Consider the following 57,671-nt stretch of genomic DNA (forward strand, 5'->3'; position numbering starts at 1 on the left):
GGAAAAGCCGTATTGTCACTTTAGTTCGCGATAAAGTCCGTATTGAAGACCAAGCAGCAAAACTTACAGTTTCTAAAGTAGATGGTGAAACTGTTGGTGTCATTAAAATTCCAAGTTTCTATATTGGCTTAACTGATGATGTGAAAAAATTATTAGTAGATGCTGAGAAGAAAAAAATTGGCGCTTTAATTGTGGATCTTCGTGAGAATGGCGGCGGTGCATTAACAGAAGCCGTGGCATTAAGCGGTTTATTCATCACTGATGGTCCTGTGGTACAAGTACGAGATGCGTATCAACGTATTCGTGTACACGAAGATGATGACAATGCTCAACAATATAAAGGACCATTGTTGGTAATGATTAATCGTTTCAGTGCATCAGCCTCTGAAATTTTTGCTGCGGCAATGCAAGATTACAATCGTGGTATCATTATTGGGCAAAATACCTTTGGTAAAGGTACCGTACAACAAAGTCGTTCATTAAACTTTGTTTATGATTTAGACCAAACACCACTTGGTGTATTGCAATATACTATCCAAAAATTCTATCGAATTAATGGTGGTTCAACCCAATTAAAAGGTGTCGCTGCAGATATTAATTTCCCTGAAATTATTGATGCCAAAGAAATTGGTGAAGAAAAAGAAGACAACGCATTACCTTGGGATAAAATTCCACCGGCGACTTATTCTGAAACCAATAAAGCACGTAAAGATGTTGAAGCATTAAATGAAAAACATCTAGAGCGTATTGCAAAAGATCCTGAATTTATTGCTTTAAATGAAGATCTTAAAATCCGTGATGAACGTCGCGAGCGCAAATTCTTATCATTGAATTTCCAAGAGCGCAAAGCGGAAAATGATAAAGATGATGCTAGACGTTTAAAAGATCTCAATGATCGTTTTAAACGTGAAGGTAAAAAAGCATTAAAAGATATTGATGATTTGCCAAAAGACTATGAAGCACCTGATTTCTTCTTAAAAGAAGCGGAAAAAATGGCAGCTGATTTAGTTAAACTTAATGCGAATCAACAAAAAGTGGATGCTGAAATAAAACAAGAAGCGGCAAAAGCAACAAAATAACGATTATTTTGACCGCACTTTGGCAGATGAAAAAAACTGAAGTGCGGTTATTTTTTATGAATATTTTTAAAGGTACAGCAATGTTAAAAGGAACAATGAAATTAAGCGCATTAGTCTTATCATTATCAATGATGACGTCAGGTTGTGCATTAGCTGAATGGGCCAAAACAGTTGGACAGCCTCAACAAGCCGAAAATAAAGGCGTTGATATGTCTAAATTAAATCCAGAAGAGCGAGCAAAACTTGAAGCTGAAATCAAAGAAGATCAAGCTCGTCTTGCCGCTGAAAAGCAAGCGATGCTAGAGATGTCATTAACGCATGAAATTGGTGAACAAAATCTACAGTTCAAACCAATTTTGGCTAAATTATATGCCGATAATAAATATGACCTAATGTGGAAAGACAAGGCGGCTGAGAAACAATTCCTACGTGAATATGCAGCCATGGTGGCATCAGGTATTTCTAAACGTTCAGCTCAATCGTTAGTCAATTTACATAACGCTGAAAAAACGGGCGGGCTCACCTATGATGCATTGTTAAGTGATGCTTTCCTTGATTACTTGTATTATAGCAAGAACGTAAATCAGCAAGCACAACGTTGGTTATACGCAACGAATGCTTATAAACCAGAATTACCAAATCAAGAAATTATTGACCAATGGCAAAGTGCGGTTAAAAACAATGAAGTTTCTGGTTTTGTAAACGGATTATCTAACCATAATCGTTTATACCGTGAAACCGTACAAGCACTTCCATCGATGATTTCAGCTTCAGGTATTTCTGCAATGGGTAAAAAACTTGCTCTTAATGCACAACGTTTACGCGTTATTCCGGATTTTGAAAATGGAATCTTTGTTAATATTCCAAGCTATCAATTGAAATATTATCGTGATGGCAAAGCAATTTTAGAATCACGCGTTATTGTAGGGAAAAATGAACGTCGTACACCGGTGATGTACAGCCGTTTGAGCAATGTAGTTGTTAATCCACCTTGGAATGCTCCTACACGTTTAATCAATGAAGATATTTTACCGAAATTAAAACGTGACCCAGGCTATGCGGCAGCACACAACTACTCTATTTTGGATAGTAAAGGCAACACTATCGATCCTTACTCAATTAATTGGAGTAGCATTGGTGATAAATTCCCGTACCGAATTCGTCAAGCAGCTGGCGACAGTGCATTAGGTAACTATAAATTTAATATGCCAAGCTCTGATGCGATTTATCTTCACGATACACCAAATCATAGCTTATTCAGCAAAAAAGACCGTGCATTAAGCTCAGGTTGTGTACGTGTAGAAAAATCCGATCAACTTGCATCTATTCTGTTACAAGAAGCTGGTTGGTCAGAAGATAAAAAACGTAACGTTTTAGAAAGTAAGAAAACAACGTCTGCAAACATTCGTACAAATGATCCTGTATTCTTATATTATGTGACTGCATGGGTTGAAAACGGCCAAACACAAGTTTTACCGGATATTTATAAATACGACGATGCCGCGACTTTTAATGGTATTGACTGGGCAGTTGTAAAAAAATATCTTTAAACAATGTTCGCGCTAGAACTTTTTAAAGAAAAAGTTGTCTAGGGTGAGAGATGGGTAATAAAAGAGACTAAAAAAATGGGTAACATTGACAAAAATCGTCGTAAATGGCTTTCATTAGGCGGCATCGTTTTGGGCGCCAGCATGATGCCGAGTACGGTGTTAGCGATGGTCTCTACTCCTAAACCTCGCATTCTTAGCTTCTATAATGTCAACACCAATGAACGATTAAGCGGTGAGTTCTCAGCAACAACTGGATTTAATCGTTCATTACTTGGTAAACTTGATTACTTCATGAGAGATCGCCGTACTGACCAAGTACGCCGAATGGATCCGAATCTCTTCATGAAGTTTTATCATTTACAAAGTGATTTAGGTTTACGTACTACACAAATTGATGTGATTTGTGGCTATCGTAGTGCCGCGACAAATGCCATGCGTCGTAGACAAAGTCGTGATGTAGCAAGCAACAGCTATCATATTAAAGGCCAAGCGATTGACTTTAAAATTCCTGGTGTGCCTTTAGCTAGATTACGCCAAGCGGCTGAAAATCTAGATAGTGGTGGTGTAGGATATTACCCGTATAGCAATTTTATTCACGTGGATACTGGCCCTGTAAGAACATGGCGTGGTGCATAAAAAACAGTTTAATTTTAGACCGCACTTTAGTGCGGTTTTTTGTTATCAACGATAAGGAAAAAAGATGAATATTGAAATTATTCCAGTTACAGCCTTTCAGCAAAATTGCTCACTTATTTGGGATGATGAAAAAAATGCGGCAATTATCGATCCTGGTGGTAATGCGGAAAAGCTTATTCAACTCATTGAGGAATTAGAATTAAACCTAAAAGCAGTCTTATTAACGCATGGCCATCTTGATCATGTAGGGGCTGCTGAAGCGATTCGCGATCATTTTAACATTGAAATCTGGGGCTCACAGGAAGAAGATCGCTTTCTGTTTGAAAGTCTACCACAACAAGCTCAGCAGTTTGGTTTACCTTATATTTCTGCGTTTACACCTGATCGCTGGTTTAATCAAGAAGGCGAAAAAATTCAAATTGGCACATTTACCTTTGAAATTCTGCATCTTCCTGGTCATACACCTGGCCACATTGGTTTTATTGAACATGAAAAAAATATTGCTTTTACTGGCGATGTCCTTTTCCAAAACAGTATTGGTCGTACGGACTTCCCTCGTGGGGATTTCGACACCTTGATCTCATCAATCAAAAATAAATTATTTACATTGAACGATGATATGGTTGTTATTGCAGGACATGGCCCTTACACAACTATTGGACAAGAAAAACGAAGCAATCCGTTTTTGAAGTAAAGATCTGAATTTAAGGCAAAAAAAAGCTCCTAATTTCTTAGGAGCACCAAAAAGGAATTTATGAATAAAATCTCTAAAGTTTAGCTTTATCAAAGGAATCTCGATAAAACGCTAACGATTATATTGACATATTCTGACAAATGCAAGTTTTTTCTTTACACTAATTTACAAATCTTTACAGTTTGCTATTTTTATAACCACTTCGACAGCTTTTTCCATCCCTTCAAGGGTCACTAACTCATGTTTGCTATGGAAATTATAGCCACCAGTAAAGATATTTGGGCAAGCTAATCCTTTTTCCGCTAAAAATGCCCCATCCGTTCCGCCCCGTATTGGTTTGTGATTTGGTGTAATACCACAAGCTTTCATTGCTGCATCAGCAAGCCTAATCGACTGTGGAACATTTTTGACTGTGTCATACATATTTTTGTAACTGTCTTCAATCACACATTCCACAGGTTCCTTCAAACTTTTCTCTCTATTAAATTTTTCTACAAGTTGATAAATAAACGCTTTACGTTGCTCAAAATTAGCTTGGTCAAAATCTCGAATGAGATAATGTAACTCAACTTTCTCAATATCTCCTTTAAAATCATCTAAATGGAAAAACCCCTCTTTTCCCGATGTTTTTTCGGGCACATCATCTTTTGGAAAACCTTGTTGAAACTCACAAGCTAACGTAAGCGCATTCACTAATTTGTTTTTCGCATAACCAGGATGAATTCCCCGTCCTTTAAAGGTGATTTTTGCCGTTGCCGCATTAAAATTCTCATACTCGAGCTCACCCACTTCCCCACCATCAATGGTATATGCCCAATCACAAGGGAAATCGTCTAATGGGAAATAATGCATTCCTAAGCCAATTTCTTCATCAGGCGTAAATGCCACTCGAATATTGCAATGTGGGATATTTTCCTGTTGTAAGACAGAAAGTGCGGTCATAATTTCTGCGATTCCGGCCTTATTATCCGCACCTAGTAAAGTGGTTCCATCTGTCACAATCAAGGTTTTACCAATAAGCTGATGTAAAAATGGATAATACACGGGACTAATAAACTCTTCCCCTAAACCTAATGCAATATCTCCTCCCCGATAGTTTTCGATCACTTCGGGTTGAACATTTTTACCGCTGCATTGTGGTGAGGTATCTAAATGAGAAATAAAACCTATGGTTTGTGTTAAACCGGGATGATTTGAGGGTAAATAAGCCGTGACGACGGCATGCTTAGTCACATTGACATCTTGTAAACCAAGTTCAATTAATTCTTGCTGCAAATGCAAAGCTAATTTCATTTGTCCTGGCGAACTGGGTGAATGTTTTGCAGACGATTTAGATTGCGTATCAAACGCGACATAAGTTAAAAATCGCTGTAATAATTCATTGTTATTATGTTCTTCCATTTTAAAATTCTCCTTTATATCGGCACTAGTCTAATCCCAAAATTCGTTACAGTTCTTGATATATAACAATAAAGTAGAGAGTTATAAGATTTTCTGAAAAAAGTGCGGTCAAATTTTCGATAATTTTTTCCTAAAAACACGATTAAATCCTTTTCATCATTAACAATTCGCTATATCATATCTGTTCAATTTTATGTCGCCCCTGCATCATTTTTTGCAGGTTTATTTCTACTCAGTACCAATCAAATTGGTGAAATTAGGGAGAAAACCAAAGCTAGTGGAAAATCTGGTTCAAAACAAGCCTATTATTGAGCTTCGTTCTATCAAAAAATCCTATGGTTCCAACACAATCATTAATGATTTCAATCTAACCATTAATAACGGTGAATTCGTCACAATTCTTGGCCCTTCTGGCTGTGGTAAAACTACAGTTTTGCGTTTATTAGCGGGTTTAGAAGAATTAGATGAAGGTCATATTATTTTGGACGGTGAGGACATTACTAATGTTCCGGCGGAAAAACGCCACATTAACACCGTATTCCAAAGTTATGCATTATTCCCGCATATGACTATTTTTGATAACGTGGCTTTTGGTTTGCGTATGCAAAAAGTGGCAGAAAGCGAGATTAAACCTCGTGTTCTGGATGCATTGCGTATGGTGCAATTAGAGGAAATGGCCGACCGTAAACCAGCTCAACTTTCTGGTGGTCAGCAACAACGTATCGCGATTGCTCGTGCTGTTGTGAATAAGCCAAAAGTGTTGCTACTGGATGAATCTTTATCTGCGCTGGATTATAAGTTACGTAAACAAATGCAAAACGAACTTAAACAATTACAGCGTCAACTTGGCATTACCTTTATTTTCGTTACCCACGATCAAGAAGAAGCGATCACCATGTCTGACCGTATCGTCTTGTTGCGTAAGGGTAAAATTGCACAAGATGGTTCACCACGTGAAATCTATGAAGATCCAGCTAACTTATTCGTTGCTCGTTTCATCGGTGAAATTAACGTATTTGATGCCACTGTGATTGAACGTAAATCTGACGATGAGCTACTTGCTAACGTAGAAGGTCGTGTATGTGATATTCACACCAGTATCTCTGCTGAAAAAGGTCAAAAACTACAAGTGTTATTACGCCCAGAAGATATTGTGATTGAAGAGCTTGACGAAAATGAGCACTCAAATGCAATTATCGGTCGCATTGTGGATCGTACCTATAAAGGGATGACACTTGAGTCTACAGTAGAATTTGATCATAACGGCAAACGCGTATTAGTAAGCGAATTCTTTAACGAAGACGACCCACATATGGATCACAGTGTTGGTCAACGTGTAGGTATTACATGGCACGAAGGTTGGGAGGTTGTACTCAACGATGAAGATAATCAATAATAAATTCCAGAAAATTACTGTTGCAATTATCTTCAGTTGGTTAATCTTCTTTGTGCTAATTCCAAACTTATTGGTTTTAACCGTAAGTTTTTTAACCCGAGATGGTAGTGACTTTTATGCTTTGCCATTTACTTTAGATAACTACACTAACCTGTTTAATCCGCTTTATGCACAGGTTGTGTGGAATTCATTGTATATGTCTGGCATTGCGACGATTATTTGTTTACTTATTGGCTATCCATTTGCCTTTATGGTCAGCAAAATTAATCCAAAATATCGTCCATTTTTGTTATTCCTTGTGGTATTGCCATTCTGGACAAACTCACTTATTCGTATCTATGGGATGAAAGTATTTCTTGGTGTGAAAGGTGTGTTAAATACCATGTTAATGGATATGGGCATTTTGAGTGAGCCTATTCGTATTTTAAATACCGAAGTAGCTGTAATCATTGGTTTAGTGTATCTCCTTTTACCATTTATGATTCTACCACTCTACTCTGCTATTGAAAAATTAGATGGCCGTTTATTAGAAGCGGCAAGAGATTTAGGCGCAAATGCGGTTCAACGTTTCTTCCGTGTTATTTTGCCTCTAACCATGCCAGGTATCGTAGCAGGCTGTTTATTAGTATTACTACCTGCAATGGGTATGTTCTACGTAGCTGACTTACTTGGTGGTGCGAAAGTATTATTAGTCGGTAACGTGATTAAGAGTGAGTTCTTAATTTCTCGTAACTGGCCATTTGGTTCAGCGATCAGTATCGGTTTAACCATCTTAATGGCATTGTTGATTTTCGTTTACTATCGTGCAAATAAATTATTGAATAAGAAAGTGGAGTTAGAATAATGAGTCGTTTACTACGTAATATTTTTATGTTTGTGGTATACGCTTATTTGTATATCCCAATTATTATCTTGGTGACTAACTCCTTTAACGAAGACCGTTATGGTTTAAGTTGGAAAGGCTTTAGCTGGAACTGGTATGAACGTTTATTTAATAACGATACCTTAATCCAAGCTGCATTCCACTCTGTCACGATTGCTTTCTTTGCTGCAACCTTAGCAACTATTGTGGGTGGTTTAACCGCGATTGCACTTTATCGCTATCGTTTCCGTGGTAAACAAGCGGTAAGTGGTATGTTATTTATCGTCATGATGTCACCAGATATCGTAATGGCGGTTTCTCTACTTGCCTTATTCATGGTTGTAGGGATTTCGTTAGGTTTCTGGTCATTATTATTGGCGCACGTAACGTTCTGTTTACCTTATGTTACCGTAACGATTTTCTCTCGCTTAAATGGCTTTGATGCAAGAATGCTTGAAGCGGCGAAAGATTTAGGTGCTAGCGAAGTCACTATTTTGCGTAAAATTATCCTACCACTTGCCTTACCTGCAGTGGTATCAGGTTGGTTATTAAGCTTTACTATTTCATTAGATGATGTTGTCGTATCGTCTTTCGTAAGTGGTGTAAGCTATGAAATTCTACCGTTACGTATCTTCTCACTTGTAAAAACAGGGGTAACACCAGAAGTAAACGCGTTAGCAACGATTATGATCGTGCTTTCATTAGGATTAGTCATTTTAAGCCAATTAGTTACACGCAAAAATAATCATTAAACATTGATATAAAAAGGTTTCACAAATCTTTTAAGATCAAATAGAATACGCCTTGACGCACAATCAAGGCGTTTTTTTATACCTGCATTAATGCAGGTGGTTTTTTACCCCTCTTTTACGGAGAACAAAGAAAAATGAAAAAATTTGCAGGTTTGCTTACTGCCGGTTTAGTTGCCGCTACATTAACTGCTTGTAACGACAAAGAAGCCAAGTCTGATGCAACAAAAGCACAGGCTCCAGCAAATGATACTGTGTACTTATATACTTGGACTGAATACGTACCAGATGGTCTTTTAGATGACTTTACAAAAGAAACTGGTATCAAAGTTATCGTAGCAAGTCTTGAATCAAACGAAACCATGTATGCCAAAATGAAAACCCAAGGCGATGCTGGTGGTTATGATGTTATTGCACCATCTAACTACTTCGTATCTAAAATGGCACGCGAAGGCATGCTACAAGAATTAGATCACAGTAAATTACCTGTTATCAAAGAATTAGACCCTGATTGGCTCAACAAACCTTATGACAAAGGCAATAAATACTCACTTCCTCAGTTGTTAGGTGCACCAGGTATTGCATTTAATACCAATACCTATAAAGGTTCTGACTTCACTTCTTGGGGTGATTTCTGGAAACCTGAATATGCAAACAAAATCCAATTATTGGATGATGCGCGTGAAGTATTCAACATTGCGTTATTAAAAATTGGTCAAGATCCAAACACCAAAGATCCAGCAATTATCAAGCAAGCTTATGAAGAGTTATTGAAATTACGTCCAAACGTACTTTCTTTCAATTCTGATAACCCTGCAAACTCTTTCATCTCTGGTGAAGTAGAATTAGGTCAGTTATGGAATGGTTCTGTACGTATCGCGAAAAAAGAACAAGCGCCATTAAATATGGTGTTCCCAAAAGAAGGTCCTGTTCTTTGGGTTGATACTTTAGCGATTCCTAAAACCTCTAAAAACCCAGATGGTGCACACAAGTTAATTAACTACTTATTAGGTGCAAAAGCAGCAGAAAAATTGACTTTAGCGATCGGTTACCCAACAGCTAACCTAGAAGCGAAAAAAGTGCTTCCAAAAGAAATCACTGAAGATCCATCAATCTATCCACCAGCAGAAATTCTTCAAAAAAGCTACTGGCAAGATGATGTAGGTGATGCGATTCAATATTATGAACAGTATTACCAAGAGTTAAAAGCAGCAAAATAATGCGCTTTTAAGTGATAACAAAAAGTGCGGTCAAATTGACCGCACTTTTTTATATTTACCATTTTAGAAAAAACTATTTATAGCGTTTTTTTGACGCGTTTTTATCTTGCTCTTGTAAACGCTCAAGCTTTTCTTTAATTTGAATTTCCATACCACGGTTAGTTGGGAAATAATACTGCGTATCTTTCAGTTCCGGAGGGAAGTAATTTTCCCCTGCAGCATAAGCATTTGGCTCATCATGTGCATAACGATATTCAGCACCATAGCCTAATTCTTTCATTAAAGCCGTTGGCGCATTACGTAAATGAGGCGGCACATCAAAATCAGGAAACTCTTTTGCATGTTGTTTTGCCATATTAAATGCGTTGTAAACCGCATTACTCTTCGGCGCTACGGCCAAATAAATAATGGCTTGCGCAATAGCTCGCTCTCCTTCATAGGCACCCACTCTCGTAAAACAATCCCAAGCGGCGAGAGCTACTTGCATTGCTCTTGGATCAGCATTACCCACATCTTCTGAAGCGATAGCTAATAAACGTCGTGCAACATAAAGAGGATCGCCTCCTGCAGTGATAATTCGTGCATACCAATAAAGTGCCGCATCCGCTGCTGAGCCACGAATGGATTTATGTAAAGCAGAAATCAAATCATAGAAGCGATCACCTTGCTTATCAAAACGCGCTTGTCGTTCACCTAATACTTCTTTCAACAAAGTGCGGTCTAATTTTTTACCGTTTTCTGTTTCAGGAGCCATGTCCACCATCAATTCAAGGCAGTTTAAAGCCAGGCGCGCATCACCATTCACATATTCGGCTAATACCTGTAGCAAATTCTCTTCTAAAACTAACCGCTCTTTACCTAATCCTCGCTCAGGATCAGAAATCGCCTGTTGTAAAACTTGTTCGATTTCAGCCACTGTCAATGACTTAAGTAAATAAACTCTCGCACGAGAAAGTAAGGCATTATTTAATTCAAAGGAAGGATTTTCTGTTGTCGCACCAATAAAAATAATCGTACCATCTTCAATATGTGGCAAAAACGCATCTTGTTGGCTTTTATTAAAGCGATGCACTTCATCCACAAATAAAATCGTTTGGCGATCTGCAAGTCGATTTTGTTTAGCTCTTTCAATTGATTCTCGAATTTCTTTCACGCCGCTTGTTACCGCTGAAATTCGTTCAACTTCTGCATTGATGCGATGAGCAATAATTTCCGCCAGTGTTGTTTTACCTGTACCCGGCGGTCCCCACAGAATCATAGAATGAACATGCCCAGCTTGAATTGCTTTACGAAGCGGCTTTCCTTCCCCAATTAAGTGCGTCTGCCCATAATATTGCTCCAAATTAGTTGGACGCATACGGGCAGCTAAAGGACGAAAGTCATTTTCAGCAAAATCAAAATTAAGATTAGACATATTCTTTCCTTAATAAGCAAAAGGTGTGAAGATTATCATTCACACCTTATGGATTATTTTTTACCTTTACGTTGGTCATCCAATTCAACACCTTTCGGTACGCTAAATTGGAATAAGCTATCAGCTAAGGTTTGGTTTGTAATGTTGCGCAACACATAAAGATTGGTTTGACCATCTTTCTCGGTGGTACTGAAATTCTTTAATACACCATTCGCATCTACACGAATATCAAACTGTTTAATATTGCTATTTTTTGCCTTTGGTTTTAGCACAAAGGTATCTGCATTCTGCGTCACTGAATACTGATTCCAGTGGCTTTTATCGTTACTGGTTAAAAGTACGAAAGGGGTATTATTTACCGCGTCTTTCACCCATTGAGCTGTCACTTGTTGTACGAATGGATCGTAATACCAAAGGGTTTTACCATCTGCAATAATTTGTGTTTCTTGTGGTGATTTGGTATCCATACGGAAAAGATTTGGACGTTTAATTTGAAGTTTTCCACTTCCTTGTTGAACATTTTTACCACCAACAGAAGTCACGGTTTGAGAGAAATCAGCACTCAATACTGTCACTTGATTTAAGCGATTTTGCAGCTCATCTGCCGCATCGGCAAAAGCAAAACTACTTGCGCTTAAAAGTGCTGTAAGTGCGGTCATTTTTAATAATGTTTTTTTCATTCTACTTTCCTTTTTGTAAAGTGAAACTTAAGAGAATTAATATTCGGAACGTCGAGCCAAAATTTCTCGTTTTCCATTTTTCATTGGGCCTAAAATACCTTGTTCTTCCAGCTGATCCATAATTCGAGCTGCTCGGTTAAACCCAACACTAAATTTACGTTGAACATAAGAAGTTGATGTATTGCCTGTGCTTAAGACAAACTCAACAACGTCATCAAATAATGCATCAAGATCGCCACTACTTGTCGTTGATTTCTCACCTGAGTCTTCATCGTCCGCACCATCTAAAATGCCATCAATATAATTCGGTTTACCACGTGCACGCCAATCGTCTGCCACACGCGCCACCTCATCATCACTCATAAAGGCACCATGTACACGAACGAGATCCGAAGAACCTTGACCTGAATATAACATGTCACCACGACCCAATAAGGCCTCTGCACCGCCCTGATCCAGAATCGTTCTAGAGTCAATTTTACTTGCTACAGTAAAGGCGATGCGACTTGGAATATTAGCCTTAATCAAACCTGTGATCACATCTACTGACGGGCGTTGTGTTGCTAAAATCAAGTGAATACCAATTGCACGAGCTTTTTGTGCTAAGCGCGCAATTAACTCTTCAATTTGTTTACCTGCAACCATCATTAAGTCCGCAAACTCATCAACAATCACGACAATATAACTCAATTTTTCTAATGGAGGCGGCATCTTATCCATTGTATCGCCAGGCTTCCAAATTGGGTTTGGAATTGGCATATTGAGTTTTTCATATTCTTCAATTTTTTCGTTATACCCTTCAATGTTACGCACACGTAAGGCTGACAATAATTGATAGCGGCGTTCCATTTCTTCTACGCACCAACGCAGTGCATTTGCCGCTTTTTTCATATCCGTCACTACTGGGGTAAGCAAGTGCGGGATATCGTTATAAATAGAAAGCTCAACCACTTTCGGGTCAATCATAATAAATTTCACTTCGTCCGGTGTCACACGGAAAAGTAAACTTAAAATCATGGTATTCACACCAACAGATTTACCAGAGCCTGTTGAACCCGCAACAAGTAAGTGAGGCATTTTAGCCAAATCAACTACAACAGGTTTTCCGCTGATATCTTTCCCCAAAGCCATTGAAAGCAATGATGTTGAGGAACGGAATTCATTACTATCCAGCACATCACGCAATGGCACTATTTGACGGTGTGCATTTGGCGTTTCAATACCAATATAAGGTTTGCCTGGAATCACTTCCGCCACACGGATCGCACGGAACATCAACGCACGTGCTAAATCGGTATCAATACTGGTTACTTTTGATGCTTTTACACCCGGTTGTAATTCAAGCTCATAACGAGTCACCACTGGGCCAACTAACACATCTTGTACCGTTGCTTTGACATTAAAATTCTTTAATTGTTGTTCTATGCGTGCGGATGTGTCTAAAATTTCTTCACGCGTAATGTCTTGAGCCTGCGTTGGACGATGCTCAAGTAAATCTAAACTTGGCAATGGCGTCGTTGGTTTTTCACGTTTATTCGTTGGTTGTTGGAATGCTGGGTGAATAAGCGTATCAGAATACGGCTTATAAGTGGTTTCAGTTGCATTCTCAATATGAATTTCACGTTCTTTAGGTGCTGAAACCGCCGGTTCATTCAAGATCACTTTCAATGCATCTTCTGCATTTGAGGCTTTTGCACGTACTTCCATTTCTTGTAAACGTGCTTGCTCTTGTGCAGCAAACTGACGCGCTAATTCATTTTCTAAACCATCATTTTCTGATTCTAAAGACTCATCATAAGTTGGATAAAGTGCGGTTGTATTTTCAGGTGTTTTAAGTGACACTTTTGGCATCACATTTTCTTCAAAAATGTCATCTGACTCATCCGAACTTTGATGATTCACTTGCGGATTTTTCCATGTAGCTGAAAAATCTTCTTTTGTTGGTAATTCAACGGAAGAAGTAGCTGAAATAGATACATTCGGTAAATTTTCAGATTCAACGGTGAAGCCTTTAAACTTATCTTCTAATTTTTCAACATCTGCAGGCTCTGAAGCACTCGGTGAGGATAACCCACTGATATTAATTAGCTGTTCAGGCTTAACAAAGGTATTCTCAGTCGCCTCCTCTTTCTCATTTTCTGTAGATTCAGTTTCCAATTGAGAATCTGAAAAAGCGAGTTGTTGAGGTGCTTCAATCACAATTTGTTCAAGATCATCCACAGAAGTATGCTCTGCCTGCTCTTCTTCTGCCGGTTGATTTTTCATCGTTAACCAATGATAGAATTTCACAATTAAACTAATTAATGATGCACCAGAACAGAAAATAAAGCCTACAACTGCGCAGATAAAGCCCACTAAAATACAGCCAAACTTACCGAGTGTAGGATATAAATTCACCACTAAGCTGCCACCAAACACGCCGCCAGCTAAATAGTAGTTCGTATTTGAAAGCAGTAACGTTGCCATCATGGTTAAGCCAACGATGAGAGCAATAAAGCCAAAGGAACGTAATGCAATACGGGTTGCCGAGAGAGAATGAACCGCTTTGGTTTTCAGTAAATAAATCGGTACGATAAAAATGACAAATGGAATGAGATGACCGACATAGCCGAGAAAAACAAAAAACGCATCGATTAACCAAGCACCAAAAGCACCGGCTTTATTGATGGTTTCAGTTTGAAAACTTGCTGTAGACCAAGAGTTATCTAATGGCGTATAGCTTGACCATGCCACGATTAAATATAAACCTAAAAGTGCGGTCAATCCGAGTAATAATTCTGCTAAATATTGTTTAGGTGTAAATCGTTTTGTAATTCGTTTAATCATTTTTATTTTAGTACGAGATAATTAGTTTGTTTCACTTCTTCCATTACAACATAAGTTCGGGTGTCATTCACACCTGGTAAGCGCAATAATGTGGTCCCCAATAATTTTCGATATGCCGCCATATCTGCTACACGTGTTTTGAGTAAATAATCAAAATCACCTGATACTAAATGACATTCGAGAATTTCATCAAGCGCTTGAATCGCAGCATTAAACTCTTCGAAAACATCAGGTTTACCACGCACAAGCGTAATTTCAACAATAACCAATAAAGGCGCATCCAGTAATTCAGGATTTAAAAGTGCCCGATAACCCATAATCACACCTTGTTTTTCTAAGCGTTTTACCCTTTCTAAACAAGGTGTTGGCGATAACCCCACTTTCTTTGATAAATCGATATTAGAGATTTTACCGTTGCGTTGTAATTCATTTAAGATTTTGATATCAATGCTATCCAACGCTTTATTTAATTTCTTTTCCATAACCTTTCCTTATGTACGGCGCATATTCTATCTAATTTATCAAAAACTTTCAGTAATCAGACAACAATAGGACAACGTTTTTTTAGAAATTATCCAAAATGGCGAGCGCATCAGCGAGTTTTTTCACCGTAAAAACTTCCATATTTTCGACCGCACTTTTCGGCTTATTGGCAAAAGGGACGATCGCGCGTTTAAAGCCATGTTTTGCCGCTTCACTAATACGTTCTTGACCACTGGTTACCGGGCGAATTTCACCCGCTAACCCTACTTCACCAAAGACAACTAAATCTTGTGGTAATGGGCGATTACGGAAACTCGAAACTAACGCAAGCAATAACGCAAGATCAGCTCCAGTTTCCCCGACTTTTACCCCACCAACGACATTCACAAAAACATCTTGATCCGACATTTGTAATCCACCATGACGATGTAATACCGCAAGCAATAAGGCTAAACGATTTTGCTCTAGTCCTACTGCCACACGACGCGGGTTAGCGAGCATGGAATGATCCACTAACGCTTGAATTTCAACTAAAAGCGGACGCGTTCCTTCCCACAGCACCATCACTGAGCTACCTGGTGTTTGTTCATCTCCTCGACTTAAGAAAATCGCTGATGGGTTTTTCACCTCTCGCAAGCCTTGCTCGGTCATACCAAATACGCCCAGCTCATTCACCGCACCAAAACGGTTTTTATGGCTACGTAACGTACGGAAACGGGAATCAGTCTCCCCTTCCAGCAATAACGAACAGTCAATGGCATGCTCCAATACTTTCGGACCCGCAAGGGTGCCGTCTTTAGTGACATGCCCAACCATAATGATGGCGACTTGTCGAGTTTTCGCATAACGAGTCAGGAAAGAGGCACATTCACGCACTTGTGCCACACTTCCTGGAGAGGATTGAATATCCGAAAGATGCATAACCTGAATCGAGTCCACTACAATAATTTGAGGTTTTAACTGATCCGCTAGATTACAAATTTGCTCAACCGATGTTTCAGATAACATATTTAATTTATCTGTCGGCAAATTTAAGCGATTAGCACGCATCGCCACTTGTTGAAGTGACTCTTCCCCCGTCACATAAAGTGCGGTCATATTTTTTGCTAATCCGCACATGACTTGAAGTAACAAGGTACTTTTCCCCGCACCAGGATGTCCACCAATTAAAATGGCACTTCCCGGTACGATCCCGCCACCTAACACGCGATCTAATTCTTTAAATCCACTGGTGAAACGCGGTGTCTCTTGCAAACTAATTTCAGAAAGCGTTTGGATTTTTGCGCGAGTTTCTCCTGCATACCCGCTAAAACGATCATTTTTTGTGGAATTTGAGGCTGAAATTAACCGCACTTCACTAATCGTATTCCACGCTTTACAGGCTGAACATTGCCCTTGCCAACGCGAAAATTCAGCACCACAATCATTACATACATAAGCGGTTTTAGGAGCTTTTGCCATTTTTATTATCCTTTAGAGAACCCGTTTTACGCCATCAACATCATTAAGCCAAGCATTCTTTCAAAATACGCACGACTCTTTAATAACGCTTTTAACTTCTCAATGGTTTGAATATTATCCTTTGTTTCACTATGAAAGGTAATCAAACCTTTTATTTCATTTAGGAAAAATTGATTACTAGCTAATAACTCAGCTGATCGATTTTCTTCTAGCTTTTCAAACAGGGCTTTGTTGTCATCATAATAATGATAAAGATTGAAAAATGCGCCCACACGCTCAACAGTTTTCATAAAATCAAACGCAAACACATCCGTTGAAAATGAAAGGGTTTCTTCAATCAATTGCTGTTCCATTTTCATGACAGCACTTAATTGTTCGCGAGAATCAACCGCACTTCCCTCACGTTCCTCTTTTAAGAAATCACGCCATTTGTTTAACCAATCAATCAGAAGTGGTTTACTGCCTAGTTGATAGCCGCGTTTTGCTTTGCTTGCTGAACTAAAATAAATATCCTGTTCAAAAGGTAAAAGTGAGACAAAATGGAAAAGATCTGAAACGAGCCCTTCTTTTAATTCAAATTCAATTTCACAAATAGGCTGTGTTTTTTCTCCCGATAAAATTTTCCCTTGATCAAAAGCCACTTCAATTTTTGATGCACCAAACGCAATTAACCAAAAAGTGCGGTTAAAATCTGTTGAGAAAATCGGTTGTAATGTAGCGGAAGGTAAGTTTTCAAATGGATACAATGAGGTTAATTGTGCTGTTGTAGGTACGGAATTATCAGGTATAGATAAATTGTATTCTGGACGGCTATGCAATCCACCAACCACTTTTCCGTCTGTTTTTAAAGTGAGTGTGAAATCATTATTTTCCTGACGGACACGCAATCCCATTTTTTGTTTAGCCAAAAAATGATCGGGATAATCGAAATAGGTATTTCCCAGAAAGACTGTATTTTGTTCTAAGATATTGAATTGATTGAGATGTGTTTTTAGGGTATCGAAAGCATCAGAGGTAACTGCAAGCTTTAATTCAACTTCATTACTCATTTTATTTTTCCTTATCACTTTTAACTGTTTAAATATACATATAATTTTATACAAATCAAGATCTTTTTCGTGTATTTCCTTATAAAATCAGGTAATATGCAACCGAAATTTTAACCCTTGTTATGGAGTAAAACACCTATGGCAATGAATAATATTCTCGGATTATTTGCCCATTCTCCTTTAAAACCACTGCAGAAACATTCTGACAAAGTGACTGAATGTTGTGATTTATTAATTCCATTCTTCCAACATACCTTTGTAAAACAATGGGATGATGCGGAAAAAACACGTCTAGACATTTCTCAATGTGAACGTGAAGCAGATAGTTTAAAACGCGAAATCCGTTTGAAATTGCCTCGCGGTTTATTTTTACCCATTGATCGTACCGATTTACTTGAGTTAGTCACCCAACAAGACAAATTAGCTAACTATGCTAAAGATATTGCGGGTCGTATGATTGGTCGCCAATTTGGTATTCCTGAAGAAATGCAGGAAGAATTTTTGCACTATGTGAAACGTAGTTTAGATTCTATTCATCAAGCGCATTTAGTGATTGAAGAAATGGATAAACTACTTGAAACCGGCTTTAAAGGCCGTGAATTAAAGTTAGTGAACCATATGATTCAAGAGCTAGACAGCATTGAAGACGATACGGATCAAATGCAAATTAAATTGCGTAAAATGCTCTACACGATTGAAAGTCGTTATAACCCTATTGATGTGATGTTCTTATATAAAATCATCGAATGGGTGGGCGTACTAGCCGATCAAGCTCAACGTGTTGGATCTCGCATTGAATTAATGCTAGCCCGTTCCTAATTTTGACGACATTAACTACAACATAGGAAATCACTATGGAAATTATTAATGCATACGGTTCGTGGTTAGTCTTAATTACCGCGGTATTCGGTTTTTTTATGGCATTTGGTATTGGTGCCAACGACGTATCAAACTCAATGGGCACCTCGGTTGGTTCGGGTACCATTACAGCCAAACAAGCGATTATTATTGCCCTCATTTTTGAATCTGCTGGGGCTTATTTAGCCGGCGGTGAAGTAACAGAAACCATCAAAAGTGGTGTGATCGATCCCACTCAATTTGTCGAGATGCCTGATGTATTGGCATTAGGGATGCTTTCTGCTCTCTTTGCATCGGGTGCTTGGTTGTTTATCGCGACAAAAATGGGTTGGCCTGTTTCTGGTACCCATACCATTATCGGGGCTTTAATTGGTTTTGCTTGTATTACAATTGGTCCAAGTTCTGTTGACTGGTCTACCATCGGTGGGATCGTTGGAAGTTGGTTTATCACTCCTGTGATTGCTGGGCTCTTAGCTTATACCATCTTTGCAAGTATCCAGAAGCTCATATTCGATACCGAAGAACCGCTGAAAAACGCACAAAAATATGGCCCTTACTACATGGCGATTACTGTATTCGTACTTTGTATCGTGACCATGGCGAAAGGGTTAAAACACGTTGGTCTAAATCTCTCCAACAATGAAACGCTTGTTATTTCATTGCTTATCAGTGTTGTTGGTATGATTTTCTGCCATTTTTACTTCCGCAGTAACACCTTTACAGCAAAAGCAAGAAAAGGATCGTTTGGATCAGTAGAAAAGATTTTTAGTATCTTAATGCTTTTAACCGCTTGTGCAATGGCGTTCGCACATGGTTCTAATGACGTAGCCAATGCAATTGGTCCGCTTTCTTCTGTGGTATCAATCGTGCAAAATGGCGGGAAAATCCTGAGTGGTGGTGATTTAGCCTGGTGGATTTTACCTTTAGGTGCATTAGGTATCGCTGTTGGTCTTATCGCAATGGGACAAAAAGTAATGGCAACCGTAGGATCGGGTATTACCGATTTAACTCCAAGTCGTGGTTTTGCTGCACAATTTGCAACTGCGATGACTGTTGTTGTGGCATCGGGTACAGGTTTACCAATCTCCACTACACAAACTTTAGTGGGCGCAATCTTAGGTATCGGTTTCGCACGTGGTATTGCAGCGCTTAACTTAACGGTTATCCGTAACATCATTAGTTCATGGGTTGTAACGTTACCTGCTGGTGCATTCTTTGCGATTGTGATTTTCTATATCCTTCGCGCAATTTTCCACTAGTATAATTATTAAAAGTGCGGTTATTTTTCATTTCATTTTCCGACCGCACTTTCTTCATGAATCTAGGAAGTATTATGTCAAAAGTGAGCAAACTTTTATTTTCTTGTGTTCTATTGGGATCAACCATTGGAACGGTACAAGCTGAAACGCAATATGTGACAGAAAATCTGAACACCTATTTACGTCGTGGTGCAGGTGATCAATTTAAGATCGCGGGCGCAATCCAATCTGGCGAAGCGGTAACAGTTTTAGAACAACAAGGAAAATACACCCTAATTCGTGATAATAAAAATCGTGAAGCTTGGATTTTAACCTCTGAACTGAGTTCTACACCAAGTAGCCGTGAAGAAAATCCAAAATTAAAAGCACAGGTACAAGAATTAACGTTAAAGCTGAATCGTGTCGATTCAGATTGGCAACAACGCACAAACGAAATTCAACGCCGTAGCAAACAAGCTGAACAACAAAGCAGTGAATTGCTTGAACAAAATTCACAACTTAAACGTGAATTAGAAATGACGAAAAATAAAAATCGTGATTTAGAAGCCATGCTTGATGCCAATAAACGCGAAATTGCGATTCAATGGTTTATTTATGGCGGTTCTGTGTTAGGCGTAGGTTTGTTAATCGGTCTTGTATTACCTCACATTTTACCTAGACGTAAACGCCGTGATAGCTGGTAATGATTCATCATTGAGGTAGGCATTTGCCTACCTTTTCTTTATATTTTGACGGGAGAGCAAAATGGAAATTTATCTTGTCGGCGGTGCTGTACGTGATCAACTTTTAGGTTTACCGATTAAAGATCGTGACTGGGTTGTCGTGGGTGCTACACCAGAAATGTTGTTAGCCCAAGGTTATCAACAAGTCGGCAAAGACTTCCCTGTTTTTCTTAATCCTGAAAACTATGAAGAATATGCACTTGCTCGCACAGAACGAAAATCAGGTAAAGGTTACACCGGATTTATTTGTGATTTCTCAGATGATATTACGCTTGAACAAGATTTAATTCGCCGAGATCTCAGTATTAATGCCATTGCGCAAGACAAAGATGGCAAGCTACACGATCCTTATCATGGCGTAGAAGATATTCATCAACGTATTTTACGTCATATTTCACCTGCATTTGCTGAAGATCCACTTCGTGTATTGCGTGTCGCACGCTTTGCGGCTCGCTTCCATCATTTAGGTTTCTCTATTGCAGAAGAAACCCTTAAATTAATGGCTGAGCTTACTGAACAAGGTGAGCTCGCCCAGCTCACGGCTGAGCGCGTTTGGATGGAAACAGAAAAAGCATTAAACGAACCGCATCCCGAAATTTATTTTAAAACACTACATCAAGTCGGCGCGCTCAAAGTGCTCTTCCCTGAAGTTGCCGCCTTAGATGGCGTACCGAACCCAGCCAAATATCATCCTGAAATTGATAGTTTTATTCATACCATGCTCGTATTGCAACAAGCGGTTAAACTCACAGAAAATACCGATTTGAATAAAAGTGCGGTCCGTTTTGCCGCAATTTGTCATGATCTTGGCAAAGCTCTTACACCAAAAGAAATGTGGCCAAGTCATCATGGCCACGAAAAAGTAGGGATTAAACCGACTCGTTCATTATGCAAACGTCTTAGAGTACCTAATTATCTTCAAGAACTAGCCGAATTAGCTTGTGAATATCACACGCATGTGCATAAAGCCTTAGAGCTTCGTCCTGAAACAGTGGTGAAACTCTTTAATACGTTTGATGTTTGGCGTAAACCTCAGCGCTTCGAAGAATTTCTATTAGTATGTTTATCTGATACTCGCGGTCGAACGGGCTTTGAAAATAAAGAATACCTGCAAATTGATTATCTCAAAGCGCTCTACCAAGCTGCCCTCGCTGTTGATGTACAGCAAGTCATTGCAGATGGGTTTGAAAAACAAGGTATTCGAGATGAATTAACGCGTCGAAGAATTGCCGCAGTGAAAGCGGAGAAAACTCGCTTAAATGCTTAATCCAGCTTTACTAAAAGTAAACTACCCCTTACAATATGTGCAATTTTTTAGTAAATATTTTGTTATGAAATTATTAAAATCTCTTCTAGCACCTGTATTTGCAAGTGCGATCTTGTCTGCTTGTACACTTGATGCAGAGCGCCCAACAGATGTTCAACATATCGATAAGAACGATATTACGTGGCAACAGCACCTCAAAAAAATCAAACAAATTCAATCTTATAGCACCAAAGGACAAATTGGTTACATCAGTCCACAAGAGCGTTTTTCGAGCCGCTTTGAGTGGCAATATCAAAACCCAAAAGCCTATAAGTTAAAACTTTATTCTCTCATTAGCAAAACAACGCTAACCATGGAGATGCATCCAAATGGCATGACGATTTCGGATAATAAAGGCAACCAACAATCTGACAAAAATGCCAAATTATTGTTACGCGAAATCATCGGAATGGATGTGCCATTAGAGCATTTATCTTATTGGTTAAAGGGTCAGCCAGCAGATAACGCCGATTACCAAGTTGGAACGAATCACCTTTTATCCGAATTTAGCTACCCGCTTGATGGCTCGATGTGGACAGCCGATTACTTAAGTTATCATGCAGATAATTCGATGCCTGAAAATATTCTCTTAAAGAATAAAAGTACATCACAAACCCTAAAAATTCGTGTGGATGAATGGGCGTTCTAATGAAAACACATCACTTTTCGACCGCACTTTCAACTTCTCTTGGAAAGCCTAACCGCTTTCCAAGCCCCGCAAAACTCAATTTATTTCTCTATATAAACGGTAAACTGTCAAACGGCTACCACGAATTACAAACGCTTTTCCAATTTCTTGATTTCGGCGATTGGCTCACCATTGATATTCGCCAAGATAAACAAATTCGCATCACTCCTGAAATTCCAGGCTTACCTCTAGAACAAAATTTAATCTATCGTGCAGCGACACTCCTACAAGAAAAAACAGGCTGTACGCTCGGTGCCACAATTCATTTAGATAAAATTCTGCCAATGGGCGGTGGTATTGGCGGCGGTTCATCTAATGCAGCAACTACCCTCCTTGCTTTAAACTATTTATGGCAAACCCATTTATCCATTGATGAACTTGCAGAGCTCGGATTAAAACTCGGGGCAGATGTCCCCATCTTTGTTCATGGCCAAGCCGCTTTTGCAGAAGGCGTAGGTGAAAAAATCCAATACTGTGAACCACAAGAAAAATATTATGTGGTACTAAAACCTGAAACTGCGATTTCTACTGCAGTGGTCTTTAGCGATCCCGATTTGCCACGCAATACAGAAAAAAGATCCCTTGCCGAACTTTTGAATCAACCGTTTGCAAACGATTGCGAAAAAGTCGTGCGAACTCAATATCCTGAAGTTGAAAAAGCCCTACTATGGTTGCTACAATATGCACCAGCCAGATTAACCGGAACCGGGGCTTGTGTTTTTGCTGAATTTGATGATGAAAAATCAGCACAAGCTGTTTTCCAACAAAAACCGAAAGAATTTTTCGGCTTTGTTGCTAAAGGATTAAATGTTTCACCATTACATGCGATGTTGAAACAACTCTCGACCAACCAATCTATCTACACTCAACCTGAGGTTATATAAAATGCCAGACATTAAACTCTTTGCTGGAAATGCTACGCCTGAGCTAGCGAAAAAGATTTCTGAACGTCTTTACATTTCATTAGGCGATGCCACTGTTGGACGCTTTAGCGATGGTGAAATCCAAGTGCAAATTAATGAAAATGTGCGTGGTGCAGACGTGTTTATTATTCAATCTACTTGTGCACCAACGAATGACAACCTGATGGAATTGATTGTAATGGTTGATGCTTTACGTCGTGCATCTGCCGGCCGTATTACTGCCGTTGTTCCTTATTTTGGTTATGCTCGTCAAGATCGTCGTGTACGTTCTGCTCGTGTGCCAATCACTGCAAAAGTGGTAGCTGATTTACTTTCAACTGTAGGGATTGACCGTGTATTAACTTGTGACTTACACGCAGAGCAAATCCAAGGTTTCTTTGATGTACCAGTTGATAACGTATTCGGTTCACCAGTTTTACTTGATGATATCTTGAAGAAAACCGATCTTGTCAATCCTATCGTTGTTTCTCCAGATATCGGTGGTGTGGTTCGTGCTCGTGCGGTCGCGAAATTATTAAACGATACCGAAATGGCAATTATCGATAAACGTCGTCCACGCGCAAACGTATCACAAGTTATGCATATTATTGGGGATGTCGCAGATCGTGATTGTATCCTTGTGGATGACATGATTGATACAGGTGGTACATTATGTAAAGCGGCTGAAGCATTAAAAGAACGTGGTGCAAAACGCGTATTTGCTTATGCAACTCACGCCGTATTCTCTGGTGCAGCTGCACAACATTTAGCGAGCGATGCCATTGATGAAATCGTGGTAACTGACACTGTTCCACTTTCACCTGAAATGAAAGCACTTGGTAAAGTACGCGTGCTGACTCTTTCAACTATGCTTGCTGAAGCAATTCGTCGTATCAGCAATGAAGAATCTATTTCAGCAATGTTTGAATAATTCTTTCGCTTAGCATTCATTTTAAACGTGCGGTCAGAAAATCCAGTGTTTTTTGACCGCACTTTTTTATGCTGCAACTAAAAATAGGGCAAAAAAAGTGCCCCACTGGGGCACTACTCGGAAAGCAAAATAGATGTCGGCTATTTAAAAATAGCACTTGTTTTTAGTGATTTAAGAATACGGCAAAGCCCTTTATATTGCAAATAGCAATGTTCAAATTTGTGAGCTAAATCACGCTTTTTCTTCACTTTTTTATGTTTGATCGTTTTCGTATAAAAAAAGAGGAGCATACAGCTCCTCTTCTCTAGAAATAGAATTAAATTAACCGTTAATAAATTTTTCGCCTAATTCAATATCCGCACGCAATGTTGGTAACATTGCTTCTAACGCATCTTGTTCAAATTTACTTAAAATACCGATTGGTAAAATTTCTTCCACACCTTCTTTACCTAAACGTACCGGTTGAGCGAAGAAACGTGCGTATTTGCCATCACCTTCTACATAAGTACATTCAACCACAGTTTCGCCACTTAAGCCTTTTACTAATGAACGTGCAAAACGTGCCGCAGCTTGAGCCATAGAAAGTGTCGCAGAACCGCCACCTGCTTTTGCTTCAACCACTTCAGTACCTGCGTTTTGGATACGTTTTGTTAATGGTGCAATTTCCTCTTCTTTCCATTCAGCATATTGAACTTGTGAAAGTAATGGAAGAATCGTTACACCTGAGTGTCCACCAATAACTGGTACACTTGTACGAGAAACATTTAAGCCTTTTAATTCCGATACGAATGTTTCAGAACGTAATACGTCTAAAGTGGTGACACCAAATAATTTACGTTTGTCGTAAACGCCCGCTTTTTTCAATACTTCTGCAGCAATCGCAACAGTCGTGTTCACAGGGTTGGTGATAATACCTACACAAGCTTTTGGACAAGTTTTTGCAACATGTTCAATTAAGTTACGCACGATACCCGCATTGATGTTGAAAAGATCTGAACGATCCATACCCGGTTTACGTGCTACCCCTGCAGAAATTAAAACGACATCAGCATCTTTAAGTGCAGGTGTTGGATCTTCTCCCGCAAAACCTTCTACTTTCACCGCTGTTGGAATATGACTCACATCTTTAGCCACACCTGGTGTCACTGGTGCGATATCATACAGTGCTAATTCACTTTCAGCGGGTAATTGTAATTTAAGTAATAAGGCTAATGCTTGACCAATACCGCCTGCTGCGCCTAATACTGCAACTTTCATAAAATACTCCTCATGTATTAATTAATCCTAACTAGGTAGAATTTTAAAGTCTTAGCCATTAAATTACAAACAGAGAAATTCAATAATGCGATCTAGCTCAAACTTTTCAAACGGCAAATTTATTTTAATTGCCTAAAATGAATTTTTATGCAATTCTTATGCAAATTCCCCTATACGAGAATCACTATGTCAGATCAATTAACAAAAGCCTTTAAAGAACTGCTCCATCAAGAACGATTTGCTTCTCAAAGTGAAATTGTTGAAGCCTTAAAAAACCAAGGATTTCAAAGCATTAACCAGTCTAAAGTTTCACGGATGCTAAGTAAATTTGGTGCGGTTCGTGCGAGAAACACGAAAATGGAAATGGTGTATTGCTTACCAAGTGAATTAAGTGTCCCCGCCACCAGCAGTCCATTGAAAAATCTGGTTTTGGATATTGACCACAATGATTTCGTTATCGTCATTAAAACCTCTCCAGGTGCGGCACAGTTGATTGCTCGCTTATTAGATTCCATTGGTAAACCAGAAGGTATTTTGGGCACGATTGCGGGAGATGACACTATTTTTGTGACACCAACAAAAGAGACAACAATCAAATCGCTTTTAGGACAAATTCAAACGCTCTTTGAAAGCAATCTATAATGAATATCTTAGTAACCGGTGGAACGGGATTTGTTGGCAAACCCTTAGTTGAATCGCTACTTTCACGTGGCGATAGCGTTACCGTATTAACACGCTCTATTGAAAAAGCCCAATCTGTTTTCCCTGAAAAAACACCGCAATTTTTGACCGCACTTTCAACACTCAAAGACTTAAATGAATTTAATGCGGTCATTAATCTTGCCGGTGAGCCCATCTTCGATAAAAGATGGACAGTTCAACAAAAAGAGAAACTGCGTCATAGCCGTATTGATTTAACACAGCAGATTGTTCAACTTATTAATCAAAGTGAACATCCCCCAGTCTTGATTTCAGGTTCTGCAACGGGAATTTATGGAAACTGTGGCGAAGAGCAGATCACCGAAGACACAAATCCAAGTACTCAATTTACCGCTCAGCTTTGTATTGATTGGGAAAATGCAGCAAAACAAGCTAACACAAGAGTCTGTTTAGTCAGAACGGGATTAGTGCTTTCTCCAAAAGGCGGGGCTTTAGCAAAAATCCTTTCGCTCTATCGCTTCGGATTAGGCGGCAAATTAGGGAATGGCGAGCAATATTGGAGCTGGATCGCATTAGAGGATATGGTAAAAGGACTGCTCTTTTTACTTGATCATAACGCTTGCGAAGGAGCATTTAATTTTACTGCGCCATATCCTGTTAAAAACAAGACCTTTAACCAACTATTAGGTGAAGCATTACATCGGCCTTGTTTTGCTCAAGTGCCTCAATTTTTACTCAACTCTCTTCTCGGTGAACGAGCTTGCATTCTATTAGACAGTCAGAATGCCTATCCAAAACATTTGTTAGATTGTGGATTTACATTCCAATACTTAGAATTAAGTGATTATTTCCATAATACACTTTAAAAACAAAAGGCTGGTCAAAACCAGCCTTTATTATTTTTCATATCCATTAAGCCAAATATTCTAAAAATTCCCCTACAGTGTGGAAAGATCCAAATACAAGCACAATGTCATTTTTATCTGCATTTTTAACCGCACTTTGAACCCCTTTAATGACGGAGTCTTCAGAAACACTTTTTGCTGATGGGTAAACTGATGTTAATTTTGCATTTAAGTCATCACCTGATTGGCCACGGTAACCACCTAATGTCACACAATGCCATTGGTCAATAACGGAAGTCAGTTGGGAAAACACCGACTCCGCATCTTTATCTTTTAACATACCGCAAACGGCAATGATTCGACCTGAAATTTGTGCTTTAAGTGCGGCCAATTTCTCGGCTAAATATTTTGCTGCATGAGGATTATGCCCAACATCGATGATCACTTTTGGCAACTGTGAATAAGGCATATTCAAGCGTTCTGCCAATTTTTCTAATTGATTACCTTTTAATTGTTGGAAACGGCCTACCAATTCCACTTCAATTAGTGAACGTTTAATGGTATCGACAGAAATATCAAAAGGCATCTGTTCAACAGCAGCCAAAGCTGTTGCCGCATTAGCTAATGGAATGTGGCAAAACGGCAGATTTTCTAACCGCACTTTATTGCTCTGCCACATCCAAGTTTGCTCATTGGCTTTAAACGACCAAGTAACATCTCGGCGTGAAACGTGGCAATGTAATTTCTCCGCTTGTTCTAACATAGGCTGCGGAACATTAGGTTCGCCAATCACAACCGGTTTATTCGCGCGGAAAATCCCCGCTTTTTCAAAACCAATTTCTTCGCGAGTTGAACCTAGAAAATCTGTATGATCAATATCAATACTGGTGATAACTGCCAGATCATTATCGACAATATTGGTTGCATCTAAGCGTCCACCAAGCCCTACTTCTAAAATGACGACATCAAGCTTCGCTTGTTTGAATAAATGCAAAGCTGATAAGGTGCTAAATTCAAAATAAGTGAGGGACTGCGTTTTATGCTTTTCGATGAAATCAAAAGAAGCGGTATGCATTTCATCTGGCAAGTCTTGATTTTGAATACGAACACGTTCGTTATAACGCAATAAATGAGGTGAGGAATACACACCTACACGCAAACCGTGATTTAACAAAATAGTTTCAAGCAAACGGCAAGTTGTTCCTTTACCATTTGTGCCCCCCACCGTGATCACATAAGGTGCGGGATTCAAAAGTTCCAATTCTTCAGCCACTGATTTAATACGCTCTAGCCCTAAATCAATAGCTTTAAAGTGACTGTTTTCCAAATAAGAAAGCCACTCTGCGAGTGGCGAAGTGGCTTTTAAATTCATTGTATTACTCATCATGTTCAACAACTTCTACTTCAACAAAAGGTGAAGGTTGATTGGTGAGTTTGCTTAAAAGGTTTCCAAGGGTTGAACGCATTTCTGAACGTTTCACGATCATATCAATCGCCCCTTTCTCGAGTAAGAATTCACTACGTTGGAAGCCTTCTGGTAATTTTTCACGTACGGTTTGTTCGATAACACGTGGGCCCGCAAAACCGATTAATGCTTTTGGCTCAGCAATGTTTACATCACCTAACATCGCAAAACTTGCAGATACCCCACCTAATGTTGGGTCAGTTAATACAGAAATAAACGGCACACCTTTTTCACGCATTTTTGCTAATACCGCACTGGTTTTTGCCATTTGCATTAATGAGAAAAGTGCTTCTTGCATACGTGCACCACCACTTGCAGAGAAACATACAAATGGACAGTTTAATTCAATTGCTTTTTCTGCCGCTTTTACAAATTTTGAACCCACAACAGAGCCCATTGAACCGCCCATGAAACTAAAGTTAGATGCGGCAACAACTACAGGCATGTTGTAAAGTGTACCCGTCATTGTGATTAACGCATCTTTTTCACCGGTTTCTTTTTGTGCAGCAGTAATACGATCTTTATATTTTTTTAAATCTTTAAATTTAAGAATATCTTTTGGTTCTAAATCAGCCGACAATTCTTGGCTTGAACCTTCATCTAATAAGGCTAAAAGGCGCTCACGAGCATCAATGCGCATATGATGGCCGCATTTTGGGCAAACATGTAAATTACGTTTTACTTCTTCGCCGTAAAGGACTTGTTCGCAAGAGGTACATTTTGTCCAAACCCCTTCTGGCACGTTTGCTTTACGTGATGTAGCGGAAGAGGTTCCTTTGCTAAAAATTTTATCAATCCAGCTCATTTTTTACCTTTTTTATTAACTAGAAAAGTTTGCGTATTTAATCATAATTTAGCGAAATTTGCTAGTCAGATGAGATTATCTTCTAAAAACAACGGCCCTAAATTTTTCTGTGGAATCGCAAATTTTTCAGGATAAATCACATTGACTAAATACAGGCCTTCGGGTTTCGCTGTTGGCGCGGCCAATTTACGATCTTTTTGCTCTAACAACCATTTCATCCACTCAACAGGTTGATTGCCTGCACCGACTTCAATCAAGCTTCCTACAATGTTGCGCACCATATGATGCACAAAGGCATTAGCTTGAATATCCACAATAATATACTGCCCTTTTCGCACCACATTTAAATGATGCACATTTCGCCAAGGGGTATTTGATTGACATTGTGCCGCGCGGAAAGAGGAAAAATCATTTTCACCCAATAAGAACTGCCCCGCTTGGTGCATTTTCTTTTCGTCTAAATCTAAATGGCAGTGAGTAATCCCTTCCGGCAAAATGGCTGAACGTAATTTATTGCAATACAAGATATAACGATAACGACGCGCAGTTGCCGAAAAACGAGCGTGAAATTCATCATCAACCACTTTTGCCCAACTCACTGAAATATCATCAGGTAAATTCGCATTAGTACCAAATGCCCAGGCTTTTTCAGGACGAACCGCTGTGGTTTCAAAATGCACGACTTGCCCCGTGCCATGCACACCAGAGTCTGTTCTGCCCGCACAAAACACTTCAATTTTTTCATTTGCCACGAAAGATAACGCTTTTTCTAATTCTTCTTGTACGCTACGCACTTTCTCTTGTCGCTGCCAGCCACAATACTGTTTTCCGTTATATTCAATGCCTAAGGCTATCTTCATTGGAAAATACTCCTAAAACGATGTCAAATTTGACCGCACTTTGCCCGAAAAGAAAAAACACCAATAACTCATCATTATTGGTGTTCTTATCACAAGCTAAAAATTAAGCACGTTTGAAGTCAATGTGAACCAATTTTGGTTTGAATGGGTGACGTTGCATTGCTTGAACTTTCACTGCAACTTCTTTACCTTCAACCACTAAAGTGATTACATCGCTATAGAAAGAATCGTGAGCTTGTGCGTTGTTTAATTCATCGTGATTTAAGATGATTGAAACAGGTGCTTCGCTGCCACCATAAATGATTGCAGGGATTTGACCGTTGTGACGCAGGCGGCGGCTCGCACCCTTACCTTGCGCTTGACGAACTTCAGCGTTAAATTTAAATGCCATTTTAATGTTCTCTTGATTAAAAGTTTAAAATAAAAAATTGCAGGCGACCCAGCAATTTTCCTAAATTTGCTCAAAGACAAACTTTGAGAGCGACGGATTATAAAATATTCAGCCCCACAATGCAAATTTATACAGCAAATTTTTTCTGGGCTTTTCAAGGCAAAGCGATTAAAATAAGCCCCAATTTTTAATTAATTTTAACTAACTGATTGTAAGTGGGTTTCAAATGGAATTTCTTATCAGCTTTTTTACCGATTACGGTTATTGGGCGGTGCTATTTGTTCTTATTATTTGTGGCTTTGGTGTACCCATTCCAGAAGATATCACGCTCGTATCCGGTGGCGTAATTGCTGGTCTTTATCCTGAAAGTGTCAATTCCCATTTAATGTTGTTAGTCAGTATGATTGGTGTGCTTGCTGGTGACTCTTGTATGTATTGGCTTGGTCGTATTTACGGCACTCGAATTCTTCGTTTCCGTCCGATGCGCAAAGTGCTCACCTTACAACGCTTAAAAATGGTGCGTGAAAAATTTGCCCAATACGGCAACCGTGTTTTATTTGTGGCTCGTTTCCTTCCTGGATTACGCGCGCCAATTTATATGGTTTCAGGTATTACCCGCCGCGTCAGTTACACACGCTTTGTATTAATTGATTTCTGCGCTGCCATTATTTCCGTACCAATTTGGGTTTATCTTGGCGAATTAGGTGCTAAAAACTTAGATTGGTTACACGAACAAATTCAAAAAGGTCAGCTTGTAATTTACATCCTTGTTGGTGCATTAGCGGTTTTCTTATTCTGGAAATGGAAAAAAGCGAAGAAATCTAAAGTTAACTAATCTGGTACAATCCAATAAAAAGTGCGGTAAAAAACAACATTGTTTTCTACCGCACTTTTTCATTCCAACTAAGCTTTAGCTGCTAAATATCGTTCCACTGTATCCACAATCGCTTGTGTTTGTGGATCGATTTCGATATTCACTAGATCGCCAATTTGGCGTTTGCCAATCAGAGTTCTATGTAAGGTTTCTGGAATTAAATTCACGCAGAATTCATCACCTTTCACTTCACCGATGGTAAGGCTTATGCCGTCAATCGCAATAAATCCTTTAGTGAGAATATATTTCATCACGTCTTTAGTAGGTAATTTAAACCAAACCTGACGATTATTTTCGCTTTCGATAATCTGTGAAACGCTTGCGGTACAATAAACGTGGCCGGATAAAATATGTCCACCAATTTCGTCGCCCATTTGCATCGCGCGTTCGATATTGACAAAATCCCCTGCTTTTAAGCTGCCGAGATTGGTGATGCGCAAGGTTTCCTGCATTAAGTCAAAGCTCACAAGATCATCATGAATTTCAGTTACTGTTAAGCACACACCGTTATTCGCCACTGATGCACCGATTTCCAAGCCCTTTCGCATTTCAGCTGGTAATTTTACGATCTGTGTTCTAAAATTATCGCTATCTTTAATTGCATGAATTTGGGCGATGCCCTGTACAATACCTGTAAACATTATTATTCCTTCATTAAAAATTTTTCCAATATTATAGCAAAATTTATGAATTCTCGTCTTTTTTCTCAATACCGTATTGATATTCAAAAACTTATCCGAATTGCGACACCTATCGGTCTTGCCCAATTAGCTCAAACTGGCATGGGCACCGTGGATGTGATTATGGCGGGGCGTGTGAGCTCGGCTGATGTAGGCGGTGTCGGTATTGGTGCCTCTATTTGGCTACCTTTAGTACTTTTCGGACAAGGCTTATTACTCGCCTTGCCACCAACAATTTCCTATTTAAATGGATCTGGACAACGCCATCGCATTGCTCACCAAGTGAGACAAGGCCTTTGGATTTCATTTTTAGTGATGATTCCCCTTGCACTCATCATCTATCATAATGATTTCATATTGCAGTTTATGAATATGGATGCCCACATGGCAGATGTGACGATGAATTATTTGCGTGCGATGGTGTGGGGCTTACCTGCCTATTTATTGCTGATTAATTTTCGCTGTTTGAATGATGGCATTGCTAAGACCAAACCGGCCATGGTGATTACCTTCATAGGGTTAATGCTGAACATTCCGCTGAATTATATGTTTATTTACGGCAAATTTGGTGCACCTGCGTTGGGCGGTGTCGGTTGTGGTGTGGCAACGGCTATTGTCAACTGGGCGATGGCAATCTTGATGATTACCTATTCTGCCAAAAACTATAACGAACGTAGTTTGAAAGTCTTTGAAAAGATTATTGAGAAACCAGATATCAAAACACTGAAAAAACTGACCGCACTTGGTTTGCCTATTGCCATTGCGCTGTGCAGTGAAGTCTCACTCTTTGCCTTAAGTAGTTTATTACTTTCACCATTAGGTGCGGATGTGGTCGCCAGCCACCAAATTGCCTTAAATACCAGTGCCGTAGCCTTTATGTTCCCCATGTCTATTGCGATGGCTGCTACCATTTTAGTGGCACAAGAGCTTGGTAATCACGCACCACAAAAAGCCAAAATCATGGCTCACGCCGCTATTATTCTTGGTTTGATTGCGGCAAGTGTATTGGCATTGGTGATTTGGGTATTTAGTGCAGAAATCGCCGCATTAATTGTGGGTGATAATGCCACCGTTATCGCCCTTTCAGGCAGCTTATTAGCGATGGCGGCGATTTATCAATTTTCAGATTCAGTGCAAGTAATAGTTAGCGGTATTTTACGTGGCTATAAAGACACAAAGATTATCCTTTATATCACGTTACTTGCTTATTGGGGCGTGGGTATCCCCGTTGGGTATATTCTTTCAAGAACGGATTGGATTGTTCCAAGCATCGGCGCAAAAGGTTTCTGGGTCGCGTTTATTATTGCCTTAACCATTGCCGCCACTTTACTCTTTATACGTATGCGAAAAATCCAATCACAATCTGATGAAGCCATTATTCAACAGTTAGAAAGATTGAAGTAATTAAAGTAAAAAATAACTTGTACAGAGTACTTTCACACACAAATATAAAGTGCTCCACCATGCTATTTTGTTTTTCTTTTAGTCGTTAGAAATATAATAGGAAGAATGAGGATATGAAGTTTCAAACTTGCTACTATTGCCTCTTTTGCTAGAAGAACATAATTTATGTTATTAACTCCTGCATCAAATTGCACATAAAAAATAGCTACAAAATAAAGCAAAGAAAAAGCCAGAATACTCGCAAAATATCCAAAAACATATTTCATTATTCTATTACCTTTGATCCACTCATATTCTATCTAAGTTTAAGGATAAAAAGTGCGGTCGAATTTGACCGCACTTTTATCTTTTACATCACCACCACATCAAACTGTTCTTGGTTGTAATACTGCTCTGTTTTAACTTGAACCTGTTTGCCGATGAATATTTCGATCTCTGGCAATAAACCGTGCGATTCTTCTTTGATTAAATAATCCGCCACGGCTGGAGAGGCATAAACCACAAATTGTTCACTCGAAAACAAGTAGTTAACGCGAATAATCTCACGCATAATTTCATAGCATACCGTTTCGACCGTTTTCACGCGTCCACGACCTTGGCAGGTTGGACATTCATCACACAATACGTGTTCTAAACTTTCTCGTGTGCGCTTACGGGTCATTTCCACTAAACCAAGTTGAGTGAAACCATTTACATTGGTTTTTACGCGATCTTTCGATAGGGCCTCTTCCAAGGATTCAATCACGCGATTGCGATGTTCATCGGTTTGCATATCAATAAAATCAATAATGATAATACCGCCTAAATTACGCAGTTGTAACTGCTGTGCAATGGCTTTAGTGGCTTCAATATTGGTGTTAAAAATTGTTTCATCTAAATTTCGATGACCAACGAATGCACCGGTATTGATATCAATGGTCGTCATGGCTTCGGTTTGCTCAATAATGAGATAGCCGCCTGATTTTAAATTCACGCGTTTTTCAAGTGCATTTTGAATACCACGTTCTACACCATAAATATCAAAAATCGGCTGACTGCCTGTATAAAGCATCAATTTTTCACTTAATTCCGGCATAAATTCATCGGTAAACTCTTTTACTTCGTTAAAACAAAGTTTGGAATCGATATGAATTTTCTCTAAATTAGCACCGATAAAATCACGCAAAATACGTTGCGGCAATGCGGGTTCGCCATAAATTTTAGAACGGGTTGGATATTTTCCTTTACGCTCAAGTACTTTACGCCATAAACGTTTTAAGAATTCCGCATCTTGGCGCAATTCTTCTTCCGTTGCCCCTTCGGTGGCCGTTCTAATAATAAAGCCGCCTAACTCATCACAAAAAGGCTCAACAAGCGCTTTTAATCTTGCGCGCTCTTCTTCACTTTCAATACGTTGTGATACACCAACATGGCTATTTTCCGGCATAAAGACGAGATAACGAGAAGGCAACGTAATATCGGTAGTTAATCTTGCGCCTTTTGTGCCCAAAGGATCTTTTACCACTTGTACTACGATATCCTGCCCTTCGCGTACGAGTTCAGAAATGCTTTTTGCTCGAAATTGCTTTTGTTCGTTCACATCCACACACTCGGTATGTGAAACAATATCGGAAGCATGTAAAAATGCGGCTTTTTCTAAACCGATATCTACAAACGCGGACTGCATCCCCGGTAAAACACGGGTTACTCGCCCTTTATAAATATTCCCCACGATGCCACGTTTGGCTTGACGTTCAATGTGAACTTCTTTTAAAACGCCCGTTTCCACCAGCGCAACGCGGGTTTCATTAGGCGTAACATTCATTAATAATTCAACAGAATTCATTTTTTCGACCTTAGTTTTAATGGTATAAGTCTATCGAAAAGGAAAATAGAATAATAGACCCAAATAAGGTAAAATATGACCTTTCTCAAATTTTCATGACTTTTTTTGAGGTATTTAATGTTTGGTTTAGACCCAACACTTATTACTTTTAGTATTTATATTTTCGGCATGATTTTAATCGGTGTCCTTGCCTATTATTATACAAACAACTTATCCGATTATATTTTAGGCGGCCGTAAACTCGGAAGTTTTGTGACAGCCATGTCTGCTGGCGCATCTGATATGTCCGGCTGGTTATTAATGGGCTTGCCGGGTGCGGTGTATGTGTCTGGCCTGGTTGAAGGTTGGATCGCCATTGGTTTAATCCTCGGGGCTTATTTTAACTGGTTACTCGTAGCTGGTCGTTTACGGATCTATACCGAATTTAACAACAATGCTCTCACACTACCGGAATATTTCCACCATCGCTTTGGCACATCACATAATCTCTTAAAAATTGTGTCAGCAACAATCATCCTGGTATTCTTCACTATTTATTGTGGTTCTGGTGTGGTTGCTGGGGCGAAATTATTCCAAAACCTATTCTCAGTCGACTATTCCACAGCAATTTGGTACGGCGCATTAGCGACCATCGTCTATACCTTTATCGGTGGATTTTTAGCCGTAAGTTGGACGGATACCATTCAAGCCACATTGATGATTTTTGCACTGATTTTAACGCCTCTCTTTATCTTTTTAAGTTTGGGTGATGCATCACAATTTACTGAAGTGCTACATCAAGCAGAAATCGCAGCAAATAAAGACTTTACCGATTTATTCAGTTCTACTACACCATTAGGTTTATTAAGTTTAGCGGCTTGGGGCTTAGGTTATTTTGGTCAACCGCATATCCTTGCTCGTTTTATGGCTGCTTACTCGGTGAAATCTCTTATTAAAGCACGCCGTATCAGTATGACATGGATGGTGATTTGCCTTGCCGGTGCGATTGGTATTGGTTTCTTCGGAATTCCTTATTTCTTTGCTAACCCAAATGTGGCTAGTGTGGTAAATAATGAACCAGAACAAGTCTTTATTGAACTGGCTAAATTGCTCTTTAATCCATGGATTGCCGGTATTCTACTCTCTGCGATCTTGGCGGCAGTAATGAGTACACTTTCCGCTCAATTATTAATTTCTTCAAGCTCTATTACTGAAGATTTTTATAAAGGTTTTATTCGTCCAAAAGCTTCTGAAAAAGAATTAGTTTGGTTAGGTCGTGCAATGGTTTTAGTTATCGCGGGCATTGCGATTTGGATTGCACAGGATGAAAACAGCAAAGTATTAAAACTCGTTGAATTTGCCTGGGCTGGATTTGGTTCAGCATTTGGTCCTGTTGTACTTTTCTCCTTATTCTGGAAACGCATGACTTCATCAGCGGCTATGGCAGGAATGGTTGTCGGTGCAGTGGTTGTCTTTGCTTGGAAATCGGTGATTCCAGAAACCAGTGAATGGTTTAATGTCTATGAAATGATCCCAGGATTCATCCTTGCTAGCTTGGCGATTATTGTGGTTTCTCTCCTTTCCGCAGAACCTGAAAATGAAGTTAAAGAAACCTTTGAGAAAGCAGAAAAAGCCTATAAGGAAGCAAAATAATGATTGATTTTCGTCCTTTTTATCAACAAATTGCCACCACAAATTTATCTGCTTGGCTAGAAACATTGCCTTTGCAGTTAAAAGAATGGGAAAAACAAACCCATGGTGATTATGCAAAATGGTCAAAAATCGTGGACTTTCTCCCTGATTTACAGGCAGATACCATCGATTTAAAAAATGCGGTGAAATCTGACCGCACTTCCCCACTTTCAGAGGGCGAAAAACAACGCATTATCCATCATTTGAAGCAATTGATGCCGTGGCGAAAAGGACCTTATCATTTATTTGATATTCACGTGGATTGCGAATGGCGTTCTGATTTCAAATGGGATCGTGTTTTGCCTCATCTTGCACCATTAAAAGATCGTACCATTTTAGATGTGGGCTGCGGTAGCGGCTACCATATGTGGCGAATGGTTGGTGAAGGCGCAAAAATGGTCGTTGGTATTGATCCAACCGAGCTTTTCCTTTGCCAATTTGAAGCAGTTCGAAAATTACTAAATAACGATCGTCGAGCTAACTTGATCCCATTAGGTATTGAAGAAATGCAACCACTTGCGGCATTTGATACGGTATTCTCAATGGGTGTGCTTTATCACCGTAAATCGCCGCTCGATCATCTCACACAGCTAAAAAACCAATTAGTAAAAGGTGGCGAATTGGTGTTAGAAACCTTAGTGGTTGATGGTGATGCCAATACGGTCTTAGTGCCTTCAGATCGCTATGCAAAAATGAAGAACGTGTATTTTATTCCTTCCGTTGCTGCGCTCATTAATTGGTTGGAAAAGGTCGGTTTTACTAATGTGCGTTGTGTGGATGTCGCCACCACAACATTAAAAGAACAGCGTAAAACGGATTGGTTAGAAAATGAAAGTTTGATTGATTTCTTAGATCCAAACGATCACAGTAAAACCATCGAAGGCTATCAAGCCCCTACTCGCGCAGTGATTTTAGCCAATAAATAATAATTTAAATAAAAAGTGCGGTCAAAAAATCCCATGTTTTTTGACCGCACTTTGCTTTTCTATTTTAAGGCAATATGCACCGTAATCTCTTCACGATCGTGATACAAATGCTTCGCCTGAATATCAAATTCCAGTTCTTTTTCTGCTAACATTACCGCAAGATTTTCTAAACACAACATCACTTCTTGATAGCGTTTTTTCATTGGTAATTTCAAATTGAAAATAGTTTCTCGGCACCAGCCGTTAATTAACCATTTTCCAATTAAATTCGCAATTCGACTTGGTTGCTCCACCATATCACACACAAGCCAATCAATATGCTTACGTTTTGGTGGTTGGAATTTAAATCCATCTTCTGGGCAATGTTCTATTCTGCCAGTATCATGTAAGCTCGCCGCCATTTTGCCGTGATCAACCGCATACACAAATAAACCACGTTTCACTAATTGATAAGTCCAGCCGCCAGGACAAGCACCGAGATCGACCCCAACCATATTTTCATTCAAGCGTTTACTTTCTTCATTTCGAGGAATAAAGGTTAAAATCGCTTCTTCCAATTTTAAAGTTGAACGGCTTGGTGCATCCGCTGGGAATTTTAAACGTGGGATTCCCATAAAGTGGGTGGAATTATTACCAAGATAGGAATACCCCACATAGCAACAATTCGGCTGCGTGAAAAAACAATGCAAAATTTGACCGCACTTTGCATTCGGTTTGCCTTGTAACCAACCTTTCTTTTTCAATGCTTGGCGCAACGGTACGGTAAATTTTCGGCAAAATGTCGAAAGCTCTTTGGCTTCATTCGTATCTGCTGTTTCAACAAATAGCTCTACCGCTTGCTTAAGATTAATGTCTTCTGCAATGCGTTCATATTGAGCCAGAATTGGCGAAATACGATCTTGAGGATCCAGGTTTTCTAAGAGATCTGACACGACGATCATTTGGCGCGCAAAAATCAAACGATTAAAAGGGATTTCTCGCGCTAAACGATCTGCATCACCTGGTTGATAGCATTCAAAAATGACATAACCGCTGTTTTCTAGCACGCGAGCAAAACCAAATACGCCACGCTCAGAAGCGCGGTCAGTAATTTCTGCGGCCACTTCTTTTTCAAAGCCAATTCGACAATATAAGGCTAATTTATTCATATTTTCCCTAATTTTATTGAATCTTTAATCCATGTTCTAAAGGCTTGAATCTGTTCATCATCTAAACGATCTAAATGATTGACTACATAGAATGATTTCGGATCCCGTAATTCGGTTGGTAACACAATTTGCAGATGACCATTTTCAATTTCTTGCTGAGCCAAAATACGATTAGCTAGCACGATACCCTGACCATGAACGGCAGCTTGTAATGCCATAAAGGTATGGCTAAATAATGGACCTTGCTGAATATTCAAATCATCTAATTTGAGATAATCAGCCATCGCTTGCCAGTTATCTCGAGTATGTGTGTGAATCAGCGTGTGCTTTTTCAAATCATCTGGACGGCGAACGGGAATTTTCTCAAGCAATGAAGGTGCCGCCAAAATCACTAAGTTTTCTTCACCTAATCGATCGACTTGTAAATTTTCCCAATCACCTTTGCCATAATAAATGGCAATATCAATTTCTTTATTTAATAAACCTTCATCTTGATCAACGCCCTTCAAGCGCACTTCAATTTCAGGGTGTTGCTTATTAAAATCACTCAAATGTGGCACAAGCCATTGAATACCAAAGGTTTGTGGCACACTAATTGCCAAATGTGGCTCTGCTTTAAGTGTTAATAAACGTTCAGTCGCTTCATTTAATTTTCGCAAGACTTTGTTAATATCAACAAAATAGGCTTTCCCAAATTCCGTCAATTCGAGTGAACGATTTTTGCGTATAAAAAGCTCGACACCTAAAAAATCTTCTAATAATTTTATTTGATGGCTCACTGCGGCTTGTGTCACAAAAAGTTCATCAGCAGCCTTTGTAAAACTTAAATGTCGAGCAGCTGATTCGAAAGACTTCAATGAATTCAGGGGAGGCAAACGTTTATACATAATTCTTCCCAACGGCTAAATTTTAGTTTATAATGAAAAAGATTCAATTCGGATTAGTTTTTTTTATGCATCAAATAAAAAAACATCATTTGTCCTTCCATTACCTTCTACCTACAATACACACATACTTAATGATTGGTAATTCCTTACAAGTTAATGAGTTTCAGACTTAAGTATGATGTTGTGTTTGCATATAGTTCGGTTCTCCGAACTGGAGTAACAATTAAGTTACTCATTTACTTCCTGTATATATTAAACCATTCTGGTTAAGCGCTGCTCGTTTCGAGCGGCGTTTTTTTATTTCAGCCATTCTAACATAAGCAAAATTTTATTTCCTGACCTACTTCAAAAATTTGAGAATCCAATAAAAATTTTGAGAAATCACAATATTTTTGTGTTTAAAGGTTTTCATAGTAGCCGTTATGGTGTAGATTAACTGCATTTCCATTCATAAAATTATTTATACAAATTAAGGAAGCAAAATGAAAGACTTAGACTGGAACAATCTTGGATTTAGTTATATCAAAACAGATTATCGTTTCATCGCACATTGGAAAGATGGTAAATGGGATGAAGGGAAACTTACCACTGATAATATGCTACATATCCACGAAGGTTCAACGGCAATTCACTACGGTCAACAATGCTTTGAAGGCTTAAAAGCCTATCGTTGTAAAGATGGTTCAATCAACTTATTCCGTCCTGATCAAAATGCAAAACGTATGCAACATACCGCAGATCGTTTATTGATGCCTCAAGTGCCAACAGAATTATTTATCCGTGCTTGTAAAGAAGTGGTGAAAGCAAACCAAGAATGGTTAGGTCCTTACGGTTCTGGCGCGACATTATATTTACGTCCATTCCTCTTTGGTACGGGGGCGAATATCGGCGTGAAAACCGCACCTGAATTTATTTTCTCTGTATTCTGCTGCCCAGTAGGCGCATATTTCAAAGGTGGTTTAGCACCATCTAACTTCATTACGACTGATTACGACCGTGCTGCTCCGATGGGAACCGGTGGCGTAAAAGTGGGGGGGAACTATGCGGCAAGCTTGCTTCCACATGAACTAGCCGCAGAACAAGGTACACCAGAACGTAAATTTGCAGACGCGATTTACCTTGATCCTAAAACTCACACTAAAATTGAAGAAGTGGGTGCGGCAAACTTCTTTGGTATCACCAAAGATAACAAATTTATCACGCCTGCATCTGAATCTATTTTACCAAGTATCACGAAATACTCATTACTTCACATTGCAAAAGAACGTTTAGGTATGGAAGCCATTGAAGGTGATGTGTATATCGATCAACTTGATCAATTTGCCGAAGCGGGGGCTTGTGGTACTGCTGCAGTGATTACGCCAGTAGGTGGTATTCAACATAAAGGTAAATTCCACGTGTTCTATTCAGAAACGGAAGTTGGCCCTATTACACGCAAACTTTACAACGAATTAACCGGTATCCAATTCGGTGATGTGGAAGCACCTGAAGGCTGGATTGTAAAAGTAGAATAATTTTCCTTTCTATCAACAAATCGAGATTCATTTAATTCAAGGACTAAGTTCTGTCACTATAGAACTTAGTCCTTTTAGTTTTTTACACGCTTTGTATAAAGTATGTTTCAGTAGAAATACCTCATTAATAATATTTAACTCACGCCAAAATACTTCAAAATCAACCGCACATTTCCCCTTTTATTGTGTGCCTATATTTCAAATTATGATCTTCATCACAGTTTTATTTAAACAGATCGATTAGAATAAAATTGTCCATTTTTTCAAGCAAATAAGGAAGAAAAATGATGACTCCCTCTGCACTTATAGGCGAAGGAATTAACCTGATGTTTTCAGGGATGGGTTTTGTATTGGTCTTTTTGCTCATTTTAATTTGGGCAATTGGAGTGATGTCTAAACTTATCAACCGATTTTTTCCAGAACCTCAACCCGAACCCAAAACTTCCCAAAATTCAACCGCACTTTCTGCGGCACCTACTGACGATTTTGAGCGGTTACGTCCTGTGATTGCAGCGGCTATCGCACACCATCGACGTACCCAACAGTTCAAATAAAATAAGGATTTTACCATGGCTAAAAAAATTAAAATGACAGAACTGGTGCTTCGTGATGCCCACCAATCACTTTTCGCAACGCGCTTGCGTCTTGATGATATGTTACCAATTGCTCATGAATTAGATGATATTGGCTATTGGTCGTTGGAAGCTTGGGGCGGTGCAACATTTGATAGCTGTATTCGCTTTTTAGGTGAAGATCCTTGGGTTCGTTTGCGTGAATTGAAAAAAGCTTGTCCAAAAACTCCATTACAGATGTTATTACGTGGCCAAAATCTATTAGGCTATCGCCACTATGCTGATGATGTAGTAGAACGTTTTGTAGAACGTTGTGTAGCGAATGGTATGGATGTTTTCCGTGTATTTGATGCACTCAATGATCCACGTAATATGAAAGCGGCATTACAAGCAGTACGTAAATTTGGTGGTCATGCTCAAGGGACTTTAAGTTATACCACCAGCCCAGTTCATACCATGCAAACCTGGCTTGATACGACTGAGCAATTACTTGAAATCGGTATCGACAGCTTGGTCATCAAAGACATGTCCGGTATTTTAAATCCAATGGCGGCTGCAGACTTAGTGCGCGAAATCAAAAAACGTTTCGACGTAGAATTGCATTTACACTGTCACTCCACCACTGGTATGGCAGAAATGGCGCTATTAAAAGCGGTTGAAGCAGGTGTAGATGGTATTGATACGGCAATTTCTTCTATGTCTGGAACTTATGGTCACCCTGCAACTGAATCCCTAGTCGCCACCTTACAAGGCACTGAATATGACACCGGTTTGGATATTCCTCGCTTGGAAAAAATTGCTGCCTATTTCCGTAATGTGCGTAAAAAATATGCCAAATTTGAAGGCCAATTACGCGGTGTAGATAGCCGTATTTTAGTAGCACAAGTACCAGGCGGTATGCTCACCAACTTGGAAAACCAATTAAAACAACAAAATGCGTCCGATAAATTAGATTTAGTATTAGAAGAAATCCCGCGCGTGCGCAAAGACTTGGGCTACATTCCACTCGTTACACCAACCTCTCAAATTGTTGGTACACAGTCGGTTATTAACGTTCTCACTGGCGAACGCTACAAAACTATCGCCAAAGAAACTGCCGGTATTTTAAAAGGTGAATACGGTAAAACACCTGCACCGGTAGATAGTGTGTTGCAAGCTCGAGTATTAGAAGGTGCGGCACCAGTAACAGACCGCCCTGCCGATCACATTGCGCCTGAAATGGCGAAAATTGAAGCTGAAGTTGCAGAACAAGCTAAAGCGAAAGGCGTGAAATTGGCAGACAATGCCGTAGATGATGCTTTAATCGTAGCGCTCTTCCCTCAAATTGCGTGGAAATTCTTAGAAAACCGCAACAATCCTGCCGCCTTTGAACCCACTCCAACCGGCAATGAAAGTGCGGTGGAAAATAAACTGGTTTCTAAAGCTGCACCAGCAGCCTCTGGCTCCGCTATTTATACCGTGGAATTGGAAGGTAAAGCTTTTGTAGTGAAAGTAAGCGAAGGCGGTGATATTTCTCATGTCGCAACTACTGCTCCTCAAGCTGTACCACAAGCGACTCCTGCTCCAGCAACCGGTGGTACACCAGTAACGGCGCCGATGGCAGGTAATATTTGGAAAGTTGTTGCAACAGAAGGCCAAACCGTAGCAGCTGGCGATGTATTATTCATTCTCGAAGCCATGAAAATGGAAACCGAAGTAAAAGCTGCACAAGCTGGTACCGTGCGTGGCATTTGCGTCAAAGCCGGTGATGCTGTCGCCGTAGGTGACACCGTGATGACCTTAGCATAAGGAATGGTCTATGGAGAGTATTATTGCGTTAATTAAAGGGATGGGCATATTCCATCTGCAATGGGGGCAAGCAGTGATGATCGCTGTGAGCCTACTGTTGCTGTGGCTTGCCATCTCACGCAAATTTGAACCTTTGCTGTTGCTACCAATTGGTTTCGGCGGATTATTGTCAAATATCCCTGAGGCAGGACTAGCCATGACAGCATTAGAGAATTTGCTTCATCTCGGCTCACCAGAGCAAATTGCGGTAATTGCTTCGCAATTAGGTATACCACCCGATCCTGCCTTGATAAAAACAGCGCTAAATTCTGCGCCAATATCCATGATAAATCAATTAGAAGCTTTATCTGTGGATATGGGGTATAGTGCCGGTATTCTAGCATTGTTCTATAAAGTTGCGATAGGATATGGCATTGCACCATTGGTTATTTTTATGGGCGTGGGTGCTATGACAGACTTTGGTCCGTTATTAGCCAATCCAAAAACATTGCTACTTGGCGCTGCAGCACAATTCGGTATTTTCGCTACCGTACTCGGTGCGCTAGCGTTAAATTATTTCGGTATTATCGAATTTACGCTGCCTCAAGCCGCGTCTATCGGTATTATCGGTGGTGCGGATGGTCCGACAGCGATTTATCTCACCAGTAAACTGGCACCTGAATTGCTTGGCGCGATTGCCGTAGCGGCCTATTCTTACATGGCATTAGTGCCGTTGATTCAACCACCGATTATGAAAGCGTTAACCACAGAAGAAGAACGCAAAATCCGCATGACGCAAATGCGCCATGTGAGTAATCGTGAAAAAGTCTTGTTCCCGGTTATTTTGCTGTTGCTCGTTGGTTTACTCTTACCTGATGCTGCCCCATTGCTTGGGATGTTCTGTTTCGGTAATCTCATGCGCGTGAGTGGCGTCGTTGAACGTTTAAGCGATACCACACAAAACGCCTTGATTAACATTGTAACCATTGTGCTTGGCTTGTCTGTAGGCTCTAAACTTATCGCCGATAAATTCCTACAACCGCAAACATTAGGCATTTTAATTCTTGGTGTCATTGCTTTCGGAATCAGTACAGGTAGCGGTGTATTAATGGCAAAATTGATGAATAAATTCAGCAAAAACAAAATTAACCCGCTCATTGGTTCTGCTGGTGTATCTGCCGTTCCTATGGCCGCTCGCGTTTCCAATAAAATCGGATTGGAAGCAGATAACCAAAACTTCCTACTCATGCACGCAATGGGACCAAACGTCGCTGGGGTAATTGGCTCAGCGATTGCCGCTGGGGTCATGTTAAAATATGTCGGTACGTTGATGTAAGGTTACGGAAGCTGAAAAACACCTAAATGAGGTTCATTAAATAACAAAAAGAGCGGTCAATTTGACCGCTCTTTTATTTATGACAATTTTCTTTACTTAACCAAGCTCATCGCCAGATTCTTCGCGCCTTTGAAATCCACTTTACCACTTCCTAACATTGGAATTTCATCCACTAAGAAAACTTGGCTTGGCAGCATAATCGGCGGTACATTTAATCCTTTAATACGTCCATTAATCTCATCTAAAGAAAGCACTGATTTGATTAAAAGCACAATGCTCTCGCCTTTTTTATCATCGCTTACAGCCACCGCAACGAATTGATTTTCTTCATCAAATACTTGTGAAAGTTTCTCTTCCACGCTGCCGAGACTAATCATTTCGCCGCCGACTTTAGCAAATCGAGAATAACGATCCACAATGGTAATAAAGCCGTTATGATCAATGTGGCCTTTATCGCCGGTTTTGTAATAACGTACACCATCAATTTCAACAATCACTTCTGCTGTTTTTTCTGGTGCATTCAAATAACCTTTCATGACTTGTCCACCACCAATCAAGATCAAGCCGTCTTCGCCGACTGGTAATTCCTGCAAGCTTTCTGGATCCACAATTTTAATAATGGTGCCCGGTAATGGCATACCGACTGTACCAGCTTGATTGAAGGTAAATTCCTGTAAGGTTTCTGGATCAAGTAAATTAGGCATATTAACACTGGCTACCGGTGCTGTTTCAGTTGCGCCATAACCTTCGTAAATTTCTAAGCCAAATTTAAGTTTAAAGGCTTCTTTTACATCTGCTTTCAATTTTTCAGCGCCCGCAATAACCATACGTACGTTTTGTAGCATTAACGGATGGAATTTCTTATTGCGTACATACAATCTAAAGAAAGTTGAAGTACCAAATAAAATACTCACTCGATGTCGAGCACACATTTTTCCTACTGTCGCCCCATCAGTCGGATCCGCCACACTCACCATTTTAATGCCTTCACACAATGGCAATAAAGTTGTCACGGTTAAGCCAAATGAGTGGAAAATTGGTAAGGAATTCAAAATCACATCATCTTTATGGAAGTTTAATAATTCACCGATCTGTTTAATGTTAGTCAGTAAATTTTTATGGCTTAATTCAATGCCTTTCGGATCACCTTCACTACCACTACTGAATAAGATGGTTGCATTATCGTCCAAGCTTACGTCTGCAAAGTAACGTAATTTAATCCACCATTGTGGCGCTAAAAACGCCGTTAAAAATGACCGCACTTTATTCGCTTTAGTGATCGATTTCCCTAAATTTTCCATAAAGAGGGCTTTATCAGCCACCACTTGGCTAAAGTCAAAACCTTTTGCGTTCAATTTATCCAAGAATTTTTCAGAGGTAATGACTTGCGAAATATTAGCTTTTTTCAAGGCTTTTTCCATCACTTCAGGGCTTAGCGTGTAGTTTAAATTTACCGGTACTTTGCCCATCACCATTAAGGTCATATTGATAATTGCTCCAATTGATGAACTTGGTAATAACACACCAACATTTTTTTCATTCCCTAAAGCAGCTTTTAAGGTTTTCACAAACATTAGCACTGCAGCAATAAATTTCAGGTTATTCAGTTTAGTGCCTTGCGCATCCACCGCGGCTTCTTTGAATAAATTCGATTTTGCCGAATTCAACCAATGGTGCATAAGTGGTTTACGTTTACTCATGACTTTTTCCCATACGGAGAAAGAAAGTTCGAGTACTTTTTGCTTCATCGCTGTCGCATCAATAAAGCCATGAATTGGTTTACCAAATGCCACTAAAATTTCACGTTTACCTTGGCGTTTAGTTAAATTCTTATAGAAAGAATCCGCACGGGAGAAGCTGCTACCCCATAATCCACGTAAATAGAAAGGTACAGTCGTCACATTCTCTAAATCTTTTAATACGTGCTCAAAGCCTTTTTGGAACTCATTGATTTGACCGTTATAACTGATATGACCTTCTGGGAATAAAGCCACCACTTCACCACGCGCTAAATATTCACGAATGGTTTCAATAGATTCACGACTTGAACCACCACCAATTGGAATCACTTTGAAAATACGGAAGAACCAAGTGAGATACCATTTGTTGTAAATCGGACGATACATGACAAATTTAATCGCACGCGGACTAGCCGCTTGTAACACCAACCAGTCAATCCAGCTAATATGGTTACCTAATAACAACACGCCACCACTTTGTGGAAGATTTTTTAACCCCTCCACATGAAAACGGTAATTCGCTTTTAATGCAAAGAGCAAGAATAAACGCGTAAATAAATGGGGTACTTTCGACATGGTATATAAACTCGCAGCAAAACATGCAGCCGAAGTCACTAAGAATAAACCTTGAGTCGAAACATTCAGTTGTACAAAAACAATGCTTAATAGCAAAAACACTACCATGAACACGTTTTGCACAAAGTTGTTACCCGCCATGATTTTGCCGCTGATTTTCTCAGGTGCGAAATACTGAATGGTTGCATTCAATGGCACGATCAATAAACCGCCAGAGAAACCAAAGACAAAAGAACAAAGTGCTAATACCACCCCACTTTGAGCTAGAGTTAAGAAGAATAACGACACACAAATACCCAACGCACCAAGCGGCACAATACCTAACTCAATATGCAAACGAGAAGCACGTCCTGCAAGATATGAACCAAGCACAAGCCCTATTCCACTCACCGCAAGAATTGCTTGAATGACAACTGCATTATCTTCATTGAACATCGCTTTATAATGCGCAGGGAATGCCGCCACAATAATTTGTGACACGCCCCAAAATAGACTTAGCCCAATGACACTCAACCAAATATTTTGATCTGCTTTTAATGTGCGAACGTTATCTTTTAAATACCCTAAAGAAAGGTATTTTCTCATATCAAACTGACCATCTGTATTCTCAGCTTCTTGCTTAAAGAATGGGATTTTAAAAGCAAAATAGGCTTCTAATGCACTCAGCAATACTAATGCTACACCAATCACCCAAACACTTTGTAATACTTCATTCGGGTCATCTGATGCCACATAATGTGCTTCAAAGAAGAAAGAAAAGGCAAAAGAACTAAACAGAATAGCCACAATGGTGAGTGCTTGAATCACACCATTTGCCATACCGATATTTTCAGTGCCCACAATTGATTTAATAATGCTATATTTGGCTGGAGAATAGACCGCACTTTGCGCCGCCAAAATCAATGTCAGTACAAAGGAAATAGCAAACATGCCCGTCATATAACTCAATAAAATCCCCGCGCTAATCGCCACTGCCGCTAAACTGCTATAACGAATCACATTGGTGCGAGAAAATTTATCGTTAATAAATGCCGAAGGGGAAAATAAGAAAATAAACGGTAATAAAATCATCGCATTAATTAATGCCGTTAAAACCACCAAACTCTCGCCTGAAAAACTTTTCAGCAACACATTTTGAATGGTAATTTTATGTGCTAAATCCACACTGGCATTAATAAAGGCAATGGCTAAATAAGGCACAAAGCCAGCATATTTTAAGAGTTTCATTTCGCACTCTCCGCTTGATAAAGATTAAAGGTTTTCATATTCAAGAGATAAGGTTTTAACACCAACAATAAATCAAATAAATGTTTTAATTTTTCATCTTTTTGTTCACTATTGGCTAATGCCGCTAAAGTCACATTCACCTCTTTTTCCGCTAACATTTTTGCTGCAGTCAAATAAGCTTTCACTACATCCATTTCGGCTTCATCACAACGAGCCAAGATCGCCAAAATATCACGTTCTTTTGCTGTAAAAATGCCTTCACGAGGATTCAATAAGCCTTCCGCTACCATATCTTCGATTTGTTTAGCGGAAAGATGAAATTCTTCACATAATTGCTCAATAGTGAATACCTCATTTTCTGCCCCCATGATGATATCCAATAATCCAATAAGGCTTTCATAAGGATTATTCCAATCAAAATGAGGATGAGCAAAAAGTGCTTTAATTTGTGAAATCGTTGCATTGAAATTGCTTTGTAGATATTTAATAAAACTAAGCAACTTCACACAATGTTCATCATAGAGATGAAAATTCGGTTTATCTTTCACCGGCTCTGGCAACAAACCTTCTTTCACATAGTACAGCACCGTGGATTTTGGTGTCTGACTAAGCTTAACCAAATCATTCATTTTTAACATCAGGATTTCCCTCTAGGTTGATTTGTTGTGTATTGTAGCGTATAAAAACAAAAAGTAAATAGTGTTGCTTTACACTTTTAATTAGGTTTAATAAAAAAGTTGCTCATCACATTATGAACAACTTTCTTAATCAGCTTTAGTTTTCAACTTTTCGCCATAGATCCTTACTGTAAATGACGCCCACTGAATTTTTCTTCGCCCCCATAATAGTTGGAGAAATATAAACCGGTGTGGTGTACTGGAAAAGCGGTAAAGCAAGGTTTTCCTGTTGGATCTTCTCACTTAATTTTAAGTAAATTTCTGACCGCTCTTTTTCATTTAAGCTTTTCAGTGCTTGCTCAAAAAGTTGATCGTATTCTGCATTGGCATAGCCATTTTTATTATCGGGGCTTTTAGAATAGAACAAACCCAAAAATGCCATCGGATGATTAAAGTCTGCACACCAGCCAGAACGAATGACTTGGAAATCACCCTTTTGGCGTTTCATTTGTAATATTTGCCAATTGACGGGTTGGGCATCCACACGCAACATATCGGACTGCGTTAATTGCCCTACTACACGTTGCGCGATATTCACATGCAAGGGCGCATCATCATAAAGCACATTTAAATGTAGCGGATGTCTTTCATCAATTTTATTTTGAGCCAATAACTGCTCGGCAACAACGGGCTCCCATCTTGAATCTTGTCCATTTAGCATAGCTTTCGGTAAAAAATAAGAACTTGGAATTGCCGCTGGAATCTCATTATTCACAATATTCGTGACAGAAACCAACGAAGCGATCGCCTTACGCACATCTGCCTTAGCAAGTTTAGGATCGTTTAAATTAAATTCATAAAAATACTCACAAAGCTTCGGAAAATGCTGAAGATCTGAATGAACTTCAGGTACATCAACCACCACATCAAATTCAGCCAATTTAGGCGCAACAAAAGGTAGATAAGCTACGCGTTCAAAAGCGACATTATTTTTCTGCCAATAATAGGGGTTTTTCGCTAAGTGTATGCTTCTCACACTTTCACTTTCGATCATATAAGCCCCGTTTGTCACTGGAGAATCAGGATCGCTATATTGTGGCACAAGGCTAATATGCGCTAACATTTCCGGCAAATGCGGTGTTGGTTTATCAAGCTCAATGCGTAAAGTGCGGTCATTTTCCGCATAAATTCCTAAGCTCTTAAAAGGTTTATTTTTCTCTAAAACGCCTTTCGCATTTTTTAGATTAAGATAAGCCAAATAAGATCTTAATGGACTATTGGATTGAGACAACGCTTGCCAAGAAAGCATCACATCTTGAGCGACTAAAGGTTCACCGTTTGACCAACGAAGCCCTTCACGTAAGGTAAAGATCCAGGTTTTGTTGTCTTTTGTTTGCCAACTTTCTGCGATACCCGGCACGATTCGTCCTTCCTGATCATAAGCGGTTAAGCCTTCATATAAATCGCGCAATAAGTTTTCTTGTTCAGGATAACGCACAAACCAAGGCTCAAAAGAAGGAGAATGAGTAAACGCCCGAGTCAGTAAAGTTCTACTCGGTTTTGAAGTATTTTCTTGTTCAATAGACTGGCTTTGTGTTGGTTTCTCTTCTGTTGCCGTGTTTGTAGATTTCGGGCTATTTAATTTGTCACAACCGCTTAATCCAAAAACGACACCTAAAATGACCGCACTTTTAAGCCTAGTAAGGAAAGCATTATCCATTTTCAACGTCTTCTGTTTTAATCCAAAAGAAAAAGAACCAATATTTTACCGCAATTAAAATGGCAATGATCGTTCGCCCCACTACACTTGGAGTAAAGTAAAAGCCAATTAAAAGCATCATAGTTGAAAAGGTTAGAATAGAAATTTTTGCTTTTTTTGTTAATGCACGACGTTCATTAAAAGATTTCAGATACTTTTGATAAAGCTTTGTCTCTAAAAACCAACGTTCTAAGCGAGATGAACCTTGCGCAAAAGAATAAAGTGTTAGCAACAAAAAAGGTGTTGTCGGAAGAATGGGTAGAAAAATACCAATCACGCCTAAAACCAAAGAAATACAACCAAGTACAATATAAATAGCTTTAATTAAAGGATTTTTGGGGAAGAATTTAAGTGCAACAAAACCGACTATAACCGAAAACGTGATTAAGCCAGAAAACAATAACGCGTCGTTCATCATCATTCCTAAATAAAAGTGATACGCAATTATTACTGATTTTTTAGATTTTTCAACCTTGATATTATAGAATTTGTCGCAATTTACTAAAGAAACAGTTAGCAAAAGGAATATTTATGTCTAATCCATTACTTCATATTGAAGGCTTACCTCCGTTTTCTCAAATCAAACCAGAACATATTCAACCGGCAATCCAAAAACTCATCGAAGAAAATCGTCAAGCCATTGAACAAGTTTTAAAACAACCGCACTTTACTTGGGAAAACTTTATTGAACCACTTTCTGAAGCAGGAGAACACTTAAGTCGTGCTTGGTCACCGATCTCCCATTTAAATTCAGTTAAAAACAGCCCTGAATTACGTGATGCGTACCAAGCCTGCTTGCCACTACTCTCTGAATACAGCACCTGGGTAGGTCAACACAAAGGCTTATACAACGCTTATTTAGCCTTAAAAAATAGTCCTGAATTTGCCACTTATTCAGTAGCACAAAAGAAAGCCATTGAAAATGCACTGCGTGATTTTGAGCTTTCAGGTATCGGTTTATCCGAAGAAAAACAAAAACGTTATGGTGAGATTGTTGCTCGCTTATCAGAATTAAGCGCACAATTTAGCAATAATGTACTCGATGCCACCATGGGTTGGGAAAAAGTCATTGAAGATGAAAGCCAATTAGCGGGTCTTCCTGAATCTGCATTACTTGCAGCAAAACAATCTGCTGAAAGTAAAGGCCTAAAAGGCTATCGTTTTACGTTAGAAATTCCAAGTTATTTGCCAATTATGACCTATTGTGAAAATGCAGCACTACGCGAAGAAATGTATCGAGCTTACGCGACTCGTGCTTCAGATCAAGGTCCAAACGCAGGTAAATGGGATAACACAGCGATCATTGAAGAAATCATGACGTTACGCGTGGAACTAGCGAAATTGTTAGGTTTCAATACGTACACTGAACGTTCACTTGCCACCAAAATGGCTGAAAACCCACAACAAGTGTTAGATTTCTTAAATAACCTTGCAGATCGTTCAAAAGCACAAGGTGAGAAAGAATTAGCTGACCTCAAAGCTTATTGTGAAAAAGAATTTGGCGTTACTGAACTTGCCCCTTGGGATATCAGTTTCTATTCTGAAAAACAAAAACAACATTTATATGCGATCAATGATGAAGAACTTCGTCCTTATTTCCCTGAAGATCGGGTTATTTCGGGTTTATTTGAATTAATTAAACGTATTTTTAATATTCGTGCAGTTGAACGTTTTGGCGTAGATACTTGGCATAAAGATGTGCGTTTCTTTGATTTAATTGATGAAACGGATGAGGTACGTGGCAGTTTCTATCTCGATCTTTATGCGCGCGAAAATAAACGTGGCGGTGCCTGGATGGATGATTGCATTGGCAGAAAACGTAATGCTGACGGTTCAATTCAAAAACCTGTTGCCTATTTAACGTGTAACTTTAACGCCCCTATTGGTGATAAACCTGCTCTATTCACCCATGATGAAGTTACCACTCTCTTCCATGAGTTCGGTCATGGCATTCACCATATGCTCACCAAAGTTGATGTGCCGGATGTTGCGGGTATCAATGGTGTACCTTGGGATGCAGTAGAACTTCCAAGTCAATTTATGGAAAACTGGTGTTGGGAAAAAGAAGCGCTTGATTTTATTTCGGGTCACTTTGAAACGCACGAACCATTGCCAGAAGAAAAATTAAATCAACTTCTTAAAGCAAAAAACTATCAAGCGGCGATGTTTGTGTTACGTCAGCTTGAATTTGGCTTGTTTGATTTTACTCTTCACCATACTTTTGAAGCAGGTAAAGCCAACCAAGTGCTTGATACCTTAAAAGCAGTGAAAGATAAAGTGGCCGTGATTAAAGGTGTAGAATGGGCAAGAACACCACATAGCTTTAGCCATATCTTTGCTGGCGGTTATGCGGCAGGTTATTACAGCTATCTATGGGCTGAGGTACTATCTGCAGATGCCTTCTCTCGCTTTGAAGAGGAAGGAATTTTCAATCCAGTTACCGGTAAATCTTTCTTGGATGAAATTCTCACTCGTGGTGGCTCTGAAGAACCAATGGTCTTATTCAAACGCTTCCGTGGACGTGAACCTCAATTAGACGCATTGCTTCATCATAAAGGCATTGCGAACTAATAACTAAAAAAGAGCGGTCAAATTTTTGACCGTTTTTTTATCTTCCAATATGCAGAAAATAAAAAAGCCCTCGGTAATTCGAAGGCTTTTATTTTTACTATCGTAATAAAAATTAGCGACGTAAACCTAAACGAGCGATAGTGCTTTGGTATAAAGCAAGATCAGTACGTTTTAAGTAGTCTAAAAGTTTACGACGACGAGAAACCATACGTAATAAACCACGACGACCATGGTGGTCTTTTTTGTGCTCAGCGAAGTGAGCTTGTAAGTGGTTGATTTGTGCAGTTAATAATGCGATTTGAACTTCAGAAGAACCAGTATCTTTCGCATCGCGACCAAATTCAGCAACGATTGCTGCTTTTTTTTCAGTACTTAGAGACATTTTTTACTCCTAAAAGGTAGTGTTATTAATACATCATTCGCCGATCTCTAACTCAGCGATGACAAGGAGCCTGAATTTTAACGATTGAAGCCAATAAAAGCAAGGAATTATTGTAAAGAAGCACTTTAAATTCTATGCCTTAGTAATTACCACCTTAATATCTTCTGGTGCCGCATAATAAGGTGCAGAGGTAATAAATAAATTAATGCCTAACTTGGCATAATCTGCCACATTATTTTTATTCACCCCACCTGCAACAGAAAGCGTAATATTTCTACCTTGTGCTTTGATGAGATCTAAAGCCGCTTTCACGTCTTCAACCGACCATTTATCTAGCTGAATAATATCTGGAGAAGCGATAATCATTTGTTCAAATTGTGCAAAATTGTCTGCTTCAAGGGTAACCTTATTTTCTGGCGCTTCACCCTTCAAGGTTTCCACGATATGTGTCCAGTTATTCGGTTCAGCCAATAAATTACGATGGTTAGTGAAAACCAATAAGGTTTCACTCACGCCTTGACGATGAATATGTCCGCCAGCAGCCAACACTGCATTAGTTGCCAGTTTGCGGGTATTCGGGATACTTTTACGGGTACAAGCCACCACCGCATGCGGGTTAATGGCTTTGGCATTAGCAATCATCTCCGCCGTGTATTGCGCCACGCCACAAGACCATTCCAATACAAGCTGCACCACTTTCCATGCCTGCTGTAATTTATCCGCAGAATCGACCGCACTTAGCAATAAAGCACCGGCTTCAACTGCTTCCCCTTCATTCACATAAACCTGAGGCGTAATGCCTAATTTTTTCAGTAACCGTTCTGCCAACGAAATCCCCGCTACCATTCCGGCATTTTTACGTTTGAATTCAATTTTTGCTGGGACTTTTTCTAGCCCTAATGCGTGCGTGGTTAAGTCACCGCGGTAAATATCTTCCAATAAAAAATCATCGAGTTCTTTGTCTGAGAAATAAATCATAGTTTGTCCTTAAATTAATTGCCCTAAATGTAAATGAATTTGTCTATCCGCTAGAAAATCTGCTTCTTTAGGTTCGTGGGTCACTAATAATGTGGTGAGATTGAAGGCTTTGAGCAAGCTTTTTACGTTTTGCCAAATCTGTTGACGGGTTTGCCAATCCAATGATGAAAATGGCTCATCTAATAGCATCACATCCGGTGGATTGATTAGCGCCCGAGCCAGTGCTGCACGCTGTTGCTCCCCACCCGATAATTGGTGCGGATAACGATCGATCAACGTATCAATGTTCAACAGTGCCAATAAATCAAGTTGCTCCTGTCTAGTGCTCTCTGGTTTCGCTAAACTTAAGTTTCCCCCTACAGTTTTATGAGGGAAAAGATATAAACGTTGATTTAAATAACGACAATGTCTTTCCCAAGAGGCGAGGTTATCCCAAGCACATTGGTTAAAGGTAATAGTGCCTTGATAATCCAAATAACCGGCAATGGCATTGAGAAGCGTAGTTTTTCCGCTGCCAGACTGCCCAACAATCGCCACCGATTCACCGTTTGCAACCGTTAGGCTAATATCCTTTAAAATACCAACCTGTAAATGTTGAATCTGTAACATCCTAAAGTTCCCGATTAAGCACGCGTAATAAAAAAAGTAAACAGGCTGAAATCATTAAAAGCCATAAGGCTGCCCCAATCGCAATTTCAAAATCACCGCTGGAAATATTGAGATATACAGCCACTGGCAAAGTTTCTGTTTTAAAACGGGTAGCACCAGCCAGCATTAAAGTCGCGCCAAATTCACCAATGGCGCGCGCCCAAGCCAAAATTGCGCCACACAGCAAAGGCTTCCAACACATAGGTAGCTCAACTTTAAGCAGGCTTTGCCAAGGTGTTAAACCTAGGTTATAGGCGGCAAGCCGATAACCATCATCAAAATAACTGAAAACTCCACGTGCATTACGCAACATAATTGAGGTGGCAATATAACTTTGCGCCACCACAATTCCAATAGAGCTAAAAATCCAACGACTAATCTCTGGAATCAGCGAACTCAGCCAACCTTGTGAACCGAACAACAAAAGTAGACTTAAACCCGTAACTAAGGGTGGCAAAACCATCGGTAAGTCCAGCACAGTATCAATTAGCTTTTGTAGCGGCAGGCGAATTTGGCTCATCACCCAAGCGGCAGGTAATGCAATTAATAATGCAACAACTAGCGAAAAAAGCGAAGTCCCTAAAGAAAGCATTAAGGCAAAGTGCAGTTCATGATCAAACAACACCTGTTTGAAAAAATGCCAATTTAATTGCCCAATTAAAGCAAGCACCGTTCCCAGTACCGTTAAAAATAACAACATTAAGGGGAGCAGTGCTAACTTTAAACTGATGCTTTTATTTAACCGGTAAGAAGCCTTCATCGGTAAAATATTTCACGCCTTCTGTATGGAAAAAATCAAATAGCTGTTTAGCTTCCGTTGGATGTGCCGAAGATGAAAGTAACGCTAAGGTGACTTTCTCTTGCTGTGTGCCTTGTGGGTTTGGCAAGATTTCTACTTTATCGCGCACTTTCCACGCACCGGAACGACCGACAACCGCGGCATCCACATCTCCATTCAATAGATACATCATCAATTGTTTCACGGTAGCCGCTTTGACAACCACTTTTTCATTCAACGCCTGTTGATAACCAGACAGCTCAAAAATTTTCTCGGCCCCTTTACCTAACGCCATTGCCTTGGCATCGCCGATTCCCAAACGTAAGTTACTTTCGGCAAGATCTTTAAAAGAATGAATATTCACACTTTTATCTTTGCGTACCGCCATTACTGGAATGTGTAAAACCAATGGCTCAACGGCTTTAACTTGATTGTCTTGAGCCAATTTCTCGACATAATCTGCCGAACCGGATAAAAATAAGTCGCCAGTTTTTACTTGGTTATAACGTGCCAAAATTTGACCTGAACCGCCATATTCCACAGTGACCTTATTGCCCGTATTTTGCTCAAATTGTTTTACAATTTTCTCTACCGGCTCTTTTAAACCCGCGCCAGCATAAAGATAAAGATCAGCAGCTTGGCTTGAGAATGTGATCGCCATTAAGGCGGCTAAAGTAGCTAATTTTTTCATTTAAACTCCTTATTTAAATTAAATGGAATATAGCACAATCTTTATATAAATTAAATTATAACGGATTTATACAAACCAATTTATCCTTTTATAAATTGAGATGTTTTTTCAATTCCTGAACTGAAGTGCGGTAAATTCTGGCGAGGTTTTCAAAGGTCATCAGTTCACTTTTTTCGCCTTGCTGGAAACCAAATTCTTGATCGAGCATTGCAATATTTTTGGCTAAATAGACCGCTTGTTGTGGGTTGTGAGTGGTAATCAACAAGGCGATATTTTGATGTTGTAATTGCTTAATTTTTTCCAACACTCGAATTTGGTTACCAAAATCAAGACTGGCTGTTGGTTCGTCCATAATCAACAATTTCGCTTGTTGTGCCATGGCTCGAGCGATAAGCACAAGTTGTTTTTCGCCCCCACTGAGTTCATGGTAATAACGTTTAGCAAGATGGGTTATTTGTAATTCCGCTAAAGCCGAAAAGGCAAGATCTTTATCTTCGGCTCTTGGGGTTTGATACCATTTTAGATATGCAGAACGCCCCATTAACACCATATCTTGCACCAGAAAAGGAAAAAGCTGCGCATGAGCTTGTGGTACATAAGCAATTTCGCGCGCTAATTCGGCGGCAGAATATGTGGCAAGAGGTCGATTTTG

At 39.5% G+C, this 57,671-nt stretch carries 53 protein-coding genes (2 of these 53 running past the window's edge); 26 read left to right on the forward strand and 27 right to left on the reverse strand.

Annotation, left to right across the window (positions count from 1 at the left end):
* The 4 genes from prc to HMPREF3020_RS02905 form a co-directional block, all read left to right on the forward strand.
* Positions 1-1,079, forward strand: the 3' portion of a protein-coding gene (prc, locus tag HMPREF3020_RS02890; protein WP_070775481.1) for a carboxy terminal-processing peptidase. The gene continues 991 nt to the left of window position 1, outside the view; 1,079 of the gene's 2,070 nt are visible here — the last part of the coding sequence; the start codon falls outside the window, past its left edge; the stop codon is at positions 1,077-1,079.
* Between the two features lie 80 nt (positions 1,080-1,159).
* The gene (locus HMPREF3020_RS02895; RefSeq protein WP_070775602.1) at positions 1,160-2,629 is read left to right on the forward strand and encodes a L,D-transpeptidase family protein; all 1,470 of its coding nucleotides are present in this window, start codon (positions 1,160-1,162) and stop codon (positions 2,627-2,629) included.
* Positions 2,630-2,704: 75 nt separating this feature from the next.
* Positions 2,705-3,265, forward strand: coding sequence for a peptidoglycan L,D-endopeptidase MepK (locus HMPREF3020_RS02900; protein ID WP_070775482.1), 561 nt, complete (start codon positions 2,705-2,707; stop codon positions 3,263-3,265).
* 64 nt (positions 3,266-3,329) lie between these two features.
* Positions 3,330-3,959 carry an MBL fold metallo-hydrolase gene (locus tag HMPREF3020_RS02905; RefSeq protein WP_070775483.1) on the forward strand — a complete coding sequence of 210 codons (630 nt, stop codon included), beginning with the start codon at positions 3,330-3,332 and terminating at the stop codon, positions 3,957-3,959.
* Positions 3,960-4,124: 165 nt separating this feature from the next.
* Here the strand turns inward: HMPREF3020_RS02905 and pepT are convergent, their stop codons facing one another.
* The gene (gene pepT / locus HMPREF3020_RS02910) at positions 4,125-5,360 is read right to left on the reverse strand and encodes a peptidase T (protein WP_070775484.1); all 1,236 of its coding nucleotides are present in this window, start codon (positions 5,358-5,360) and stop codon (positions 4,125-4,127) included.
* A 277-nt stretch (positions 5,361-5,637) separates the two neighbouring features.
* Here pepT and potA point away from each other — a divergent pair, with 277 nt between their 5' ends.
* From potA to HMPREF3020_RS02930, 4 genes are all read left to right on the forward strand, one after another.
* A complete protein-coding gene (gene potA / locus HMPREF3020_RS02915) occupies positions 5,638-6,756 on the forward strand; it encodes a spermidine/putrescine ABC transporter ATP-binding protein PotA (RefSeq protein WP_005698520.1) in 1,119 nt (372 codons plus the stop codon).
* Positions 6,740-7,600 carry a spermidine/putrescine ABC transporter permease PotB gene (potB, locus tag HMPREF3020_RS02920; protein ID WP_005695833.1) on the forward strand — a complete coding sequence of 287 codons (861 nt, stop codon included), beginning with the start codon at positions 6,740-6,742 and terminating at the stop codon, positions 7,598-7,600. Before potA ends, potB begins: the two co-directional genes overlap by 17 nt.
* The gene (potC, locus tag HMPREF3020_RS02925) at positions 7,600-8,370 is read left to right on the forward strand and encodes a spermidine/putrescine ABC transporter permease PotC (RefSeq protein ID WP_005695832.1); all 771 of its coding nucleotides are present in this window, start codon (positions 7,600-7,602) and stop codon (positions 8,368-8,370) included. The genes potB and potC overlap by 1 nt, the downstream gene beginning before the upstream one ends.
* Before the next feature lie 134 nt (positions 8,371-8,504).
* Entirely contained in the window at positions 8,505-9,587 is a 1,083-nt protein-coding gene (locus HMPREF3020_RS02930) for an extracellular solute-binding protein (RefSeq protein ID WP_005698550.1), read from the forward strand.
* A gap of 73 nt (positions 9,588-9,660) precedes the next feature.
* On the opposite strand, the gene HMPREF3020_RS02935 is transcribed toward HMPREF3020_RS02930, so the two are convergent.
* The 6 genes from HMPREF3020_RS02935 to HMPREF3020_RS02960 form a co-directional block, all read right to left on the reverse strand.
* The gene (locus HMPREF3020_RS02935; RefSeq protein ID WP_070775485.1) at positions 9,661-11,001 is read right to left on the reverse strand and encodes a replication-associated recombination protein A; all 1,341 of its coding nucleotides are present in this window, start codon (positions 10,999-11,001) and stop codon (positions 9,661-9,663) included.
* Between the two features lie 53 nt (positions 11,002-11,054).
* Positions 11,055-11,681 carry an outer membrane lipoprotein periplasmic chaperone LolA gene (gene lolA / locus HMPREF3020_RS02940; RefSeq protein ID WP_049384978.1) on the reverse strand — a complete coding sequence of 209 codons (627 nt, stop codon included), beginning with the start codon at positions 11,679-11,681 and terminating at the stop codon, positions 11,055-11,057.
* A 36-nt stretch (positions 11,682-11,717) separates the two neighbouring features.
* Positions 11,718-14,507: a DNA translocase FtsK gene (locus HMPREF3020_RS02945; RefSeq protein WP_070775486.1), complete on the reverse strand. Its 2,790-nt coding sequence runs from the start codon at positions 14,505-14,507 to the stop codon at positions 11,718-11,720.
* Between the two features lie 2 nt (positions 14,508-14,509).
* Complete coding sequence (lrp, locus tag HMPREF3020_RS02950; protein ID WP_005695827.1) at positions 14,510-14,989, reverse strand: leucine-responsive transcriptional regulator Lrp; 480 nt, start codon at positions 14,987-14,989, stop codon at positions 14,510-14,512.
* Positions 14,990-15,071: 82 nt separating this feature from the next.
* The gene (radA, locus tag HMPREF3020_RS02955; RefSeq protein ID WP_070775487.1) at positions 15,072-16,451 is read right to left on the reverse strand and encodes a DNA repair protein RadA; all 1,380 of its coding nucleotides are present in this window, start codon (positions 16,449-16,451) and stop codon (positions 15,072-15,074) included.
* Positions 16,452-16,477: 26 nt separating this feature from the next.
* Positions 16,478-17,500, reverse strand: coding sequence for a CYTH domain-containing protein (locus HMPREF3020_RS02960; protein WP_070775488.1), 1,023 nt, complete (start codon positions 17,498-17,500; stop codon positions 16,478-16,480).
* A 138-nt stretch (positions 17,501-17,638) separates the two neighbouring features.
* Here HMPREF3020_RS02960 and HMPREF3020_RS02965 point away from each other — a divergent pair, with 138 nt between their 5' ends.
* The 7 genes from HMPREF3020_RS02965 to HMPREF3020_RS02995 all read left to right on the forward strand — a co-directional run bounded on the left by HMPREF3020_RS02965 (position 17,639) and on the right by HMPREF3020_RS02995 (position 24,166).
* Positions 17,639-18,319 carry a TIGR00153 family protein gene (locus tag HMPREF3020_RS02965; protein WP_049365956.1) on the forward strand — a complete coding sequence of 227 codons (681 nt, stop codon included), beginning with the start codon at positions 17,639-17,641 and terminating at the stop codon, positions 18,317-18,319.
* Positions 18,320-18,354: 35 nt separating this feature from the next.
* Positions 18,355-19,617, forward strand: a complete 1,263-nt coding sequence (locus HMPREF3020_RS02970) for an inorganic phosphate transporter (RefSeq protein WP_049384911.1) — start codon at positions 18,355-18,357, stop codon at positions 19,615-19,617.
* 74 nt (positions 19,618-19,691) lie between these two features.
* The gene (locus HMPREF3020_RS02975; protein WP_070775489.1) at positions 19,692-20,300 is read left to right on the forward strand and encodes a TIGR04211 family SH3 domain-containing protein; all 609 of its coding nucleotides are present in this window, start codon (positions 19,692-19,694) and stop codon (positions 20,298-20,300) included.
* A 61-nt stretch (positions 20,301-20,361) separates the two neighbouring features.
* Positions 20,362-21,606, forward strand: a complete 1,245-nt coding sequence (locus tag HMPREF3020_RS02980) for a multifunctional CCA addition/repair protein (protein ID WP_070775490.1) — start codon at positions 20,362-20,364, stop codon at positions 21,604-21,606.
* Between the two features lie 64 nt (positions 21,607-21,670).
* Positions 21,671-22,294: a lipoprotein insertase outer membrane protein LolB gene (lolB, locus tag HMPREF3020_RS02985; RefSeq protein WP_070775603.1), complete on the forward strand. Its 624-nt coding sequence runs from the start codon at positions 21,671-21,673 to the stop codon at positions 22,292-22,294.
* Positions 22,294-23,217, forward strand: a complete 924-nt coding sequence (gene ispE, locus HMPREF3020_RS02990; RefSeq protein WP_070775491.1) for a 4-(cytidine 5'-diphospho)-2-C-methyl-D-erythritol kinase — start codon at positions 22,294-22,296, stop codon at positions 23,215-23,217. The genes lolB and ispE overlap by 1 nt, the downstream gene beginning before the upstream one ends.
* 1 nt (position 23,218) lies before the next feature.
* Positions 23,219-24,166 carry a ribose-phosphate pyrophosphokinase gene (locus tag HMPREF3020_RS02995; protein ID WP_005698775.1) on the forward strand — a complete coding sequence of 316 codons (948 nt, stop codon included), beginning with the start codon at positions 23,219-23,221 and terminating at the stop codon, positions 24,164-24,166.
* A gap of 321 nt (positions 24,167-24,487) precedes the next feature.
* Here HMPREF3020_RS02995 and mdh read toward each other — a convergent pair whose 3' ends face one another.
* Positions 24,488-25,423, reverse strand: coding sequence for a malate dehydrogenase (gene mdh, locus HMPREF3020_RS03000; RefSeq protein WP_070775492.1), 936 nt, complete (start codon positions 25,421-25,423; stop codon positions 24,488-24,490).
* A 186-nt stretch (positions 25,424-25,609) separates the two neighbouring features.
* Between mdh and argR the strand changes: the two genes are divergently transcribed.
* Positions 25,610-26,065 carry a transcriptional regulator ArgR gene (gene argR, locus HMPREF3020_RS03005; RefSeq protein WP_070775493.1) on the forward strand — a complete coding sequence of 152 codons (456 nt, stop codon included), beginning with the start codon at positions 25,610-25,612 and terminating at the stop codon, positions 26,063-26,065.
* On the forward strand, positions 26,065-26,949 hold the full coding sequence (locus HMPREF3020_RS03010) for a TIGR01777 family oxidoreductase (RefSeq protein WP_070775494.1): 885 nt from the start codon (positions 26,065-26,067) through the stop codon (positions 26,947-26,949). The genes argR and HMPREF3020_RS03010 overlap by 1 nt, the downstream gene beginning before the upstream one ends.
* Positions 26,950-26,995: 46 nt before the next feature.
* Here HMPREF3020_RS03010 and folC read toward each other — a convergent pair whose 3' ends face one another.
* From folC to rplY, 4 genes are all read right to left on the reverse strand, one after another.
* The gene (gene folC, locus HMPREF3020_RS03015) at positions 26,996-28,300 is read right to left on the reverse strand and encodes a bifunctional tetrahydrofolate synthase/dihydrofolate synthase (RefSeq protein ID WP_070775495.1); all 1,305 of its coding nucleotides are present in this window, start codon (positions 28,298-28,300) and stop codon (positions 26,996-26,998) included.
* 4 nt (positions 28,301-28,304) lie between these two features.
* Entirely contained in the window at positions 28,305-29,198 is an 894-nt protein-coding gene (gene accD, locus HMPREF3020_RS03020; RefSeq protein ID WP_070775496.1) for an acetyl-CoA carboxylase, carboxyltransferase subunit beta, read from the reverse strand.
* A 65-nt stretch (positions 29,199-29,263) separates the two neighbouring features.
* Positions 29,264-30,058: a tRNA pseudouridine(38-40) synthase TruA gene (gene truA, locus HMPREF3020_RS03025; protein WP_049356504.1), complete on the reverse strand. Its 795-nt coding sequence runs from the start codon at positions 30,056-30,058 to the stop codon at positions 29,264-29,266.
* Between the two features lie 103 nt (positions 30,059-30,161).
* Entirely contained in the window at positions 30,162-30,449 is a 288-nt protein-coding gene (rplY, locus tag HMPREF3020_RS03030) for a 50S ribosomal protein L25 (protein ID WP_005698823.1), read from the reverse strand.
* A 226-nt stretch (positions 30,450-30,675) separates the two neighbouring features.
* On the opposite strand from rplY, the gene HMPREF3020_RS03035 reads away from it, so the two are divergent.
* Entirely contained in the window at positions 30,676-31,284 is a 609-nt protein-coding gene (locus tag HMPREF3020_RS03035; RefSeq protein ID WP_070775497.1) for a DedA family protein, read from the forward strand.
* 68 nt (positions 31,285-31,352) lie between these two features.
* Here HMPREF3020_RS03035 and HMPREF3020_RS03040 read toward each other — a convergent pair whose 3' ends face one another.
* Positions 31,353-31,964, reverse strand: coding sequence for a riboflavin synthase (locus tag HMPREF3020_RS03040; RefSeq protein ID WP_070775498.1), 612 nt, complete (start codon positions 31,962-31,964; stop codon positions 31,353-31,355).
* 45 nt (positions 31,965-32,009) lie between these two features.
* On the opposite strand from HMPREF3020_RS03040, the gene HMPREF3020_RS03045 reads away from it, so the two are divergent.
* Positions 32,010-33,407 carry an MATE family efflux transporter gene (locus HMPREF3020_RS03045; protein ID WP_070775499.1) on the forward strand — a complete coding sequence of 466 codons (1,398 nt, stop codon included), beginning with the start codon at positions 32,010-32,012 and terminating at the stop codon, positions 33,405-33,407.
* A gap of 62 nt (positions 33,408-33,469) precedes the next feature.
* Here HMPREF3020_RS03045 and HMPREF3020_RS03050 read toward each other — a convergent pair whose 3' ends face one another.
* Together HMPREF3020_RS03050 and rng are read right to left on the reverse strand one after the other, a co-directional pair.
* On the reverse strand, positions 33,470-33,673 hold the full coding sequence (locus tag HMPREF3020_RS03050) for a hypothetical protein (protein ID WP_070775500.1): 204 nt from the start codon (positions 33,671-33,673) through the stop codon (positions 33,470-33,472).
* An 83-nt stretch (positions 33,674-33,756) separates the two neighbouring features.
* Positions 33,757-35,232: a ribonuclease G gene (gene rng, locus HMPREF3020_RS03055; protein WP_070775501.1), complete on the reverse strand. Its 1,476-nt coding sequence runs from the start codon at positions 35,230-35,232 to the stop codon at positions 33,757-33,759.
* A gap of 117 nt (positions 35,233-35,349) precedes the next feature.
* On the opposite strand from rng, the gene putP reads away from it, so the two are divergent.
* Positions 35,350-36,864, forward strand: coding sequence for a sodium/proline symporter PutP (gene putP / locus HMPREF3020_RS03060; RefSeq protein WP_070775502.1), 1,515 nt, complete (start codon positions 35,350-35,352; stop codon positions 36,862-36,864).
* A complete protein-coding gene (gene cmoB, locus HMPREF3020_RS03065; protein ID WP_070775503.1) occupies positions 36,864-37,829 on the forward strand; it encodes a tRNA 5-methoxyuridine(34)/uridine 5-oxyacetic acid(34) synthase CmoB in 966 nt (321 codons plus the stop codon). The genes putP and cmoB overlap by 1 nt, the downstream gene beginning before the upstream one ends.
* 59 nt (positions 37,830-37,888) lie before the next feature.
* On the opposite strand, the gene rlmM is transcribed toward cmoB, so the two are convergent.
* Together rlmM and HMPREF3020_RS03075 are read right to left on the reverse strand one after the other, a co-directional pair.
* Positions 37,889-38,977 (reverse strand): 23S rRNA (cytidine(2498)-2'-O)-methyltransferase RlmM, encoded by a 1,089-nt coding sequence (gene rlmM / locus HMPREF3020_RS03070; protein WP_070775504.1) that lies wholly within the window; start codon positions 38,975-38,977, stop codon positions 37,889-37,891.
* Positions 38,974-39,864 (reverse strand): transcriptional regulator GcvA, encoded by an 891-nt coding sequence (locus HMPREF3020_RS03075; protein ID WP_049370309.1) that lies wholly within the window; start codon positions 39,862-39,864, stop codon positions 38,974-38,976. Before HMPREF3020_RS03075 ends, rlmM begins: the two co-directional genes overlap by 4 nt.
* Positions 39,865-40,346: 482 nt before the next feature.
* Between HMPREF3020_RS03075 and HMPREF3020_RS03080 the strand changes: the two genes are divergently transcribed.
* The 4 genes from HMPREF3020_RS03080 (at position 40,347) to HMPREF3020_RS03095 (ending at position 45,053) form a co-directional block, all read left to right on the forward strand.
* Complete coding sequence (locus HMPREF3020_RS03080; protein WP_070775505.1) at positions 40,347-41,378, forward strand: branched-chain amino acid aminotransferase; 1,032 nt, start codon at positions 40,347-40,349, stop codon at positions 41,376-41,378.
* Between the two features lie 287 nt (positions 41,379-41,665).
* On the forward strand, positions 41,666-41,932 hold the full coding sequence (locus HMPREF3020_RS03085) for an oxaloacetate decarboxylase subunit gamma (RefSeq protein ID WP_049370319.1): 267 nt from the start codon (positions 41,666-41,668) through the stop codon (positions 41,930-41,932).
* Positions 41,933-41,947: 15 nt separating this feature from the next.
* Positions 41,948-43,738: a sodium-extruding oxaloacetate decarboxylase subunit alpha gene (gene oadA, locus HMPREF3020_RS03090; protein ID WP_070775506.1), complete on the forward strand. Its 1,791-nt coding sequence runs from the start codon at positions 41,948-41,950 to the stop codon at positions 43,736-43,738.
* Between the two features lie 10 nt (positions 43,739-43,748).
* On the forward strand, positions 43,749-45,053 hold the full coding sequence (locus HMPREF3020_RS03095) for a sodium ion-translocating decarboxylase subunit beta (RefSeq protein ID WP_070775507.1): 1,305 nt from the start codon (positions 43,749-43,751) through the stop codon (positions 45,051-45,053).
* A 92-nt stretch (positions 45,054-45,145) separates the two neighbouring features.
* Here the strand turns inward: HMPREF3020_RS03095 and HMPREF3020_RS03100 are convergent, their stop codons facing one another.
* The 4 genes from HMPREF3020_RS03100 to HMPREF3020_RS03115 form a co-directional block, all read right to left on the reverse strand.
* Positions 45,146-48,595 (reverse strand): acyl-[ACP]--phospholipid O-acyltransferase, encoded by a 3,450-nt coding sequence (locus HMPREF3020_RS03100; protein ID WP_070775508.1) that lies wholly within the window; start codon positions 48,593-48,595, stop codon positions 45,146-45,148.
* Positions 48,592-49,233, reverse strand: coding sequence for a MerR family transcriptional regulator (locus HMPREF3020_RS03105; RefSeq protein ID WP_070775509.1), 642 nt, complete (start codon positions 49,231-49,233; stop codon positions 48,592-48,594). Before HMPREF3020_RS03105 ends, HMPREF3020_RS03100 begins: the two co-directional genes overlap by 4 nt.
* A 136-nt stretch (positions 49,234-49,369) precedes the next feature.
* Positions 49,370-50,932 carry a peptide ABC transporter substrate-binding protein gene (locus tag HMPREF3020_RS03110; protein WP_070775510.1) on the reverse strand — a complete coding sequence of 521 codons (1,563 nt, stop codon included), beginning with the start codon at positions 50,930-50,932 and terminating at the stop codon, positions 49,370-49,372.
* On the reverse strand, positions 50,925-51,296 hold the full coding sequence (locus HMPREF3020_RS03115) for a YbaN family protein (protein ID WP_070775604.1): 372 nt from the start codon (positions 51,294-51,296) through the stop codon (positions 50,925-50,927). The genes HMPREF3020_RS03110 and HMPREF3020_RS03115 overlap by 8 nt, the downstream gene beginning before the upstream one ends.
* Positions 51,297-51,502: 206 nt before the next feature.
* Between HMPREF3020_RS03115 and prlC the strand changes: the two genes are divergently transcribed.
* Entirely contained in the window at positions 51,503-53,542 is a 2,040-nt protein-coding gene (gene prlC / locus HMPREF3020_RS03120; protein WP_070775511.1) for an oligopeptidase A, read from the forward strand.
* A 112-nt stretch (positions 53,543-53,654) separates the two neighbouring features.
* Here the strand turns inward: prlC and rpsO are convergent, their stop codons facing one another.
* From rpsO to HMPREF3020_RS03150, 6 genes are all read right to left on the reverse strand, one after another.
* Complete coding sequence (gene rpsO, locus HMPREF3020_RS03125; protein WP_005628925.1) at positions 53,655-53,924, reverse strand: 30S ribosomal protein S15; 270 nt, start codon at positions 53,922-53,924, stop codon at positions 53,655-53,657.
* 132 nt (positions 53,925-54,056) lie between these two features.
* A complete protein-coding gene (gene modD, locus HMPREF3020_RS03130) occupies positions 54,057-54,902 on the reverse strand; it encodes a ModD protein (protein WP_070775512.1) in 846 nt (281 codons plus the stop codon).
* A gap of 9 nt (positions 54,903-54,911) precedes the next feature.
* Entirely contained in the window at positions 54,912-55,511 is a 600-nt protein-coding gene (locus HMPREF3020_RS03135; protein WP_070775513.1) for an ABC transporter ATP-binding protein, read from the reverse strand.
* 1 nt (position 55,512) lies between these two features.
* Positions 55,513-56,310: an ABC transporter permease gene (locus HMPREF3020_RS03140; RefSeq protein ID WP_070775514.1), complete on the reverse strand. Its 798-nt coding sequence runs from the start codon at positions 56,308-56,310 to the stop codon at positions 55,513-55,515.
* Entirely contained in the window at positions 56,285-57,019 is a 735-nt protein-coding gene (gene modA, locus HMPREF3020_RS03145; protein WP_070775515.1) for a molybdate ABC transporter substrate-binding protein, read from the reverse strand. Before modA ends, HMPREF3020_RS03140 begins: the two co-directional genes overlap by 26 nt.
* Positions 57,020-57,107: 88 nt before the next feature.
* Positions 57,108-57,671, reverse strand: partial view of an ABC transporter ATP-binding protein gene (locus HMPREF3020_RS03150; RefSeq protein WP_070775516.1) — the 3' portion only. The gene runs 186 nt beyond the window's last position; the window shows 564 of its 750 coding nt (coding positions 187-750); its start codon lies beyond the right edge, outside the window; the stop codon is at positions 57,108-57,110.

The organism is Haemophilus sp. HMSC068C11 (genome assembly GCF_001815355.1).
In the GTDB taxonomy this organism is placed as follows: Bacteria; Pseudomonadota; Gammaproteobacteria; order Enterobacterales; family Pasteurellaceae; genus Haemophilus_D.

What these genes read in the sequence shown, in the direction of transcription:
- HMPREF3020_RS03075 (WP_049370309.1), bottom strand. Translation starts at nt 39,864, where the DNA reads ATGTATAAACGTTTGCCTCCCCTGAATTCATTGAAGTCTTTCGAATCA.
- HMPREF3020_RS02905 (WP_070775483.1), top strand. Translation starts at nt 3,330, where the DNA reads ATGAATATTGAAATTATTCCAGTTACAGCCTTTCAGCAAAATTGCTCA.
- ispE (WP_070775491.1), top strand. Translation starts at nt 22,294, where the DNA reads ATGAAAACACATCACTTTTCGACCGCACTTTCAACTTCTCTTGGAAAG.
- rplY (WP_005698823.1), bottom strand. Translation starts at nt 30,449, where the DNA reads ATGGCATTTAAATTTAACGCTGAAGTTCGTCAAGCGCAAGGTAAGGGT.
- HMPREF3020_RS02960 (WP_070775488.1), bottom strand. Translation starts at nt 17,500, where the DNA reads ATGAGTAATGAAGTTGAATTAAAGCTTGCAGTTACCTCTGATGCTTTC.
- HMPREF3020_RS02980 (WP_070775490.1), top strand. Translation starts at nt 20,362, where the DNA reads ATGGAAATTTATCTTGTCGGCGGTGCTGTACGTGATCAACTTTTAGGT.
- HMPREF3020_RS03040 (WP_070775498.1), bottom strand. Translation starts at nt 31,964, where the DNA reads ATGTTTACAGGTATTGTACAGGGCATCGCCCAAATTCATGCAATTAAA.
- lrp (WP_005695827.1), bottom strand. Translation starts at nt 14,989, where the DNA reads ATGGAAAAGAAATTAAATAAAGCGTTGGATAGCATTGATATCAAAATC.
- radA (WP_070775487.1), bottom strand. Translation starts at nt 16,451, where the DNA reads ATGGCAAAAGCTCCTAAAACCGCTTATGTATGTAATGATTGTGGTGCT.
- folC (WP_070775495.1), bottom strand. Translation starts at nt 28,300, where the DNA reads ATGAATTTAAAAGCCACTTCGCCACTCGCAGAGTGGCTTTCTTATTTG.
- pepT (WP_070775484.1), bottom strand. Translation starts at nt 5,360, where the DNA reads ATGGAAGAACATAATAACAATGAATTATTACAGCGATTTTTAACTTAT.
- potC (WP_005695832.1), top strand. Translation starts at nt 7,600, where the DNA reads ATGAGTCGTTTACTACGTAATATTTTTATGTTTGTGGTATACGCTTAT.
- HMPREF3020_RS03110 (WP_070775510.1), bottom strand. Translation starts at nt 50,932, where the DNA reads ATGGATAATGCTTTCCTTACTAGGCTTAAAAGTGCGGTCATTTTAGGT.
- HMPREF3020_RS03135 (WP_070775513.1), bottom strand. Translation starts at nt 55,511, where the DNA reads ATGTTACAGATTCAACATTTACAGGTTGGTATTTTAAAGGATATTAGC.
- HMPREF3020_RS03105 (WP_070775509.1), bottom strand. Translation starts at nt 49,233, where the DNA reads ATGTTAAAAATGAATGATTTGGTTAAGCTTAGTCAGACACCAAAATCC.
- HMPREF3020_RS02975 (WP_070775489.1), top strand. Translation starts at nt 19,692, where the DNA reads ATGTCAAAAGTGAGCAAACTTTTATTTTCTTGTGTTCTATTGGGATCA.
- HMPREF3020_RS03050 (WP_070775500.1), bottom strand. Translation starts at nt 33,673, where the DNA reads ATGAAATATGTTTTTGGATATTTTGCGAGTATTCTGGCTTTTTCTTTG.
- rlmM (WP_070775504.1), bottom strand. Translation starts at nt 38,977, where the DNA reads ATGAATAAATTAGCCTTATATTGTCGAATTGGCTTTGAAAAAGAAGTG.
- modD (WP_070775512.1), bottom strand. Translation starts at nt 54,902, where the DNA reads ATGATTTATTTCTCAGACAAAGAACTCGATGATTTTTTATTGGAAGAT.
- putP (WP_070775502.1), top strand. Translation starts at nt 35,350, where the DNA reads ATGTTTGGTTTAGACCCAACACTTATTACTTTTAGTATTTATATTTTC.
- HMPREF3020_RS03080 (WP_070775505.1), top strand. Translation starts at nt 40,347, where the DNA reads ATGAAAGACTTAGACTGGAACAATCTTGGATTTAGTTATATCAAAACA.
- rng (WP_070775501.1), bottom strand. Translation starts at nt 35,232, where the DNA reads ATGAATTCTGTTGAATTATTAATGAATGTTACGCCTAATGAAACCCGC.
- HMPREF3020_RS02965 (WP_049365956.1), top strand. Translation starts at nt 17,639, where the DNA reads ATGGCAATGAATAATATTCTCGGATTATTTGCCCATTCTCCTTTAAAA.
- HMPREF3020_RS02935 (WP_070775485.1), bottom strand. Translation starts at nt 11,001, where the DNA reads ATGTCTAATCTTAATTTTGATTTTGCTGAAAATGACTTTCGTCCTTTA.
- potB (WP_005695833.1), top strand. Translation starts at nt 6,740, where the DNA reads ATGAAGATAATCAATAATAAATTCCAGAAAATTACTGTTGCAATTATC.
- oadA (WP_070775506.1), top strand. Translation starts at nt 41,948, where the DNA reads ATGGCTAAAAAAATTAAAATGACAGAACTGGTGCTTCGTGATGCCCAC.
- HMPREF3020_RS02995 (WP_005698775.1), top strand. Translation starts at nt 23,219, where the DNA reads ATGCCAGACATTAAACTCTTTGCTGGAAATGCTACGCCTGAGCTAGCG.
- rpsO (WP_005628925.1), bottom strand. Translation starts at nt 53,924, where the DNA reads ATGTCTCTAAGTACTGAAAAAAAAGCAGCAATCGTTGCTGAATTTGGT.
- HMPREF3020_RS02945 (WP_070775486.1), bottom strand. Translation starts at nt 14,507, where the DNA reads ATGATTAAACGAATTACAAAACGATTTACACCTAAACAATATTTAGCA.
- argR (WP_070775493.1), top strand. Translation starts at nt 25,610, where the DNA reads ATGTCAGATCAATTAACAAAAGCCTTTAAAGAACTGCTCCATCAAGAA.
- accD (WP_070775496.1), bottom strand. Translation starts at nt 29,198, where the DNA reads ATGAGCTGGATTGATAAAATTTTTAGCAAAGGAACCTCTTCCGCTACA.
- mdh (WP_070775492.1), bottom strand. Translation starts at nt 25,423, where the DNA reads ATGAAAGTTGCAGTATTAGGCGCAGCAGGCGGTATTGGTCAAGCATTA.
- truA (WP_049356504.1), bottom strand. Translation starts at nt 30,058, where the DNA reads ATGAAGATAGCCTTAGGCATTGAATATAACGGAAAACAGTATTGTGGC.
- modA (WP_070775515.1), bottom strand. Translation starts at nt 57,019, where the DNA reads ATGAAAAAATTAGCTACTTTAGCCGCCTTAATGGCGATCACATTCTCA.
- HMPREF3020_RS02930 (WP_005698550.1), top strand. Translation starts at nt 8,505, where the DNA reads ATGAAAAAATTTGCAGGTTTGCTTACTGCCGGTTTAGTTGCCGCTACA.
- HMPREF3020_RS03100 (WP_070775508.1), bottom strand. Translation starts at nt 48,595, where the DNA reads ATGAAACTCTTAAAATATGCTGGCTTTGTGCCTTATTTAGCCATTGCC.
- HMPREF3020_RS03010 (WP_070775494.1), top strand. Translation starts at nt 26,065, where the DNA reads ATGAATATCTTAGTAACCGGTGGAACGGGATTTGTTGGCAAACCCTTA.
- HMPREF3020_RS03140 (WP_070775514.1), bottom strand. Translation starts at nt 56,310, where the DNA reads ATGAAGGCTTCTTACCGGTTAAATAAAAGCATCAGTTTAAAGTTAGCA.
- prlC (WP_070775511.1), top strand. Translation starts at nt 51,503, where the DNA reads ATGTCTAATCCATTACTTCATATTGAAGGCTTACCTCCGTTTTCTCAA.
- HMPREF3020_RS03035 (WP_070775497.1), top strand. Translation starts at nt 30,676, where the DNA reads ATGGAATTTCTTATCAGCTTTTTTACCGATTACGGTTATTGGGCGGTG.
- HMPREF3020_RS03045 (WP_070775499.1), top strand. Translation starts at nt 32,010, where the DNA reads ATGAATTCTCGTCTTTTTTCTCAATACCGTATTGATATTCAAAAACTT.
- cmoB (WP_070775503.1), top strand. Translation starts at nt 36,864, where the DNA reads ATGATTGATTTTCGTCCTTTTTATCAACAAATTGCCACCACAAATTTA.
- HMPREF3020_RS02970 (WP_049384911.1), top strand. Translation starts at nt 18,355, where the DNA reads ATGGAAATTATTAATGCATACGGTTCGTGGTTAGTCTTAATTACCGCG.
- HMPREF3020_RS03085 (WP_049370319.1), top strand. Translation starts at nt 41,666, where the DNA reads ATGACTCCCTCTGCACTTATAGGCGAAGGAATTAACCTGATGTTTTCA.
- HMPREF3020_RS02900 (WP_070775482.1), top strand. Translation starts at nt 2,705, where the DNA reads ATGGGTAACATTGACAAAAATCGTCGTAAATGGCTTTCATTAGGCGGC.
- HMPREF3020_RS02895 (WP_070775602.1), top strand. Translation starts at nt 1,160, where the DNA reads ATGTTAAAAGGAACAATGAAATTAAGCGCATTAGTCTTATCATTATCA.
- lolA (WP_049384978.1), bottom strand. Translation starts at nt 11,681, where the DNA reads ATGAAAAAAACATTATTAAAAATGACCGCACTTACAGCACTTTTAAGC.
- lolB (WP_070775603.1), top strand. Translation starts at nt 21,671, where the DNA reads ATGAAATTATTAAAATCTCTTCTAGCACCTGTATTTGCAAGTGCGATC.
- HMPREF3020_RS03095 (WP_070775507.1), top strand. Translation starts at nt 43,749, where the DNA reads ATGGAGAGTATTATTGCGTTAATTAAAGGGATGGGCATATTCCATCTG.